Here is a 46,702-nt window from a genome sequence, read left to right as displayed (position 1 = left end):
TCTTTATCGTCGTCCCCCTCCGGGGAGGAAAGGGTGGCAGCGCGAGGGCTCCTTCCCCCTTTCCCCCCCCCCCCCCCCCCCCTCCCCCCCCCGTCCCCCCCCCCCCCCCCCCCCCCCCCCCCACGGCGGCGTTCCCCGACAGCGCACGAAGGCCGCCTCGGACATGCCACGGGGCCTGCCCACCGCCGAGCGGTGGGCAGGCCCCGTGGCGCGATCACCCGGAAGGAATCCGACGTCAGAGGCTCTCGGCCACGACCGGATTGCGCAGGACACCGATGCCCTCGATCTCCACCTCGATCTCGTCCCCGGGCCGGATCGGCCCGACGCCGGACGGCGTGCCGGTCATGATCGCGTCTCCGGGCAGCAGTGTCAGATGGCGGCTGAGGTAGCTGACGATGCCGGGAACGTCGAGCAGCAGGTCGGCGGTGCTCGCCGACTGCACGACGGCGCCGTTCAGACGGGTCGTCAGCGACAGTGCCGCGGGGTCGAGTCCGGTCGCGATGACCGGCCCGAGGGGGGCGAACGTGTCCTGCCCCTTGCCGATCAGCAGCGTTCCGAACGCGCTTTCCCTGCGCTGGACGATGCGGTCGCTGACATCATTGCCGCACGTATAGCCGAGGATGTATTCATGGGCCTCAGAGGGCTTCACATGGCGGGCTTCCTTTCCGATGACGACGACCAACTCGCCTTCGAAGTGGATGAGTTCGCCATCCGCCGGATAGACGATCGCGTCACCCGGTCCGATCGCCGCGGTGCTCGGCTTCATGAAACACACGGGAACTTCCGGCTTTTCCCGGTCGGTCTCGTCGACGTGCGAGGCGTAGTTGTAGGCGAATCCGAAGATCCGGGGTCGCTCGAGCGGCGGAAGAACGACCACGTCGCCGACTTCGTCGACGTCCCCCGCAGGGAACAGTCCGGTGAAGGGATCACCGTCGAATCGCGCGATTCTTTCGCCACCGGAATCCAGCTCTCCATAGTGACGCACGCCGCTGACGGCATATCTGACGATCCGCACGGGACACCTCCGCAACTTGGCAGCCGCGGGCGGCTGCACGGCCCATTCAGCAATGCTAACGTTAGCACAATGACGATGACCGACTCGGCGCCCCCACCCATCCGGCCACGTAGTGCGACGAGAATGCTATCGTTGGCACACGGAAAGTGACGGCGACGGGATGAGCCGGCTCGAGGGGGCCCTTACGTGATCACGACCAAGGACATCGCGGAACGCCTCGGAATCTCCGTCTCGACGGTCGGCCGGGCGCTCTCCGACGATCCCCGCATCAGCGAGGAGACCAAGTTCCGGGTCCGCCAGGCCGCGTCCGAGATGGGATACGTCGGCAACCGGGCGGCACGGATGATGCGCGGAGCGTCCAGCAACGTGGTCGCGCTGGTCATCCCGGACATCCGCAACAGTTTCTACTCGACGATCGCGCACGAGTTGTCCAAGAACATGGAGGCCGAGGGCTTCCAGCTGATGCTCTCGGAGACCGACGACGACCGGATGGTGGAGCTGCGCCACCTGCGGGAGTTGTCCGCCAACCGCGTGGCCGGCGTCATCATCGTGCCCAGCGCACGCCCGCACGGCGACTCCGTCAAGCTCCTGCGCGGCCTGCCGCACCTGCAGTTGCTGCGTCGCCACCCGCTGCTCGGTTCCCAGTGGTTCGGCGTGGACGACCACGAGGCACTGCGCCGGGCCGCGGCCCACTTGGTGGCTCAGGGGCACACCCGCCTCGCATACGTGGGCGGCCCCGAGGAACTGCCCACGGGCGCGGAGCGCCTGCGCGGCTTTCGCAGCGCCCTCGGCGAGGGCGGCCTGCCCGACGACGCCGGGCGGGCGGAGCTGGGACCGCCGTCGTCCGTGGACTACGGCCGCCAGGCGGTGCGCCGGCTGCTGAAGGGGCCGGACGTGCCCACCGCGCTCGTGCTGGGATCGGTTCAGCTCACCATCGGGGTCCTGGAGGAGCTGTCCGAGCAGGGCGTGAAGGTGCCCGGGGAGCTGTCCGTGGTCGGGTTCGGGGACGAGCCGGGGTTTTCCTGGTGGGGGCCCGGACTGACCACGATCGGGCTGCCGATCCAGGAGATGGCCACCGGCTGCGCGCTGTGGCTGATGCGCCGGCTCAAGACCAAGCCGGACAACGACGGCCCGTACACGTCGGTCTCCCCCGGATCACTGGTCCTGCGCGGCAGCACGGCACCGCCTGGCGGGACAACTCCGTCCAGGTCCGTCTGAGCCGGGGCGGCCTCACCCGCGAACGCCGAAGGCGCCCGGAGCAATGCACTCCGGGCGCCTTCGTATGTGCCGCGCGGGTCAGTACGTGCCGCTGCGGGCGCCTGCCCTTGTGCGGCACGGGTCAGTACCTGCCGCTGCGCAGTCGCCCCATGACCCGGGCGGTGCGGGCGAGTTCGTCGAGCACCTGCTCGGCAGCGGTCTCGTGTATTTTGCCGGGCCTGAAGTCGCCGCCCTCGACGAGGCCGTTGACGAACGGGATGCTCACGGTCGGACCGATCGGCAGCATCCTGAGGTTCGCCACGACCTGCTTGCCCATCTGCACCGCGCGGGTGCCCGCCGAGACGCCTCCGTAGCTGACGAACGCGGCCGGCTTGTGCTGCCACTCCACGGCGAGGTAGTCCCAGGCGTTCTTCAACGGGGCGGGGAAGCAGCCGTTGTATTCCGGGGTGACGAAGACGAACGCGTCCGACGCGTCGACGATCCGGCTCCACGCGCGGGTGTGGCTCTTCGTGTACTGCCGCAGAGCGGGCGGATGCGGCTCGTCGAAGAAGGGCAGAGCGAGTTCGTACAGGTCGACGGTGTGGGACTCGAACTGGTCGTACTCCGAGGCGCGGAGAGCGAACCAGTCCGCGACGGATCTGCCCACACGTCCGGGGCGCGTACTGGCCACAACGGTGGTGAGGGTCATGGGCGCCACGGAGGGCTGGAGGGTCATCTCAGGCTCTCTTCCCTGTCGGGCGGGTTGCGGCCCGGCGGACCCACGCCCCCCTGTGCTGTCCGTCGTCCAGAAGGGCGCGGGTCCGCCGGAGTTCTCGCCGGAGCACCGGAGCACCGAGTGTGCGAACGATAGCATCAACCCTCGAGGCACCCAAGAGGATGTCGAACCAGGTGAACTCCAGCGGATCGGGCGACGCCCCGCTCTTGACAGAGCAGCCGCCGCTTTGCACGATTGCGCTATCGTTAGCACGAAGAGCCGCAGTGAACGAGCAACCTTCGCCATGACCTTCTCGCTCGTGCCCAACGCCGCTGCGCCGACCCAGGTGCCGCCCGGCGGGGGCCGGCCGAGCCCGTTTCGTCGGCGAGGACATTGCTCCGTACGCCTTCCGTCGCCTCCGGCTGCGGGGCCGCCCCCGATGACCGGCACGGGCGGATGTCTCCGACCCGATTTATCCGGCCCGATTCTTCTGGCCCGGTTCTCCTGGCCCGGTTCTCCTGGCCCGGTTCTCCTGGCCCGATCGTCCGAACTCCGAAAGGTCGCACCGCAATGACAGACGCGCGGATCGCCAAGCTCTACGGCCGCAGGGTGTGGGACTCCCGCGGCCGGCCGACCGTCGAGGTCGAGGTCCACCTCACGGACGGTGCGGTGGGCAGGGCGATCGCGCCGGCGGGCGCATCGACGGGCCAGGGCGAGGCCCTCGACCTGCGCGACGGCGGCAGCCGCTTCGGCGGGCTCGACGTCCGGCGTGCGGTGGGCTCGGTGAACCACGAGATCGCCCCCGCCCTCGCCGGTCGTGACGCGGGTGACCAGGAGGCCGTCGACCGGCTCCTGGTGAACCTCGACGGCACCCCCGACCGAAGCCGTCTGGGCGGCAACGCGATCGTGGCCACGTCCATGGCGGTCCTCCACGCCGCCGCCGCATCGGCGGGCGTGCCCCTGTGGCAGCACCTGGCGGGCGGACGGCCGGTCCGCATCCCGCTGCCGGAGATCCAGATCTTCGGCGGCGGGGCCCACGCGGACCGCCGCGTCGACGTGCAGGACTTCATGGTGGTCTGCCCGGCGGCACGGAGCTTCTCCGAGGCCCTGGACTGGACGGCGGAGATCTACCGGGCGGCCGGAGCCCTGATGCGCAAGGCCGGCAAGGTACAGGGCGTGGCCGACGAGGGCGGGTTCTGGCCCGCCTTCGACTCCAACGAGGAGGCGCTGGAGATGCTGACCCTGGCCATCGAGAGCGCGGGCTTCGCGCCCTCCTCCCAGGTGGGCATCTCGCTGGACGTCGCGGCCTCGCAGTTCGGCAGCGGCGGGCGGTACACGCTGGCGCTGGACGACCACACCCTGGACACCGAGGCACTGGTCGACATGCTGGGCGGCTGGGTCGACCAGTATCCGATCCTCTCCGTCGAGGACCCGGTGGGCGAGGACGACCACGAGGGCATGGTGGAGTTCACCCGGCGCTACGGCCACCGCTGCCAGGTGATCGGCGACGACTACCTGGTCACGAACGCCAAGCGGGTGGAGGCGGCGGCCACCGGCCGGGCGGCGAACGCCGTCCTCGTCAAGCCGAACCAGGCCGGTACGGTCACGGAGGCCCACCAGGCCCTGTGCGCCGGAAAGGACGCCGGCTTCGGCACGATCGTCTCGGCCCGGTCCGGAGAGACCGAGGACGTCACCATCGCCCATCTGAGCGTCGGCTGGGACGCCGGCCAGCTGAAAGTGGGCTCGTTCACCCGCTCCGAGCGCATGGCCAAATGGAACGAGGTCCTGCGCATCGAGGAGGCCCTCGGCGAATCCGCGGAATTCAGCGGATGGTCTGCCTTCACATTCGCGGATTCCGCGTCTGCCATGACTGCGGCCCCTTCCGCTGACCAGCCGTAAAACAGCCTCGAAGTATTACAGTCATCGAAATCCAGAGCCGATCGGAGCCCGGAGACCATCATGCTGCCTCCCGTCAATCTGCGCCCCAGTTTCAACATCACCCGCTCCAGTCATGTGCGTCTCACCGTGGCCGACCTGGCCGAGAGCCGGAACTTCTACGTGAACGCCCTGGGCCTCGTCGTCAGCGACGAGGACGAGCGCACCTGCTACCTCCGCGGCCTGGCCGAGGCCTGCCACCACAGCCTCGTCCTGGAGCTGGACGAAGAGGGCGGCGGCAGGTCCAGGAGGATCGGCTTCCGGGTCTTCTTCGACGAGGACCTCGACCTCGCGTACGCCTGGTTCCGTGAGCGGGGCCTGCCCGCCGAGTGGGTCGACGTCCCGTACCAGGGCCGCACCCTGCACGTCAGCGACCCCATCGGCACGCCGCTCGAACTGTGCGCGACCATGGAGACGCGGCCGCGGCTGCACATCGACTTCGCGTCCTACAAGGGTGCCCACGCGCAGCGCCTGGACCACTACCAGATCTTCGCGCCCGACACCTACGAGCTGTGCGCTTTCTACAGCGAGCTCGGCTTCCGCAACTCGGAGTACCTGGAGCACGGCGACAAGCTGCTGGGGGCCTTCATGTACCGCAAGGGCACCTGCCTGGACCTGGCGATCGTCGAGAACACCGGGCCCGCCCTGCACCACTTCGCGTACACCGTCTCCGAGAGCCACGACATCTTCGCCGCCTGCGACTGGGCGGGCATTCTCGGCTACGGCGACGGCGTGGAGCGCGGCCCGGGGCGGCACGGTCCGGGCGGAATGCTCTTCGCCTACCTCCGTGACCCGGACGGTCACCGGGTGGAGGTCTTCAACAGCCACTACCAGACGATCGACACCGAGATCGAGCCCGTGCGCTGGGACGCGGCGGCGCTGAGCACCAACGCCCGCTGGGGCCTGCCGGCCCTGGAGAAGTGGTACTTCGAGGCGTCGCCCTTCGTCGGCGTGAAGCAGGTCCCGCCGTCCGAGCTGCCCCGGCCGATGTCGATGGAGCGGTACCTGCTCGAACAGTCCGCCCACTGACCTTTCGTACGATCACGTCCCCCGAGGAGACACCATGGCACGAGTCCCCTACCTGCGTCGCGAGGACGCGGACGAGGCGCACAAGCCCCTGTACGACCGGCTGGAGGCCGAACGCAAGGTACCGACGGCGAACATCTTCCTCGCCCTCACCCATGCGCCGGCCCAGCTGGACGCCTTCCTCACCTACGCCAACTCGCTGCGTGCCGCCGACCTCAGCCCCAAGCTGCGTGAGCTGGCGATCCTGACCGTGGGCCACGCGACCCGGTCCGTGTACGAGGTCGCGCACCACCAGTCGCACGGGCTGGGGGCCGGGCTCACCGGTGAACAGCTCGCGGCGGTGGCCGACTTCGAGTCGTCCGACCTGTTCGACGGGGTGGAGAAGGCGGTGATGCGCCTCGCCAAGGAGTCCACGCTCCGGGTCGAGGTCTCGAAGGAGACCTGGAACGCCGCGGCCGAGCATCTGACGGACAAGCAGATGGTCGAACTGTCGTTGTCCATCGCCTGGTACAACTCCGGCGTCCGCATCATGGGCCTGCTGGACATCGACCTCGAAGCCAACTACCCGAATCCTTTCCCGAATTCCTAAGTAATTCTTTTTTCAGGGTCTCCGCCTCCGGCCGCCTGGGACGGAGCAGTTCCAAGGAGTATTTCAATGGCGAAAATGCTCGCCGCACGACTGCACGCGCTCGGTGAGCCGATGTCGGTGGACACCATCGACGTGCCCACCCCGCGCCCGACCGACGTACTGGTGCGGGTCAAGGCGTGCGGGATCGTGCCGAACATGGCCAACGTGATCAACAACTGGCCCACCTGGTTCCCGCACCAGCCGCTGCCCAAGTTCCCCGCCATCTTCGGCCTGGACGCCTCCGGCGTGGTCGAAGCCGTCGGCGAGGCGGTGCTGAACACCAAGCCGGGTGACCGGGTCTACGTCAACCCCCTGCGCGGGTGCGGCAGTTGTCAGGTGTGCCGGGGCGGAGAACTGAGCCGCTGCCGTTACTTCACGCTGAACGGCTACTTCAGCACCTCCCGTGACGGCCAGCGGATCTTCGACCTGTATCCGTACGGCGGCTTCGCTCAGTACATGACCGCCCCGCAGTCCTCGATCGTCAACATCCCGGACAACATGACGTTCGAGCAGGCCGGAAAGCTCGGCTACATCGGCACGTCCTACGGCGCCCTCAAGAACGCCGCCGCAGGGCCCGGCCAGGTCGCGCTGATCGACGGGATCACGGGAACCCTCGGTGTCGCGTCGACCGTGCTGGCGCTGGCCTCCGGGGCCTCCCGGATCCTCGGCACCGGCCGCAACGAGGAACTCCTCAAGCGCGTCAAGGAACTGGCCCCGGACCGGGTCGAGGTCTTCCGGCTGGGTGACGGCTCCACCGGCGAGTGGGCGAAGTCCCGCACCGGCGGCGAGGGCGCGGACTACGTGATCAGCGCGCTCGGCGCCAAGGCACCGGTGGAGACGATGCTCGACTCCATGCAGGGCGTCCGAAGGGGCGGCCGGGTCGTGAACGTCGGCGGTGTGGCCGACCGGCTGCCCGTGGACGTGAAGTGGCTCATGGACGAGCAGGTCCAGCTGATCGGCTCCAACTGGTTCAGCACCGCGCAGGGGCAGGAACTCGCCGACATGGTGGGCACCGGCGCCCTGGACCTGTCCTACCTTCAGGCCAAGCCGTTTCCGCTGGCCAAGGTCAACGAGGCGATCTCGGGGCTCCAGGACCGCGACGGCGGGTTCAGCAACTACGTCGTCCTCCCCTGAACCGAGGCTCCGACGAGCATCCGGACCCCCCTTGACCGGCCATGCCTCCGACGCCCCGTACTCACCCCGCGGCGGGCCTGTTCTGCCCTGACGCCGCCGCGGGGTGCTTCACACAAGCAGTGCACACGGCCCCTGCTCACGTCAGTACGGGCCCGGCAGGATGGAGGAGCCGGTGGAACTGCGCTGGCTGGAATCGTTCGTCACCGTCGCGGAGGAACTGCACTTCGCGCGGGCGGCGGACCGTCTGCATCTTGCCCCGTCGGCGCTCAGCGCCCAGATCAGGGCCCTGGAGTCGCACTTGGGCGTGCGGCTGATCGACCGCGGACGGCGCAGCCGCCCGGCGCTCACCAGCGCCGGGCGGCTCTTTCTCGAAGAGGCCCGGCTGACCCTCGCCCAGGTCTCCCGTGCCGAGACCGTGGGCCGGCGCGCCGGCCGCGGGGAACTGGGGCACGCCCAGATCGCGTACGTCGCCTCAGCCGCGTTCTCCGGAGTGCTGACCGACGTCCTCACCCGGTGCGCGGCCCCCGGCACCGAGCTGACCGTACAGGTGCGCGAGCTGGAGACACCGGCCCAACTGGAAGCGCTGGCGTGCGGGGACATCGACGTCGGCTTCCTGCGCTGGCGGCCGCAGTACCCGCCCGAAGTCACGGCCACCTGCCTGCTCACCGAGGACATCGTCCTGGCGCTGCCGGCCGGAGCTCCGCTGGCGGCGTACGAGGCGATATCGGCGGCGCAGCTGCGCGACGAACGGTTCGTGGCCCCGCATTTCGACGAGGAGTACGGCTGCCGCGACCAGATCCTCGAGGTGGCGCAGCAGGGCGGGTTCAGCCCGCGGTGCGCTCCCCCGGTGCGGGACTTCATCGCGGCTCTGACACTGGTGGGCGGTGGTCTCGCGGTGGCTCTGGTCCCTGATTCCCTGCGCCGCGTGCACATCCCCGGGGTGGCCTACCGTCCGCTGGCGGACGTGTCCCTGACCACCCGGCTGGTGGGTGCCTACCGCAGGGGCGAGACCTCGCCCGCGGTGCGCGGCCTGATCCGCCGCCTGCGCGAGGCCGCCGCCGCCACGGTCACCACCGGCTGAAGCAGCGGCGCTCCGGTGCGGGGCGCGTGGGGCGGGCGGGAGCTCCCGGCGGCGAGGCGGCGCCGGGCCAGGGAGGTCCCCGGCACCCGCGCGGGGCCCATTCCGGTGATCCGCGGTCCACTGAGGGGGCCTCGGCCCTCTGCTCGGCAGCGCCGTCAGGTCCGCCAGGTCCGCCAGGTCCGCCCGAGGGTGCCGTGGCGCATGTTTGTGCGCGGATGACGCACTGTCGGAGCAGGTCAGAGGGGGTGTTCCCGGCCTACGCTCAACACGGCACCACAGACCGTGGCGGCGTCGGTCGACCGCCGCCGGGCGTTGGAACAGGCGGAGGAACACATGACATCGATCAAGCACGTGGGGGTCGTCGGCGCCGGGCAGATGGGCCGGGGCATCACCGAGGTCTGCGCCCGTGCCGGACTGCACGTCACGTTGTGCGACGTGACCGAGGACAGGGCTCGTGCCGGACTCGCCGGCGTGGCGGACTCCCTGCTCAAGGCGGAGAAACGCGGCACCATCGCCCCCGGAGACCGCGCACACGTCCTGGCCGGGATCTCGGTCACCGCCGACCTCTCCCGGCTGGCCGGGGCCGACCTGGTCGTCGAGGCCGCCGTCGAGAACGAACAGGCCAAGACGGCACTGTTCCGGCAGCTGGACAAGATCGTCACTGACTCGGCCGCCGTCCTGGCCAGCAACACCTCCTCGATCCCCATCGCCCGGCTCGCGGCGGCGACCGGACGACCGGAGGCGGTGATCGGCCTGCACTTCTTCAACCCGGTCCCTCTCATGCCACTGATCGAGGTCATCCCCTCGTTGCAGACCTCGAAAGCCACGGAACAGCGCGTGCGTGCCTTCGCCGGCGAGGTTCTGGGCAAGAAGACGATCGTCACGCAGGACCGCGCGGGCTTCGTCGTGAACTCCCTGCTGGTCCCCTACCTGTTGGCGGCGGTACGGCTGGTCAGCTCCGGCACCGCGACGGCGGAGGACATCGACACGGGGATGACCGCCGGCTGCGCACACCCCATGGGCCCGCTGCGCCTCGCCGACCTCATCGGCCTGGACACCGTGGCGGCGATAGGTGAGGCCCTGTACGAGGAGTACCGGGAACCGCTGTACGCCCCTCCCCCGCTGCTGCGCCGCATGGTCGAGTCGGGGCTGCTGGGCCGGAAGTCGGGGCAGGGGTTCTTCAGCTACCAGGCGGCCTGAGGGCCTGCGGCGACGCGGTGTGTCCCACGTGTGGGGGGCACCGTACGCCCGCCGTCGTCACCGACGTCGTCACGGAGCACCCACTGAACGTCGTCGACGGGTCGCAGGCGCCTGGCGGGGACTGCCGTAGGGCGGCTTGAAGGGCGGCTTGAAGGGCGTGACTGACATGTCTGGATGCGGGAAACCGCAGCCCGGTACAGGTGGCGGCGGCAACCTCGGTGTGCGGCAGCGGCACCCGGGGCTCCGGGGCCCCGGGGCCCCGGGGCACCGTCACGAAACATCACGCGGGGCGCGGGGCACCGTCACAAAAGACATCAAACGGGGCCGCGAGGGTGGTCGAGGTCGGGGGTGACGGGACGGCGGGTGTGGCGGATCGCCGGTTCGCCCACGCGGGCCTCGCGGTCCTCCTGGGTGAGTGACCATTGCCCGGTGAACTGGAGAGTCAGCGGTCCGGCCTTTCGGCGCCCGTGTCATCACTCGGCTTCATGATCCGGGGCCTGGTGGGCGACCGTGTTTCCGACTGCCGCATCCGGTCCCCCGCGAAGACGGGCTCGGACGGCCTCTCTGCCGACGGGGTGTCAAATCACCCCGGACGAGCCGTGACCGGCTTCTGGGGCCGAGCACGTGGTGCGCCCGGCCTCGCCTCCCGAACAGTGTCACGCGTGGCCCCAACGCCCGCGCATCACCGGCCGACTACTCCCTCGGCGCCCGGATGCCTGGAGCCCGAAGGGGGCCGGAGCGCACTCAGCGCTCCGGCCCCCGGCCCTGGGCTTCGCGGCGTTCGGGCCGGCTCGCCGTACCCGCCGCGACGATCAGTGACGGTCCAGGGTGAAGGTCCAGCCGAACACCCCCGTCGCACCTCCAACCGCACGACCTGCACGACCTGCACGACGTACGAGACGATCCACCACTCGCCGACCCTCCGATGACGGTTGCACCACGCGAAACGTGCCCCTCCCACGGGCCCTTCGCTTCCTCGAGCCATTTCGCTCGCGGCGGTTCAGGGCTCAGGCGGGCCGGCCGACCGGGACCGATGTGCGTCACCAGGCCCCACGCATGGGAGGCCGCGGTGTGAACGTCACAGCGGCCCCCGGCGTACCGCAGGGCGTTCCCCCTCCTGGTCCGGCCCCGGGCGGTCCGGACCCGAGAAACCGTGCCCGTCAGGCGTCGACGTCATGTGGCTGCGCGGCGGGCGGCCAATTCCTGCGTGAGCTGGGGAGCCACCGAGAACAGGTCACCCACCACGCCGTAGTCGGCGAGGCCGAGGATCGGTGCCTCCGGGTCCTTGTTGACCGCGAGGATCGTCTTGGAGGTCTGCATCCCGGCGAGGTGCTGGATGGCCCCGGAGATGCCCAGGGCGATGTACAGCTGCGGCGAGACGGTCTTGCCGGTCTGCCCGACCTGGTACTGGTGCGGGTAGTAGCCGGCGTCGACCGCGGCGCGCGAGGCGCCCACGGCACCTCCCAGAGCGTCGGCCAGCTCCTCCACCGCCTTGAAACCGTCCGCTCCTGCCACACCGCGGCCTCCGGAGACCACCACGGTCGCCTCGGTGAGTCCGGGTCGGTCGCCCGAGGGGGCGGCGCGCCGTGCGGTGATGCGTGCGGACGCCGCGGGGTCGATCGGCGGCAGGGCCAGTTCCCGTCTCCCTGCCTCCCCGGGATGCTCCTCCGGCTCGAAGGCGCCCGGCCGCACGGCGATCACCGGTATGCCGTGGGTGACTTGGGAGCGCACGGTGTAGGACCCGCCGAAGACGATCTGGGTGACCATCCCGGACGAGTCCAGGTCGACCGCGTCGACCAGCAGCCCCGCGTCCAGCCGCGCGGCGAGACGCCCGGCCGCTTCCCTGCCGTCCGTCGTGGCGGATACCAGAACGGCGGCGGCAGCGGTCTCCCGGACCGCGAGTTCCAGGGCGTCGACGGCGGGCGTGACGAGAAACTCGGCCGCGTCGGTGGATTCCGCCGCGAGGATGCTCGTGGCGCCATGGCGGGCGAGGGATTCCGTGAGGCGCGTCGCGGTGCCGGGAACTCCCACGACGACGGCGGCCGGGTCCCCCAGCCGCCGTGCGGCGGCCAGGAGTTCGTATGTCGTTTTGTTGACACGTTCCCCGTCGTGGTCGACGAGTACGAGGACTTCGGGCATGGGGGCCGTCTCCTGGTCGGGCGCTTCAGACGAGCTTCTGGGCGATCAGGTACGCGGCGAGCTGCCGGCCGGCCGAACCGTCGTCGGTGACGCGGGTTCCCGCGGTTCGCGGCGGACGCGGGACGGCCTCCACGACACGGGTGCGGGTCACGAGGAACCCGGCCTCGTCCGCGTCGGGGAACAGGTCGTCGAGGTCGACCGTTTCCACCGGCTTCTTCTTGGCGGCCATGATCCCCTTGAAGGAGGGGTAGCGCGGCTCGTTGATCTTCTCGGTGACGCTGACCAGCGCGGGCAGCGGGGCGTCCAGCGTCGACTCGCCGTCCTCGGTCTCGCGCTCGGCGCGCACCCGTCCCGCGTCCACGTCCAGGTTCACGTCGAGCTTGCGCACGTGGGTCACCTGCGGCAGGCCGAGCAGGTCCGCGACGACCGCGGGGACCGCGCTCGCCTGGCCGTCGGTGGTGGCGTCGCCGGCGAGCACCAGGCCGACGTCCTCCATGGTTCGCACGGCCGCCGCCAGGACCTTCGCGGTGGTCAGCACGTCGGCGCCGCGCAGTCTGGCGTCGCAGATGTGGATCCCCCGGTCGGCGCCCATCGCCAGGACCTTGCGGATGGCGTCGAGCGCGGAGTCGGGGCCCATGGAGACGACGGTGACGTGGGCGTCCGTCGTCTCCTTCAGCGTCAACGCCTCTTCGGCGGCACGCTCGTTGATCTCGTCCAGGACGAGTTCGACGTCCTCGCGGTCGAGGGTGTGGTCGGCCCCGGACAGGGTCCGTTCGGCACCGGAGTCCGGGACCTGCTTGACCAGTACGACGATGTTCACGGATGTCTTCTCTCAGCCGTCACGGTCGGCGTCGCGGCCGGCGTCCCGGTCAGCGGAACGCCGCCTGGCCGGTGATCGCCTGTCCCACGACCAGGGTGTGCATCTCGCTGGTTCCTTCGTACGTCAGCACGGACTCCAGGTTGTTGGCGTGGCGCAGCGGCGAGTACTCCAGGGAGATGCCGTTGGCCCCCAGGATGGTGCGGCACTCCCGTGCGATGGCGATCGCTTCCCGCACGTTGTTGAGCTTGCCGACGCTGATCTGCTCGGGCCTGATGCGGCCCTGGTCCTTGAGCCGGCCCAGGTGCACGGCGAGAAGCGCGGCGTTGCCCACGGACACGCTCATGTCGGCGAGCTTCTTCTGGGTGAGCTGGAAACCACTGATCGGCTTGTCGAACTGGATTCGGGAGTCGGCGTACTGAATGGCTGCCTGGATCGAGTCGCGGGCCGCACCGACCGCGCCGAACAGGATGCCGAAGCGGGCCTCGTTCAGACAGGACAGCGGTCCGCGCAGGCCCTGAGCGAGGGGCAGTCGCGCCGAGTCGGGCAGCCGTACGTTGTCGAAGTAGAGCTCCGAGGTGATGGAGGCGCGCAGGGACATCTTCTGCTTGATGTCCTGCGTGGTGAAGCCGGGCGCCCCGCGGGGCACGAGGAAGCCGCGGATGCCGTCCTCGGTCTGTGCCCAGACGGTGGCCACATCGGCGATACCGCCGTTGGTGATCCACATTTTGGAGCCGTTGAGGATCCAGTCGTCACCGTCGCGGACGGCCTTGGTGCGCATCCCGGAGGGGTTGCTGCCGAAGTCGGGTTCCGTCAGGCCGAAGCATCCGATGGCCTCACCGGCGGCGAGCCGGGGCAGCCACTCCTGCTTCTGCTCCTCCGAGCCCCACTTCCAGATGGAGAACATCGACAACGAGCCCTGCACGGAGACGAAGCTGCGGAAGCCGGAGTCCGCCGCCTCCAGCTCCAGGCAGGCCAGTCCGTAGCTGACGGCGTTGGTGCCGGCACAGCCGTACCCTTCGAGGTGCATGCCGAGCACGCCCAACTTGCCCAGTTCCGGGGCGAGTTCGCGGGCGAAGTGGGCGTTCTCGAACCACTCGCCGATGTGCGGGCGCACCCGGTCGGCGAGGAACTTGGCGACGGTGGCCTGGATCTCCCGCTCCTCGTCGCTGAATGTAGAGGAGAGGTCAAGCAGGTCGAGAGGGTCCTTCATCGGCTTGGCGCCGCTCATCGTGAGCTCCTGGAGGTTGTGGTGATCGGTCCGGTCGCGGTGTCCGCGCCGGAGAGGTCAACCGGCCGCTTCGTTCGGCGCGGAGACGTGGTCGGAGAGACGGTCGAGTGTCTCGGTGGTGTGCTGGCCCAGGCGCGGCGGCGGCAGGCGGTACTGCGCCGGCGTGCCGCTCAGCGCGATGGGACTCGCGACCTGGCGGAAGGGAACGCCCTGCGTCCCGTCCTGTCCCGCGGAGCGTGCGGCGGGGATGTCGACGATGCCGGGAAGGCCGAGCTTGTGGGCGAAGGCGAAGGCCTCGTCGAGTGTGTTGACCGGTCCGGCGGGCACGCCCGCGGCCAGCAGGACGGCCGACCAGTGATCCGCGCCGGCGCCCCCCAGCCGTTCGGTCAGGATGTCCCGCAGAGCGGCGCGGTGGGCGACCCGGTCGGCGTTGGTGCGGAAGCGGTCGTCGTCGGCGAGACCGGGCTCCCCGACAACCTTGGCGAGCGCCGCGAACTGCCGGTCGTTGCCCACCGCGATCGCGATCGGGCGATCGGCCGCCGGGAAGGTCTCGTAGGGGGCGATGCTCGGGTGCGCGTTGCCCATACGGCCCGGAACCACACCGGCGACGGCGAACGCCGACGCCTGGTTGACCATGGCCGACAGCAGCGAGCCGAGCAGGTTCACCTCCACACACTGCCCCTCCCCGGTGGCGTCCCGGTGCCGCAGGGCCGCGAGGATGCCGAGCGAGGCGTGCAGGCCGGTGATCACGTCGACCAGGGCCACGCCCGCCTTCATCGGCTCCCCGGCGGCGTCGCCGGTCACGCTCATCAGCCCGCCGACGGCCTGCACGAGCAGGTCGTATCCGGGGATCTCCGCGCCCTCGCCGCTGCCGAAACCGCTGATCGAGCAGTAGATCAACTCCGGGTGCCGGGCGCGGAGTTCGCGAGGGCCGAGCCCCAGTCGTTCCATCGTGCCGGGACGGAAGTTCTCCACCAGGACGTCGGACTCGGCGACCAGGGCACGAGCCTGCTCGACGCCCGCGTCGGTCGTGAGGTCCAGGACGACGGACGTCTTGTTCCGGTTGACGCCGAGGAAGTAGGTCGACGTGCCGTCGTGGTCGGCAGGAGGGTGCCAGGCCCGGGTGTCGTCCCCGATACCCGGCCGTTCCACCTTCACCACGTCGGCGCCCAGATCGGCGAGGAGCATCGTGGCGTAGGGCCCCGCGAGGACCCGGGAGAAGTCGGCGATGCGCAGACCGTCCAGCGCGCCGGGCCCCGTTCCGTCGAGAGCGCCGGCCCGTCCGTCCGATGCGTTGTGCTGGGTGCCCACGCACCCTCCTCTCTGATCGTGGTGTGTCTGCGAGGTGACTGTGTCCCGGCCGCTTCCCGTCACCACCAGCGCTCCGGAGCCGGTGCCGGCTGGGGGAGTTCGACAAGGGGCAGGCCTTGGCCGACGGGGGCGACGGACCGTGCGACGTTCACCCGCATCCCCACCGCGACCGCGATCGGTGCCGTCCCGGTGACCTGGCAGAGCAGGTTGAAGCCCTCGTCCATCGCGACGAACCAGGTGTTGTGCGGAACATGGCCGTACCGGCGCACGACGACCCCGGAGCCTTCGCTGCGCTCACGGGTGAAGGCCGTGGACCCGCAGGCACGGCAGAACGAACGGCGGTAGGCCGGGGTGCCGCACCAGAGGCAGCGCTGGAAGAGGAGTTCGCGGCTGACCGCCGGCGCGTCCGGCGCGGCGGACGCGGTCGTGGTCGCGGCGGCGCCGTCGTGGTCGTCCGCGAAGTCGGTGTGTTCACGGGTGTCTGTCTGGAGCATCACGGCCTCCTGCACTCAGTTCGGTGACCGGAAAACGGCTGGTCGGGATCCGATGTGGCTCCCTCACCCTGGCCCTGTCGGGGATCGCCGGTCAACGACGTAGTGACGCATCTTTGTGCGCGGAATGCGTTCCGTTCGCTGAGGTCAGAGCGGTTCTCCCGCACTACGCTCCTTGTGCGCCGCGGTCCGGTGGCCCGCTTCGGCCGCCGGTTCGCCGGACCCGACTGCCGGCCCCCGCTGCCGGGAATGCACGCCGTGCCCGTAGGCATCGTTTACGCAGTACGAGTGAATGAGCCGATTGTTCAGTTCGGGGCGGGTGGTGCGTCTTCTACGGTCTCTGCATGGACCGAGGGCTGCGGGAAAGGCCTTGCGGGCGGGGACCGGTGGAAAGGCGCGCCTGATGTCGGGGTTGGGGAAGTCGACGGACGTGCTCAGGGGCCGGGCGGGCCGCTGCCATCGGACAGGGCGGTGGGCCTGGGGCGCGGTGGGCGTGGCCTGCCTCGTGGGAGCGGTGCTGACGTTCGGCGGGCCGTGGGCGGCCGGGAGCGCGGTGGCGCGGATGGTGGCTTTCGGGCCGTCCACCGGTTGCTGGGCTTTGGCGGTCTCCCTGGGGCTCCGTGCGTGGGGGGCGAGTGGCCGGGTGCGGACGCGTCTGCTGCTGTTGGGGGGTTCCGCGGTGGCCGGGGGCGTGTACCGGGGGACGGTCAACGTACTGTCGGCTCACCCTCCGGGTTCGGGGCGGTACGAGCGATCACTGCTCGGTTCGGTGGTGGTCACCGGAGTGATGCTGGCGGTCGGTCTGGGGATGGCCGGTCTGGTGGTCGCGGCCGATGCCGGCAAAGGCCGACACGTGTTGCTGCGGCGCGTGCTCGACGGGGTTGTCACAGCCGGGGCCGTGTTCATGACGGGATGGGTACTGCTGCGAGGGGCCAGTGACGGCTGGCGGCTGGGGACGGGGATGGTCGGTGTCCTCTGGACCGCGGAGGTCGTGTACCTCAGCTTTCTCTTCGCCCTGCGCCGTCTCGTACGGAGCGACCAGAGAGTCACCTTGTGGGTGGGGATCGCCGGGCTGTCCCTCATGCTGATCGGCGACACCCTGCGCCTGTGGACGGCCGGCCCGCACAACCCTGAGGCGATGTCCTGTCAGCTGGTCGACACCTGCAACACCGCGGGCCTGCTGGTCGTTGCTCTCGGCCCTTGGTTGCCCGGCGGGGCGAGCGTCCTCGACACCGCCCAGCCGACGTTGCGAGGGGGGATGGAGGGTGCGGCGGCGTTCATTCCCCTGACGGTCTGCACGGTCGCGGCGCTGGGATATGTCCTGGCTCCTCCCGCCCGCGACCCGATGCCGCTGCTGGTCGGTGGGACGGCGCTGCTGAGCCTCTGGGCACGCCAGACGTTCCTGCCGAGCAAGAACACCAGACACGACGACTGAGTGCTCGTGCGGCTGTCCTCCCTGCTTCACACTCCCCCACGCGCGCAAAGCTCTCCCCAGCCCCAGCCCCAGCCCCAGCCCCAGCCCCCGGACCCCCAGCCGCGTCCAAGCCGAAGCCACCGGCGAACACCGACAGCCGGTTCCACGGCAGCCGCCCGGCTGGGCGTGCCCAGCTCATAGCTCCAGTCGATCCACGTTCGACGGTCAGGGCGAGCAGTCGCCGCGAGCAGTCGTCTCGACCCGGCGAGTCGTGTGTGCGGGTGGGCGCGGCTCCGGCCGTGCGGTCGGAGCCGCTGAGGGGTAACGGGCCCGGGCTGTGACTCACTGGGTGTAGAAGGTGGCGTCGGCCCGGTCGGTCGCCGTGCTGAGAGCCTGAACCTGCAGCAGGTACTCGTAGTGGCGGATGTAGCGGCCCGGGAAGTTGTACGACTCGTAGGAGACCCCCGCGGAGTCGGCGAGGCCGGCCCGGGCGGTGAAGGAGGCGTCACTGCGGAACGGGGCCGTCCCGTCGTTCTTCTCCACCCACAGCTCGAAGTTCTTGTGGCGCAGGAAGTAGCCGGGGAAGTTGGCCGACTCCAGGGAGACGGTGCCGCTGCCGGCGAGACCGGTGACGACCCGGAACTGCGAGTCGGCCAGCGGGGAGACGTTCGGCTCGATCTTGGCGCGGTACTCCCAGTGCCGGATGAACCGGTCGGGGAAGTTGTACGAGGAAAGCCGGATCGGGGTGAGACCGTCGGCGACCGGGATGCCGAAGTCGGGTGTGCCGTCGGCCTTCCAGTAGATCTTCTGGACGCGGGTGCGGCGGTTGGGGTCGTTGAGGGGGTCGCCGCTGATGTCCTTGTAGCTGCGGTCGTGGTAGACGAGGATGTCCGACTTGCCGTCCTCGGAGACCGTGAACTGGTTGTGGCCGGGACCGTACTGGCTGGTGGCGGCGTTGCTGGCGAAGACCGGACCGGCGGACTTGGCCCAGGAGGAGGCATTGAGCAGGTTGGCCGACGCGGAGGCGGTCAGCATGCCCATGCAGTAGTTGGCGTCGGTGGCGCTGGCCGAGAAGGTCATGAAGACCTTGCCGTTGCGCTGGATCACGGCCGGGCCCTCGTTGACCGTCTGGCCTCCGGCGGTCTCCCACGAGGCGGTCGGCCGGCTGAGCATGACCGGAGTGCCGGTGATGGTCCACGGGCTGGACATCTGCGCCAGGTAGATGTTGGTGCCGGAGCCGACGGCCGGGTCGTTCTGCGCCCAGGAGAGGTAGCGGGTGCTGTTCACGACGAACGTCGTCGCGTCCAGGGAGAAGGTGTCGAGCGGCAGTGCGATACGCCCCTTCTCCGTCCAGGCGCCCGTGATCGGGTTCGCGGCGGTGCACTCCAGGACGTAGGGCCGGATCTTCCAGATGTTGTTGGCGTCACCGGCGGCGAAGTAGATGTACCACTTGCCGTCGATGAAGTGGATCTCCGGAGCCCAGATGTGGGCGCCCATCGCACCACTGGCGTGCTTGGTCCAGATGGTCGTCTCGGTGGCTGAGGAGAGCCCCTGGATCGTGGTGGCGCGGCGCAGCACAATGCGGTCGTACGCCGGCACCGTGGCGGTGAAGTAGTAGAAGCCGTCGGTGTGCTTCCAGATGTGCGGGTCGGCCCGCTGCTCGGCGATGCTGTTCGTGTACGTCACACCGGGTGACGCGGGCACGGCGGCGTGGGCGGTACCGGCGGAGACGCCGGTGAAGGTGGCGGCGGCCGAGCCGGCCATCATGCCGAGGACCGTTCGACGGGTGAGCGCAGGTCTCACGGACTACTCCCTCTGGGACTGGAGCTGGGGGCGGGAACGCATCGACAGTTCACACTCTGTCGGTATTTCGAACACGGTTCGTAAGCTCGGCCAGAACATAGGTTCTCGTGCAGGTCCAGTCAACGCTTCTGTCACACAGGTTTCACACGGCGGCGAAGAGGGTGCCCCTTCCCCGTCCGCCAGGTGAGAAGGCCCTCGGGCGGTTCAGCCCAGCAGGGCGGCCGTGCACGTCTTACGGCGGCCACCGGCAGAGGCCTGGAGGCGGTCCCGGCATTCCCCCGTCCATCGCGCTCGACCGGCGCCCGGAGGCAGACGGTGCCCCCACCGGCCACCCGGTGGTCGTGCAAAGGCCCGACAGTGCGGGAACGGCGGCAGAGCCAGGGCTGGGGGGACGAAGGTCCGAAGGTCAGCTGCTCGCGGCTGTCGCCGGTGAGAGGGACAGCCGCAGCCGCGCCAAAGCCGCGCTCCCTCAACGCCCGAGGTGGCCACGGAGAGCGCGCGTCGCGCGATGCCGGGCACTCGACGATCCCACCCCGCGGAAGACCGCCCCCGCATCCGAAAGACCCAGAGGGCCGACCGGCAGGGGTCGCCGCGCTGGTCACGGATGCCACCGGCCAGTGGGGCCGGGCGCGATCTCGAACTGCGCCATCGAGCCTCGGCCCTGATCGGCACCTTCCTCGGCATCAAGCGCACGGGCCAGGATCTCGTGGAGGTCCTCGTCCCCGCACTTGGCGACCTCGCACGGGTGGAGCCGGCCGAGGCAGTGGTCGACGGTGACGAGCCTCCCAAGGTCCATGGCGGAGGAGAGCTGCGTCCGCGCCGGACCGCGGTAGCCAGTGCCGACGGGCACTGGCCCGCCGGGCTCCTCCAACCCGACGCGGCAGTCCCGCCGCGCTGGTCACCGCCGGGCGAACGGCCAAGGGCGACACGGTCCTGATCCACGCGGTCGCCAGTGACGTGGGCACCCAGGCCGTCCAGCCGGCACGAGAGCTCGGAGCCGGCCGGATCATCGGAAACGACGCGCACCTCGCACGGCGAGCGCGTCACCGAAAGGCTCGCCGGCCTCGGGATCGACGAGCTGATCACCACATCGGAGGTCGATTTCGCCGACCGGGTTCTCGGGCTGACAGACGGAAAGGGAGCCGACGTCATCCTGGACCACGTCGGCGGCCCGTACCTCACCCGGAACATCAAGGCAGCCACACGCGGCCGGATCGTCGGGGTCGGCCGGTTGGGCGGCGCGGAGGGCACCCCGGACCTGGAGGAACTCGCCCGTAAGCGCGTCGAGATCATCGGCACCACCTTCAACCTGCTTCTCAGCGCGCAACGCTAAGACCGTTGAGGCGATCGACAAGGCCGCGTCCAGGCCGAAGCCACCGGCGAACACCGACGGCTGGTTCCACAGCAGCCGCTCGGCGGGGCGTGCACGGCTCGTAGCTCCAGTCGATCAACGCGCGAAGGGGGCGCTGCCGGCGGCCTGGCCGGTCAGGGCGTACCACTCGTCGACGTCGGTCCACTGGCCGTACCGATGGAGCTGCCGCACAGCATGTGAGATGGCAAGAGCTATGAGTGGTCGAAGGACCGGATCGGCGCCATGAGTGATACCGAGCTGCGGGAGCAACCCGTCAAGCGTCCGGACTTACCGTTTGCGGGCCTACCGCCGTGGGCCTTGCCGTCGTGGGTGACCGCATCAGCTGTGGGCTGCCCAGCAGCGTTGCCGTCAGCGCGACCAGCCCCACCACGGCCGACACGAGCATCGCCAGCCGAGTACCGAGCAGGCCGGCCGTAACGCCGAGGATCACCATGCCGGACGGCAGCGCGAGGCCGATCGTGGTGCTCAGCAGGCCGAGCGCGGCAGTGCGTTCGTCGGGGGCGACGGCGTCCACCGACAGGGTCGCCTGCATCGTGCCGAAGTAGGCCTGACCGATTCCCGCCACGCCGAGTGCGAGCAGAGCCACCGCCACTGCCGGCGCGTAGGACAACACGCCCAGGCAGCACAGGCAGAGCGCTACCGCGAACGCGTAGGAAGCGCCCGGCCGCCGGGCCGGCCAGATGACCAGCGCCGCCGCCGTCACCAGTTGCACCGTGCCGGCGGCGGAGCCGATCACCCCGGCCATCGCCGCCCCGGCGCCCAGGCCGCTCGCGATGACCGGGACGAGGGGCATGAACGCGAAGTAGGAGAGGTTGCAGATCACCGTCACCAAGAGGACCACCCTGAGCGCCGGCGAGCGCCGCAGCAACTGCCAACCCGTCGGGCCCGGCGCGGCCGTGGACATGCTGTCCGGCCCGGCGATCGCGGGCGCGTCGGCCGGCATCCCGCGGGTCGCGTGCCACAGCAGCGCGGTGGAGCAGGCGAGCAGCACGGTGGGAACAGCGAACGCGGCGCCGAGGCCGAACACTCCGATGGTGACGCCGCCGATCAGCGGGCCGAGCATCGTCGCGCTCGCCAGGCCCGCCATCTCCGCTCTGAGTGCACGATGCGAGTGCTCAGGCCCGGCGATGCGGAACAGCAGCTCGCGCTGCGCGGTCATGTTCACCAGGCCGCCGAACCCGTACGCGAGCTCGAACAGGTACACCATCCAGGTCTGGACGGCACCGGTGCTCACGACCGCGATCATCACCGCCGAGATCGGCAGCAACGCGAGTTCGGTGAAGAGCACCAGCCGGCGCGGCTCCAGGTCGCGTCGCGTCCTGGCGGCGACGTAGGCACCCAGCAGCATGGGCGAGAACAGGGCGAACCCGGCGAGCTGATTGTCGATCGGACGCCCGCCCAGGTGAGTCACCAGGTATGTCCCGAGGAAAAGCCCGTCCCAGCGCGTCAGATGCCACATCCACGAGCTGATCAACACCTTCGGGAGGGATCCACGCCGGTCTTCACGCATAGCCATGTCCACACGGCTCACCCAAGGACACTGCAGTCACCTGGGAGAGTCCGCCCGATGCCCGGCCGATTGCGCTGGTGTTCGGGGTGCTTCGACTCGGACGGCGACGCGCGCGGGTCGGCGACCGATCGCACGGCGTCGACGGTGATGTCCGTGACCACATGGAACACACCCATCACCGAGCAGCACCACCGGCGATCCCGCTGAAGTCCCCCACGTCGATCGCTGCGCGGCGAACAGCCAATGCCTGACGGGCGCAGGTCGGCTCCACGAGCCCCTGCATGATCAGGGTCAGCTCCCCGCCCAGGCGCCCGCAGGGTGAGCGTCCGACCGCGCGACGCCCCGGTGCCCGCAGCCCGTCGGCGCCGCACGCGGCGATCAGCGACGCGACGCTGACACCGTCGACCGCCTTCAACAAGCGTGCGGGTCCCCTTCAGCCGGGGACCCGGCGCCAGAGCTCCTGGTCAGACGGTGCCCCAGGCCTGACCAGGGCTTGATCAGGCCCTCTTCAAAGCCTGCGGCCAGAAGATCGCCGGATAGTAGGAGTTGTTCTCGATTCCGCTTATGTAGCTGTGCGCGATCGTGGAGTTCGGCGTGATACACAGCGGGATCCAGACGGCGTCGTCGAGGATGATCTTGCTGCAGGTCGCGTACACCGCTTCCGTCGCCGCGGTCGTCGGCTGCTTGATCGCCTGGTCCATCAGCTTGTCGAGCGTCGGATTCGAGTACTGGAAGAAGTTCAGTGGCTTGGCACCGGTGCGCAACAGGATCCGCAGTGTGGTGTCGAGGTGCAGCGCGTCCCCGCCGAGGAAGGTGACCAGGATGTCCGGGCGCTTGTCGGGCGGCTGGTTGGGCAGGTCGAACATCTGTGACGCCGGCATCTCGCGGACGGTGACGTCGAGGCCCAGCGCAGCCAGCTGGGTCTGGACCAACTCGGCCATCTGCTGCCGCGGCGCGCCGCCGTCGGCGCCCCAGGCCAGATCGACCTTCTTCCCCTTCAGGCCCGGCACCAGCGCCTTGAGCGCGGCGGTGTCCACCTGAGCCGGGAACGGCGCCAGCGTCGAGGAGAGCGTGCGCTCCGGAAACAGTCCCTTCTGGACCGTGGTGAGGCCGCCCCACGCCGTGTCGACGATCGATGTGCGGTCCAGGGCGGTGAGCATGGCCCTGCGCAGCGCCTTGTCGGCGAATACCCCGGCCGTCGGGTTCAGCCAGATCGCCTCGCCCACGCCGCCGTAGGAATTGACGACGCTGAATTGCGAGTTCTTCTGGTACTGCAGCACGTCCCGGATCGCGAAGCCCTTGGTCACCATGTCGAACGCGCCGGCGTCGAGCTGCAGCTTCTGCGTCGCGATACTCGGCGTGATTTTTATCTGGATGGTCTTGAACGCGGGCTTCTCGCCCCAGTAGTCCGGGAATGCCTCAAGCGTGTAGTGGCTGCCCGGCACGAACTCCTTGAAGATGTACGGCCCGGTGCCCGCGTCATGCGTCTTCAGCCACCCCTGCGCGAGATCGCCGCCGACGGCGTGCTTCGTCACTGCGGCGGGACTCGTCGCCAGCGGTTGCCATGGGCACGCCATGTAGTGCAGGAACGCGTTGTTCGGCGACTTGAGCGTCACGACGAAGGTGGTGGGGTCGGGCGCCGCCGTCCTGGCCACTTCCGCGACCATGTAGGCGGGGCCCTGGGCGATCTTGGCGCGCCGCTCGAAGGTCTTCCGCCACGACTCCGCGTCCGCGGGGGTACCGTCGTGGAACTTCACGTTCGGCTGAAGCTTGAACGTGTACGTCAGCTGGTCCGGCGAGAGCGTCCATGACGTCGCCAGCCCCGGGAGGAACTCCGAGCTGCCTGCCTTGTAGCGGACAAGTCCCTCGTACGCGGATTCCATGACCTGGACGCCTTCGCCCTCATACATGATGTCCGGGTCGGGAACCTGCATATCGGCCAGGAACGGAATCCGCAGGGTGAGCTTCGAACCGCCCGCCCCGCCGCCACCGCTGCCGTCGGGGCCGCACGCGGCGATCAGCGACGCGAGGCTGACACCGCCGATGGCGAGACCGCCGGCCTTCAAGAATCCGCGGCGGTCCAATCCCGCCGGAAAGTCCGGCGATCTCCGCTGTTGGTCTGCCGTTTTGTCCACCGATGACTCCTGCTCTGCTTCCACTGTCGACTGAAAGCACGGCATGCGCTGGCGTGCCTCCACATGTGCGAGCAGTAGAACCGCGTCAGGTGACGCAGTCGCGTCGCATCAGTACCTCTCCTATTGCGCCGTCAGAACTCGAGGAGGTTCTCGCGGAACGTGCTGTGGTTGTAGCCGTCCCTGATGAGGCCGCGCTTGCGCAGGGCGGGTGCCAGACCGTCCGCGATCTCGGCGATGTTGCGCCGCGTGACGGTCGGCGACAACAGGAATCCGTCGCCGCCTATCTCCTCCATCGCTTCGCCCATCTTCGACGCCACGGTGTCGGGCGAGCCGACGAACGCGAGGCCGGCGTGGGTGTCGACGGTGGCGACGGCCTCGCGCAGCGTCTTGCCGCGGGCGCCTTCGATGAACGTACGCAGGGTGCTCGTCTCGCCGTTGCCCCAGACGTCGGGGACCTCCTTGTCGAGATCGAACGTGGAGAAATCGAATTCTCCGCCAGAGGTGTAACTCAGTCCCCACAGCTTTCGCTCGATCGCCTGGTCGCTCCAGGCGGCGGCCTTCATGTCCTCCACGCGCGCCTGCGCGACGCGATCAGTGTCACCGAGTACCGGGTCGATCAGAAAGAGGATCTTCAGCGTGCTCGGGTCGCGGCCGTACTCCTTCATGCGCCTGTGCATGTCCTGCCGGAACGCCTTCATCTGCTCGATGCCGGTGCCGTGCGCGAGCATCGACTCGGCGTACTTGGCGGCCAGGTCACGGCCCGCGGGCGAGGCCCCGGCCTGCACAATGACCGGACGGCGCTGCGGCCCGGGAATGGTGTTGAGCGGCCCGCGGGTCCTGAAGTACTTCCCCTCGAAATCGACCGGGTGCACCTTCGTGTGGTCGGCGTAGCGCGGCGATTCCTGGTCGACGAGGACGGCACCCTCCTCCCACGAGTCCCACAACGCCCCGACGGCCTCCATCCACTCCTTGGCCATCTCGTACCGCTCGCTGTGCTTCATCAGCGTGTCGTACCCGTACTGCTGCGCCGCGCGCGACGAGCTCCCGGTGACCACGTTCAACCCGACCCGCCCCTCGGTGAGGTGGTCGAGGGTGGTCATCGTCCGGGCCGCCATGAACGGGTGGTAGAAGCTCGTCGACAAGGTCACCGCGATGCCGATGTGCTTGGTCCGCTGTGCCAGCAGCGGGATCAGCGGGACGGGATCGCTCTTCGGGGCCAGCAGGCCGTACTTGAGCGTCGTCTCCATCGAGCGGCCGTAGGCGTCCTCGACCATGCTCGTGTCCTCGACCAGCAGGTAGTCGAAGCGAGCCCGCTCCAACGCCGCTGCCAGGTCGACGAACAGGTCGCCCTTCATCCAGTCGTGTCCTGTATTACCCGCCCACGGGTCCATCGCCCAGGTCTGAACGCTGAAGCCGCTGCCCATGAACCAGCCCAAATGAAACATGACCCCAACCTGACTTTCCGATGTTTCCGCGCACCGAGTCACGCAGTTGCGCCCGCATTGCGCTGCCGGCGTGTCCCGTCACCAGGCAAGTGGCCCGTACCGGAGATCGCTCCGAAGAGGACTTGTGGAGACCTCGACCTTGTGGGCGAGGTCTGACCGTTGAAGGAGGAGTGGCATCTCGTCGTGACTGGTGTGATCACGGCGTAACGGGCCGTCCGTGGAGCCTGGCTCTGGAGGACAGGGGCCTGCCGGTCGCCGCGTACCGGCACCATCACGCCGTGCTCGGCAGCACCTGCCTCCCCACCTCGGGACATCCCTCGGCGGGGCGACTGCCCTCACCGCTTCGGCCACCGGTCCGGTGCCCGCGGGGTGCCGGCCGGTGGCCGTGCCTCCGGACCGGAGCGCGGGTCAGGTGGAAAGCGCTCGGAGTGCGGACAGGTCGGCGGTGGTGGGATACCGCCAGACGAGGTAGCCGAGGGGGACCCCTGTTCGGTCGGCCAGCCACTCGTGGTCGAGCTCGCTGGGGCCCGCCTGCCGGGCGGCATCGATCAGCAGCCGGATGCGGCGAGTGGCCCGCTCGGACGCGATGACGCGATGGTCGCGCGGCCTCTTGCGGCGAGCGCCGTGCCAGCGCCCGTACCTGGTGCCTTGAGCCTTCATGCCGCGGAGTCAAGCGCGCCGCTGTTGCCCGAGGGTCACCCTCCGGTTGCGGGTCCTTTGCGCTGGCCGTTGCGCATCGGAGGGAGGGGAAGGCGCGCCGCGACCCTTTGCCGACGTCCGGAGGCGCGCTGGTGGATGCGCATCGCGGCACCATAATCGGCGCAATCCAGACGTCACCTTCGGCACGTTCGCCCGCAATGGGGATCCGTCGCACTGGTACTTGCCTCGACTGTCCCCTCCCCCCCCGTGCCGAAGGAGCAGACAAGATGGACTCGACCTTGGACAGCATTTTCCTGCGCGTGCCGCTCGGTGCGCGCATGAGGCCTCGCCAGAACTCGGACAGGTCAGTGCCCAAGCAGGTGGGGCTCATCGAGGGGCGGGTCGAGCATGGCGACCGGCGGGGCCGCGAGCTCGGCTTCCCCACCGCCAACCTCGTACTGGGCGACGAGAGCGTGAGCGACGGAGTGTGGGCCGGCCTGGTGCGACTGCCCGACGGCGCCACGTACGGCGCAGCCGTGTCGGTCGGCCGGAGGGCCACCTTCTACGGCCGTGACGGGATCCGCCTCCTCGAAGCACACCTGTTGGACTTCTCCGGCGATCTCTACGGGCAGTGGCTGCTCGTCCGGCTCGATCACCGGATCCGACCGCAGCGCCGCTTCACCGACGTCAAGTCGCTGGTGCAGCAGATGCACCAGGACATCGCCGACGCCCGACTCTGGCTGCACGCGAACGCGCGCCCGCAGGTGTCAGACGGCATCGGCGACCAGCCCTGAGTGGCGCTCTGCTGCCCGAGGGTCAACAGAGCGCAATACGTGCGTCGCATTCGAGGACGATTCAGGCAACACTCCGCTGCTTCCATGCTCAAACTGATGAACGCCTCTTCGAAGGGGGTTTCCTCGTGGCAGATGATCTGTTGCCCCGTCAGGCCGCACAATCGAGGCTGCCGGCGGTGTCGCACCACCCTGCCGGGCCGGTGCGCCCCGAGACGGTGTACCAACGGCACCGACAGACTCCGGACCGGCTGAACAACTCCATGCGCAGGGCCTACGACCTCCTGCGTTCCTCCCTGCAAAGCAGTCCCGAGAGTCTGTACCTGGTCGAGAGTGAGCTGACCGAGTCCTTGTCGGCGAGCCGCAACACCGTGCGTGCGGTCCTGCAGCTCCTGGCCAAGGACGGTCTGGTGACGCGCAGCCCGAAGCGCGGGACGCGCTCTGCCCACGTGACGACCTTGCGGATCAACCAGATCGCCCCCGTCGAGGCGTTCGGCGGCGAGAGTGCGGTCCACACCCAACTTCGTGCGCTGGATTACCAGATCCTGGGCTGTCCGGGACTGGTGCGTGAGCGACTGCAGCTCGTGGGCGACTGGACCGTGCTCATGCTGGAGTCGCTCGTCCTCCGGCACGAACTGGTGCTGGGCATCCTGGTGAGCTACGTCGCGCTGAGCCCCGATCAGTCCCGGGACGTCGTCGTCGACGAACCGGACGCGATCTTGTTCCTGGAGAAGCACTTCGACGTCAGGATCCGCGGAACCAAGTCGACGACGATCGGTGCGACCGCGGCCGACGAGCAGTCCGCGCGGTTGGTGGGTGTGGAGGTCGGAGCTCCCATGCTCTTCCTGGAAGACGTCCTGGAGGACGAGCAGGGCCAGCCCAGGGCGCTGTCGCAGTTCCGGCTGCGGAGCGACCTGATCGCCTTCCAGACCCATGCCGTCCGATCGGCCTGACCCACGCCGGTCAGCCTGCCTTGGACAGCCCACGACCCCACCCGCCCTGCCGCCGACCGTAGCGGCAGGGCGGGTGGGGTTGTGGGCTGTCGTCACTCGCTGTGGGCGGCACTCGTCACCATCGCCGCCCACAGCGCCGCGTACTGCCCCCCGAGCTTGAGGAGTTCGTCGTGGGAGCCGTCCTCGACGATCAGCCCGTTGTCCACGACCAGGATGCGCTGGGAGGCTCGTGCCGTCTGGAGCCGATGCGCGATCAGCAGCGTCGTACGCCCCCTCGCGACCAGTCCCATCGCTCGCTGCACGCGTGCCTCCGTGGCGAGGTCCAGGTTGGCCGTCGCCTCGTCGAGCAGCAGGATCGCGGGGTCGACGAGGAGTGCCCGGGCCAGGCTCAGCAGTTGGCGCTGGCCGGCAGACAGTGACCGGCCCTGCTCGCTCACCGGAGTGTGGTAGCCGAGCGGCAGCTCGGCGATGAAGGCGTGCGCCCCCACCGCGCGGGCGGCCTGCTCCACGACAAGGTCCGGCGCCTCGGGGTTCCCGTAGGCGATGTTGGAACGGATCGTCCCCGAGAACAGGAAGGGTTCCTGGGGGACGAACCCGAGCTGGTGACGGTACGCCGCCAGGTCGAGCTGCTTGATCGGGATGCCGTCGACGCTCACCGTGCCCGCGGACGTGTCGTAGAACCGGGCCACCAGCTTGACCAGGGTCGACTTGCCCGCGCCTGTGGTGCCGACCAGGGCGACGACCTGCCCGGGCGGGATCTCGAGGCTCACGTCCTCCATCGCGACCAGGCCCGTGCTCTCGTAGGCGAACGTCGCGTGGTCCAGGGAGATCCGGCCGGACAGGCGCTTCGGGGCGACGGCGTCCTCGGCGAGCGGGGTACCCGTCGGCGTCTGCAGGAGCTCTCGCAGCTGGACGACCGCGACCTTCGCCTGCAGCCATTGGTCGAAGACGAAGGACAGCTGTTGGATCGGCGTGAAGAACTGGTCGAGGTAGAGCAGGAAGGCGATCAGCAGGCCGACGGACAGGTCACCCGCCATGACCCGCGGAGCGGCGACCACGAGCGCGATGGCCTTGGCGACGGTGCTCAGCAACTGGAGCAGCGGGAAGAACCGGGCCATCAGTTCGGCCGAGCGAATCCGGGCCTCGCCGTAGGAGTCGGCCAGCACCTCGAACCGCTGTTCGTTCGCCTGCTGCTGGGAGTAGGCCTGGCTGACCGCGACGCCGGCGAGGCTCTCCTGCAGGTCGGCGTAGAGCACCGACACCCGGTCGCGGGCGATCAGGTACGTCCTCCCCGAGGCGGAGCGGAACCACAGCGTGGAGACCAGCAGGACCGGCAGCACCGCCGAGACGGCGAGGGCGAGTTGGGCGTCGAAGACGACGAGTCCGACGGCGATGCCGGCACACGCCAGCAGACTCACCATCGCGGTCAGCAGTCCCTGCTGCAACAGCTGGGCGAAGGCCTCGACGTCGGAGGTCATCCGGGTCATGATCTTGCCGGCCATGTGCTGCTCGTAGTAGTTGAGCGAGAGTCGTTGCAGGTGTGCGAACGTGCGCACCCGCAGCCCGAACAGCATGCGTTCGGCGATGAGCTGGGCGAAGTAGATCATCACCCTGCTGTTGACCCAGATGACGCCCTGGATGGCCAGGAGGGCCACACAGATCCAGGCCAGCGTCCGGTAGGAGTGCTGGAGGACACCGTGGTCGATGCCGAGCCTGATCAGCACCGGCGTCGAGATCCACGAGACGGCGTCGACGACCACCATGACCGAGGCGAGCAACAGCGGCTTGGTGAAGGGCCGGAAGACGCTGCCCATGGTGAACCGGTCGTGCGGCGCGACTGCCTCCGCGAGGTCGATGTCGGGCTCGCCGCGCAGTTCGGGAAGGCGTTCCACGGCCTTGAGCAGCGTGGGCGACACGGTGGCAAGGCCGGCGAGGGTCGAGGTGTCGCCACTCATACCGGGGCCGTGCGACCCGGACGCCGCCCGCGTGGCGGCCTCGCTGGTGTGACTGCTGATCTTCGGCGCGCCCAGCCGTGACACGTCCTCGGGCCAGGTGGTGGGGTCCAGCTCGGTGACCGGTTCCTCCGGTCCCGCCTCGAAGTCCGCGTCGGGTCCGGTCAGCAGCTCACGGAAGAGCGGGGAGTTCGCGAGCAGCTCTTCCGTGGTTCCGACGTCGACGATCCGGCCGCGGTCGAGCACGATGACCCGGTCCGCCAGACGCAGGGTCGAGTGCCGGTGGGCGATCAGCACGGTCGTCCGGCGGGCGAGGACCTCCCCCAGCGAGCGGTGGATGGCGTGTTCCGTCCGTGCGTCGATGGCGGACGTGGCGTCGTCGAGGATCAGCACCTGAGGGTTGGTCAGTGCCGCTCGGGCGAGTGCGAGTCGCTGCCGTTGCCCGCCGGACAGGGTGAAGCCGCGTTCGCCCACCGCGGTGTCGTAGCCGTCGGGGAGTCCTGAGATGAAGCCGTGCGCGCCTGCCGCGACCGCCGCGTGCTCCACCTCGTCGATGGTGGCCGTCGGTCTGCCGAACGCGATGTTGTCGCGGATCGTCGTCGAGAAGAGGAAGCCTTCCTCGAACACGATCCCGACCGCGGCGCGCAGCGAGCTCAGGGTGTACTCGCGGATGTCCCGGCCGTCGATGCGCACCACGCCCGACGTGGGGTCGTGGAACCGGGCGATGAGGTGGGCCAGGGTGGACTTGCCCGAACCCGAGGCGCCCACGATGGCGATCCGCTCTCCCGGGTTCACCCGCAGCGAGATGTCGTGCAACACGCGTTCGCCACCGGGGTAACGGAAGTCGACATGCTGGAACTCGACCAGGCCTGCGGGGTCCTCCAGCCGGACGGCGTGGGGACGCTCCTGCACGCGGGCCTGCGTCGACAGCAGCTCGACGACCCGCTGGGCGCCGGCACGCGCCTGCTGGCTCGTGGCCATCAGACCGGACAGGAAGCGCACCGGGGCGACCAGTTGAAGGACGTAGCTGGAGAAGGCGAGGAACACGCCGAGTGAGACCTGGCCCTCCATGACGAGCCAGCCTCCGAAGCCGAGGATGGCCAGCTGGGTGAGCCCGGGGATGGCGTCCATGCCGGCGCCGAACACCGCGGTGATCCTGGCGGTGCGGAGCCGGGACTGGAAAAGCTTGCGCGCCTCGCCGTTGAGCGATGCCTGTTCCTGCTCCTCCTGCCCGAAAGCCTTGACGACCCGGACTCCGGTGACCGCCTCCTCCACGACCCCGGCCACGCCACCCTGGAAGCGCTGGTCCATCCAGCTCGCGGGGAACGAGCGGCTGCGGAACCTCATGGCCACGGCGAGGAACACGGGTACGGCCACCACCATCACCGCTGCCAGCAGCGGTGAGAGGGCGACCATCACGCCCAGCGACACGACGAGCAGGGTGACGTTGCCGTAGGCCAGGCCCAGCTGCTGGAGGAACATCTGGATCAGGGTGAGGTCCGATGTCGCGCGGGACATCACGTCCCCGGCACGCATGTCGTCGCGCCGCGAGGCGTCCAGGTACTGCATGTGCCGGTGCAGCTTGATCTGGAGGTCCCGCTGGACGTGCACGGCGGCTCTGCCGCCGATCGTGCGGCGCAGGTAGTTCGCCACGAAGCTGACGAGTCCGGTGACGAGCAGGAGCACGATCCAGACGGTTCGGGAACGCTTCTCGGAGAGGATCGTGTCGTCGAGGACGACCTGCTGGATCAACGGTATGAGGCCCATCAGGCCCATCGCGGCGACGGCGAAACCGACACCGAGCCATATGCGGAAGCGCACCCGCCGGTCGAGCACGGGTGCCAGCAGTTGGAGGGTCCCGCGCGCGTACACCGGACGACGCTGGTTCTCCACCTCCGCCTCCGCCTCCGCCTCCACGTCGGGCTCGGGGGAGTCTGCTTCGCGCATGTCGAGTGGAGCGGTCATGGGCGTATGAGAGTGGTCGTGGTCATGGGCACAGGAGAAGGGGCGCGGATTTCCGCGCCCCTTCCCATGCGTTGCCGGCCGATTGCGCCCCTGGACGCCTCTAGACGGCGATCCTCGGATCGGCCGCGGCTTGGAGGACGTCGACGACGATGTTGGCCACGACGTAGAGGAGGCCGACGACCAGCGTGATTCCGGCGATGGTGTTGAAGTCTCCCTTGCCGATCGACTGGGAGATGTACAGGCCGATCCCGGGTCTGGCGAAGATCGCCTCGACCAGAATGCTGTTCCCGATCATTCCGGCGAGTTGCAGTCCCATCAGCGCGAGCACGGGGCCGAGGGCGTTGCGGAGTGCGTGCTTGACGAGGACCTCGGTCCCGCTCAGGCCCTTGGCCCTGGCAGTGCGGGCGTACTCCGCTCGGAGGGTGCCCTCCAGGCTGCTTCTCAGAACGCGGCCGACGGCCACCGCGGGTCCGATCGCGATGCACAACGCCGGGAGGATGAGATGTTTCAGGTCGTCGAAGAACAGGCTCGGCCGGCCCGCCACCAGGCTGTCGACCAGAAGGAAGCCGGTCGGGCCCGATGGTGCGTCGTACGACGATGTCTGGCCGGTGACGGGCAGGATGTCGAGCCAGCGGTAGAAGACCAGCATCGCGATCAGGCAGGCCAGGAACACGGGCACCGACGCGCCGGAGATCATCACCACCCGCAGCACCCCCGATCCTGGCCACCGCTGCGCCGTGGCCAGCCCCAGGAAGAACCCGATCACGGCGATCAGCACGAGAGACATGAACACGAGCTCCAGCGTGACCGGCAGGAACTTCACGATGTCCGACGCGACCAGCGTGCGCGTCACCGAGGAGGTCCCGAGGTCACCCTGGACCGCACTCGCCAGGTAGTGGAAGAACTGCACCGGCAACGGCTTGTCGAGTCCCAGTTGTTGGCGGGCGGCCTCGTACACCTCCGGCGGTGCCTTCTCCCCGACCAGGGCGACGACGGGGTCGACCGGCGCCACCTGCTGCAGGACGAAGACCACCAGGACCAGCGCGATCAGGACAGGAAGCGCTCCGAGGAGCCGACGACCCAAGATCAGCAGCATGATGTCACCTCCACGTTCGTCTGTACCGGTCAGCGGTCACGGATGCGGTCCCTGAGTGCGTCGCCGGCGAAGTTGCTCACGATGGCGATCAGTGCGACGGCCGCGGCGGGGAACACGGGGATCCACCACGCGCTGAAGATGTTGGTCATGCCTTGTGCGCTCATCGCTCCCAGCTCGGGCGCGGGCTGCGGCGCACCCAGACCGAGGAACGACAGGCTCGAGAGCATCAGCACCAGCGCCGACACGTCCAGGCTCGCGGTGATGATGGTGGTGGGGACGGCTCCGGGCAGCAGGTGCCTGGTGAGCCGGCGCACCGGTCCGGCCCCCGAGATCTTGGCCGCCTCCATGTGCGGAGAGGCCCGCAGCTTGCGTACTTCGGCGCGGATGATGCGCGTGTACAACGGCCACCACACGATCGAGACGCCGACGAGCGTGTGGAAGTAGGACGGACCGAGGGCCGCCACCACCGCGACCGCCAGGATCGGTCCGGGCAGGGCCAGGAACACGTCGGTGATCCGCATCAGGACGCTGTCGACGATGCCGCCGGCAGCCCCGGCGACGAGGCCGACCAGCCCGCCGAAGAAGACCCCTGAGGCGACGACCGCCAGGGCGCCCCACCAGCTGGTGGCCATGCCGACGAGAACGCGACTGAGTACGTCACGGCCCACCGTGTCGGTCCCCAGGAGATAACCGGATCCGGGCGCGGACATCGGTGCCCCGGCCGGCACCAGGGGGTCGTAGGGCGCGATGGCCTCGGCGAAGACCGCGATGAGGAACATCGCTGCCAGCGCGGTGAAGGCGACCCAGCCGGCTACCGGCGTGCCCTGGAAATACTGTCTGAGGCCTTGACCGAATCTGGTCCCGACCGGGACCAGATTCTTGGCGACGTAGGGCTCAGCAATGGCCATGGCTCCTCCGTGACTGAACGGCCCGCTCGTCCTCGACCCTGCGGTTCACGGGCTTCTGATGGGATCCGTCGGAATGCAAGTCCATCTCCCGGTGGTATCATTGAAAGTTCACTCAAGTTGCTGGTTCATTGCGCGCGTGTGGCGCGCGTTTCCCGCAGGGGTCTCGACCCGGCCAGCACAGCCGCGGACAGCAGGACGAGTCCCCCGCCGACCACGCACCCCGTGGTTCCCAGCGCCCCGAAGAGCAGATTGACGCTGCCCGAGCCGCTGAACGAGCCCACGCCGCAGGCGATCCGGTAGTTGGCCACGGCGATCGACGGGTCCGGGCTGGTGGCGACGACCAGCACCGGTGGTGCCGCCAGAGCGACTCCGTCGACGAGCCCGAACAGCACAGCCGCGGTGAGGAAGCCACTGAGCGAATGTGCGGCCAGAAGGGCGGCCAAGGCGACCACACCGAGCGCGAGCGCCCACAGGAGCGCTCGAGCGGGACGGATCTTCTCGAACAGCGTGCCCGAGGTGCCGAGGACCACGATCTCCACCATGGAGAGCACGCCCAGGGAGATTCCGATGCCCGCGGGGGTGAGACCCGCCGCGTCCCCGATCAGCGGGAAAGCGGTGTTCTCGATCCCACTGCGCAGGTAGTTGCCGATGAGCCCCAGCGCGAGCGCGACCCGGACGGCCCGGCCGACCGCGAGTCGGGGCAGACCGACCCGGGGGCGGCCGAGTTCGTACGGGGCTGGAAGGCGCGGTAGCAGCAGGACCACCAGCGCGCCCGCCGCCAGCCCCGCGCCGCAGCAGACCGCGAAGGCGAGCCGGTAGCCGTCGACCCCCGAGGACTGGGTGGCCAGGAGGCCGCCGACGGGAGCTCCGACGGAGCCGCCGAGCATCTGGAGGCTCGCGTTCGAGCCGAGAGCGCGGTGCGGGCGAGCGCGCATCCGCACCGTCACCTGCAACGCCGCGCCGGCGACCACCGCGCTGGCCAGCCCCTGGAGGACCCGGGCGGCGATCAGCTCCGGCGCGCGGTCGGCCAGCCCGTAACAGGCCTCGCTGACCGCGAAGAGCACCATCCCGACGACGGCCGTCGAGCGAGCGTCGATCCGGGTGACGACCCGCGTGCCCAGGACGTCGACCAGCATGAGTCCGGCGGCGGAGCTCACGATGAAGACGGTGACGAGGACCGGGCTGAGTCCCAGCTTGATCGCGTAGAGCAGCTCGATCGGGGCGGTCATGGCCATCACGAATCCGACCAGGACCATCGTCAGCTGATGCCCGAACGACTGCCGGAACCGGGCCAGCGGGCTGCCGTGGTAGGTGTGCGGTGCCGTCACGCCCGCACACGATCAGAACTCACGAAGCGTCTCGCGCAGAGTTGACCTGGTGTATTCGGTGCGGGTGAGGCCCTGGCGCTGGAGCGCGGGCATCAGTCCGTCGCAGATGGAGCTGATGTAGTTGCGGGACAGGTCCCAGCCAGGCTTGCTGATCAGGAAGCCGTCGCCGCCGACCTCCTCCATCGCCTCGCCCATCTTCTTGGCGACCTGCTCCGCGGTGCCCACCAGTTCAAGTCCTCGCTTGGCGCGGTGCAGCACCAACTCGCGCAGGGTCTTGCGGCCGGGGCTCCCGTCGCCCCGCATGAAGTACTCGAGGGATCCTCGTTCGCCGTTGGTGGTCAAGTCCTCGGGGAGCGGCTCGTCCAGGTCGAACTGCTTGAAGTCGATCTCGGTGTTGGAGGAGATGTTCACCAGCGACTTCTCGATGTACGACGGGTGGTTGTGAAGCCGCTCGACCTCGGCGCGGGCTTCGGCTTCGGTGGCGGCGACGGTGGGAGAGACGACGAAGAGGAGCTTGATCTCGTCGGGGTCGCGGCCGGCCGCTTCGGCGCGGGCCCGGATGTCGTCGCGGTACTCCTTCATGCCTTCGATGCCGGTGCCCACCGCGATGATCGCGTCGGCCGCGCCTGCGGCGAACGCGCGACCCCGAGGCGAGGCTCCGGCCTGGAGAAACGCGGGCCGGTGCTGGGGCGAGGGCACGGTGTTGAGCGGGCCACGGGACTTGAAGTACTTGCCCTCGAAGTCGATGGTGCGGACCTTGCGGTAATCGGCGAAGGTGTTGGTCTCACGGTCCATGACGACCGCGTCGGGCTCCCAGGAGTCCCACAGCCGGTTCACGACGTCGAAGTACTCCTCGGCGACGTTGTAGCGCTCGTCGTGCTCGGGAAGACCCTCGAGCCCGAAGTTCTGAGCGGCGCGGTCCTCGGCGGAGGAGACGATGTTCCAGCCGAACCGGCCCTCGGCGATCGAGTCGACGGTGGAACAGGCACGGGCCAAGAGGTAGGGCGGGTAGAACGACGTCGACATCGTCGCCACCACACCCATCCTGGCCGTGTTGGCGGCGATCAGAACGGCCAGCGGGATCGGGTCCTGCTTGGGCGCGAACGCCGAGTGCTTCAGCGCGCCTTCCATGGTGCCGCCGTAGGCATCCGCCACCATGACGGTGTCCTCGATCATGATCAGGTCGAAGCAGGCCCGCTCCATCGACCGGGCCATGTCGACGTAGAACCTGCCGTTGGCCCAGTCCTTCACGTCCGGGGAAGCCCACTCGCTGTCCCACTCCGGCGGGATGAAGTTCATGAACCATCCCATGTGGAACTTCTTCGGCATGATGTCTCCTACTCGGTCGCGACGCGGTTCTCTTGAAAAGTGCGGGGATGTCTGCGGTGGGCTCAGAACTCGCGGAGCGTCTCGCGCAGGGTGGACTTGGTGTACTCGGTGCGGGTGAGGCCCAGACGCTGGAGCTCGGGGACCAGGCCGTCGGTGATCGAATGGATGTACTTCCGGTTCAGATCCCAGCCGGGCTTCATGATGAGGAAGCCGTCGCCCCCGATCTCCTCCATCGCCTCGCCCATCTGCTGGGCGACCTGCTCCGCCGTCCCGACGAACTCGACGCCTGTCTTGGCCCAGTCGATCGCGAGTTGACGCAGGGTCTTGGGGCCTGGGGTGCCGTCGCCCCTCATGAAGTGCTCGAGGGATCCGCGTTCGCCGTTGGTGGTCAGACCCTCCGGAAGTGGCTTGTCCAGGTCGAACTGCTTGAAGTCGATCTCGGTGTTGGCCGAGATGCTGACCAGGGTCTTCTCGACATAGGCGTCGGACGAGGTCAGCCGTTCCACCTCGGCGCGGGCTTCGGCTTCGGTGGCGGCGATGGTGGGGGAAACGCAGAAGAGGAGTTTGATGTGGTCGGGGTCGCGGCCGGCCGCTTCGGCGCGGGCGCGGATGTCGTCGCGGTACTCCTTCATGCCCGCGGTGCCGGTCCCGACCGCGACAATGGCGTCGGCGGCGCCTGCGGCGAACGCGCGACCGCGGGGAGAGGCTCCGGCCTGGAGGAACGTGGGGCGGTGCTGGGGCGAGGGCACGGTGTTGAGCGGCCCGCGGGACTTGAAGTACTTGCCTTCGAAGTCGATGGTGCGGACCTTGCGGAAGTCGGCGAAGGTGTTGGTCTCGCGGTCCATGACGACCGCGTCAGGATCCCAGGAATCCCACAGCTGGTTCACGACGTCGAAGTACTCCTCGGCGACGTTGTAACGCTCGTCATGCTCGGGAAGACCCTCAAGCCCGAAGTTCTGCGCGGCACGATCCTCGGCCGAGGAGACGATGTTCCAGCCGAACCGGCCCTCGGCGATCGAGTCGACAGTGGAACAGGCACGGGCCAGCAGATACGGCGGGTAGAACGACGTCGACATCGTCGCCACCACGCCCAGGTGGGTGGTGTTCGCGGCTACCTTGACCGCCAGTGGCACGGGGTCGTGCTTGGGCGCGAAGATGGAGTTCTTCAACGCGCCTTCCATGGTGCCGCCGTACGCGTCGGCCACCATCACGGTGTCCTCGATCATCATGAAGTCGAAACACGCCCGCTCCATCGACCGGGCCATGTCGACGTAGAAGTCGCCGTTGGTCCAGTTCTTCACGTCCGGGGAAGCCCACTCGCTGTCCCACTCCGGCGGGATGAAGTTCATGAACCAACCAAGGTGGAATTTCTTCGTCATCGTGTCGATCCTCAGAACTCGCGGAGTGTGTCGCGCAGGGTGGACTTGGTGTACTCGGTGCGGGTGAGGCCCAGGCGCTGGAGCGCGGGTACCAGGCCGTCGCAGATGTCGGTGATGTACTGCCGGGAGAGGTCGCGACCGCCCTTGTTGATGAGGAAGCCGTCGCCGCCGATCTCCTCCATCGCCTCGCCCATCTTCTTGGCGACCTGCTCCGCGGTGCCCACCAGCTCCAGGCCCCGCTTGTTGCGGGCCATGACCATCTGACGCAGGGTCTTGGGACCGGGGGTGCCGTCGCCCCGCATGAAGTGCTCGAGGGATCCGCGTTCGCCGTTGGTGGTCAGCCCCTCGGGGAGTGGCTCGTCCAGGTCGAACTGCTTGAAGTCGATCTCGGTGTTCGACGAGATGCCCACCAGCGCCTTCTCGATGAAGGAGTCGGTCGCGATGATCCGCGCCTCCTGCTCCCGGGCTTCGGCTTCGGTGGCGGCGATGGTGGGAGAGACGACGAAGAGGAGCTTGATCTCGTCGGGGTCACGGCCGGCCGCTTCGGCACGCGCCCGGATGTCGTCGCGGTACTCCTTCATGCCCGCGGTGCCGGTACCGACCGCGATGATCGCGTCGGCCGCGCCCGCGGCGAACGCGCGACCCCGGGGAGAGGCCCCGGCCTGGAAGAACGCGGGCCGATGCTGGGGCGAGGGCACGGTGTTGAGCGGGCCACGGGACTTGAAGTACTTGCCCTCGAAGTCGATGGTGCGGACCTTGCGGTAATCGGCGAAGGTGTTGGTGCCGCGGTCCATGACGACCGCGTCAGGGTCCCAGGAGTCCCACAGCTGGTTGACGACGTCGAAGTACTCCTCGGCGACGTTGTAGCGCTCGTCGTGCTCGGGAAGACCCTCAAGCCCGAAGTTCTGCGCGGCACGATCCTCGGCCGAGGAGACGATGTTCCAGCCGAACCGGCCCTCGGCGATCGAGTCGACAGTGGAACAGGCACGGGCCAGCAGATACGGCGGGTAGAACGAGGTGGACATGGTGGCCACCACGCCCATTTTTGAGGTGTTGGCGGCGACCATGACGGCCAGCGGGATCGGGTCCTGCTTCGGCGCGAAGACGGCGTTCTTCAGCGACCCCTCCATGGTGCCGCCGTACGCGTCGGCCACCATCACGGTGTCCTCGATCATCATGAAGTCGAAACAGGCCCGCTCCATCGACCGGGCCATGTCGACGTGGAACTTGCCGTTGGCCCAGCTCCTCACGTCCGGGGAAGCCGACTCGGACTGCCAGTCCGGCGGCGTGAAGTTCATGAACCAACCCAGGTGGAACATCGTCATGTGCGTCTGCCTTTCAGAACTCGCCGAGGGTCTCGCGCAAGGTGGACCCGGTGTACTCGGTGCGGGTCAGCCCACGTCGTTGGAGTTCGGGGACGAGGCCGTCGCAGATGTCGTTGATGTATTTGCGTGTCAGGCCCCTGCGGTGGATGAGGAAGCCGTCGCCGCCGACCTGCTCCATCACGGCCTGCATCTGGTCGGCGACCTGTTCGGGAGTGCCGATGAACTCCAGGCCGAACGAGCTTGCCGCGACCGCGAGTTGACGCAGGGTCTTGGGGCCTGGAGTGCCGTCGCCGCGCTTGAAGTGTTCGAGGGATCCTCGTTCGCCGTTGGTGGTCAGACCCTCGGGGAGCGGCTCGTCCAGGTCGAACTGCTTGAAGTCGATCTCGGTGTTCGACGAGATGCCCACGAGCGCCTTCTCCACGAACAGATCCGACTGGCCGAAGCGTTGATGAGCGGCGGTCGCTTCGGCTTCGGTGGCGGCGATGGTGGGAGAGACGACGAAGAGGAGCTTGATCTCGTCGGGGTCGCGGCCGGCCGCTTCGGCACGCGCCCGGATGTCGTCGCGGTACTCCTTCATGCCCGCGGTGCCGGTACCGACCGCGATGATCGCGTCGGCCGCGCCCGCGGCGAAGGCACGGCCCCGGGGAGAGGCCCCGGCCTGGAAGAACGCGGGCCGATGCTGAGGCGAGGGCACGGTGTTGAGCGGGCCACGGGACTTGAAGTACTTGCCCTCGAAGTCGATGGTGCGGACCTTGCGGTAATCGGCGAAGGTGTTGGTCTCACGGTCCATGACGACCGCGTCAGGATCCCAGGAATCCCACAGCCGGTTGACGACGTCGAAGTACTCCTCGGCGACGTTGTAACGCTCGTCGTGCTCGGGAAGACCCTCAAGCCCGAAGTTCTGCGCGGCGCGGTCCTCGGCCGAGGAGACGATGTTCCAGCCGAACCGCCCCTCGGCGATCGAGTCGACAGTGGAACAGGCACGGGCCAGCAGATACGGCGGGTAGAACGAGGTGGACATGGTGGCCACCACGCCCATTTTTGATGTGTTGGCGGCGACCATGACGGCCAGCGGGATCGGGTCCTGCTTCGGCGCGAAGACGGCGTTCTTCAGCGACCCCTCCATGGTGCCGCCGTACGCGTCGGCCACCATCACGGTGTCCTCGATCATCATGAAGTCGAAACACGCCCGCTCCATCGACCGGGCCATGTCGACGTGGAACTTGCCGTTGGCCCAGTTCCTCACGTCCGGGGAAGCCGACTCGGACTGCCAGTCCGGCGGCGTGAAGTTCATGAACCAACCCAGGTGGAACATCGTCATCTGCCTTGTCCTGCCTCTCCTGCTGCCTCCGCGAACGAGATCGCCGGGCAGGTCGGCACCGCTCCGATGCGTGCCTTGGTCCGTGGTGAACCCATGACATCCAGCGCCGGTGTCACGACGAATGCGCCGTCATGGCACTCGCATTGCGCCGCTGCGACCGTGGTCCGCCCCTCGGCGGACGGGGTGAACCGCGCCTGGTCATCCCTGGTTCGCGGGAACGCTGAGGAGATGACACGAGGCCTCCCGGCCCCCGACGCCGTCGATGGAGTAGAGAAACGGTGCCTCGGTGGAGCATCGGTCGATCCGCTCGCGGCAGCGCGGGTGGAACGAGCAACCCGACGGCACGGAGAGCGGGCTCGCCGGCTCGCCCGGCAGTCGCACCGGAGCGGCCCCAGGGGTGGGGATCGCGGCCAGCAGGGCTTTGGTGTAAGGGTGTTTGGGGGAGCTGATGACCTCCTCGGTCGGCCCCAGTTCGACGATCTGCCCGAGGTACATCACCGCGGTGCGGTCGGAGATGAAGCGCGCGGCGGCCAGATCATGGGTGACGAACATGACGGCCATCCCGAGCTCGCGCCGCAGGTCCTGAAGCAGGTTGAGTACGGAGGCGGCCAAGGAAGCGTCCAGAGCGGAGGTGGGCTCGTCGCACAGCAGCAGCTTCGGAGGGACGATGACGGCCCTGGCGAACGCCACCCGCTGGCGCTGACCGCCCGAGAGCAGGCCCGCCTTGATGCCGGCCACATCCGGGGGAAGCCCCACCTGGCGCAGTGCCCGGTCGACCAGCTCCCGGCGGTCTGCCCTGTTGTTCTCCTTGAGCAGCCGCTCGCCCACGATCTCGCCCACGGTCAGCCAGGGCGTGAGCGAGGCACCGGCGTCCTGGAACACCATTTGAGGCCGGCCGCCGGGTCGCTCGACATCCCCGCCGTCGGGCGCCATCAGCCCCGCGACGACGCGGAGCAGCGTCGACTTCCCCGACCCGGACTCGCCCACGACGGCCATCGACTCGCCGGGAGCGATCTCGAGAATCACGTTGCGCAACGCGTGGAGTTCGTCCTTCTTGAGCAGCCCGCGTCTGACCGTGAAGTGCTTGTCGACGCCATTGATCCGCAATGCGGGAGCGGTGTCGTCGACCTCGGCCATGGACCGGAACGACGGTGCGGCGGCGAGTATCGCCTCTTGGCTCGTCGCTCCGGGAACGATGCAGGCCGCCACGCCCGAGTGCGTGGCCGCGGGGGTCGGCACCGGCAGAACCTCGGCGCAGTCATGGACCGCCGCCGAGCACCTCGGCGCGAAGGCGCAGCCCTGTGGATGTGCCCGAGGATCCGGCGGTTCACCAGGGAGCGCCGGAATCGGTCGGCCGGTCGGCAGGTCGAGATCCAGCCGGGCGTTCAGCAGGCCCACGGTGTAGGGATGTGACGGTGCTCGCAGGACCTCCTCCGTCTTTCCGATCTCGGCCACCCGACCGCCGTACATGACCGCGATCCGGTCGGCCACCTGCGAGGCCACGCCGATGTCGTGCGTGACCAGGATGAAGGAGGTGCCGAGCTTGTCGCAGAGGTCGCGGATGAGGGCGAGAACCTGTGCCTGCACCGTCACGTCGAGTGCCGTGGTCGGCTCGTCGGCGATCACCAGGTCGGGCTTGCCTGCGACCGCCATGGCGATCATCACGCGCTGCCTGAGCCCACCCGACAGTTCGTGGGGGAACGCCTTCATCCGCCGCTTGGGGTCCGGGACGCCGACGAGGTCGAGAAGCCGCAGCGCCTCCTCCTCGGACCCGGCCGCCTCCACCACCTGGCGGCCGATGCGCATCGTGGGGTTGAGCGAGGTCATGGGGTCCTGGAACACCGCCCCGAGGTGCAGCTTGCGCATGCGGCGCCGCTCCTCGTCCGACGCGGACACCATGTCGACGCCGCAGACCTCGGCCTTTCCGGTGACGACGGGCATCGGGTCCCCGGCGAGCAGCCCGAGGAGGGCCAGCGCCATCACGCTCTTGCCCGAGCCGGACTCACCGACGACGGCGAGGATCTCGCCGGGGGCGATGTCCAGGGTGACGCCGCGCAGGGAGTGGACGGGCACTCCTCGACGCCTGAAGGTGACCGTGAGGTCCTCCACCCGAGCGCGTGACGCGGTCGGTGGTTCGGCGAGTGCCGCGGCGCTGTTCCCGGGAGTGCTGGTGCTGGTCATGGTTGATGCCCTCCTCAGCCTGGTGGTGGTGACGGTGTCGGTGAGGTAGGAGTTCTGCTCCAGCCCCTCCAGGTACGTGCGCAAGATGACTTGTCGGTCGCGGGCAGAAGGAGATCAGGCGCTTCGTCGAGCCGGACCTCGCTCGTTTCCTCACGGACCTCGCCGGTCTCCTCGGGACTGAGAACAGGTCCAACTCAGCCTGTCTGAACCTGAGTTCCGGGTCGCGGGAGGCGATTTCAACGGGCAGCCGTCACCGGCTCAGACCCGTTTGATCTTGGCCGGGTTGAAGACGTAGGGGAGATACGAATCGAGCTCGATCCCCGCGAGGTCGGAGTGGGTGACGAAGTTCTGCGGGATACGGCACAACGGGACCCACAGGGCCTCGTCCGCGATGATGTCGGTGATCTTCAGGTAGACGTCGTTGGTCTTGTCCTCGGTGCCCTTGGTGATCGCCTCGTCCATGAGTGCGTCCACCTTGGGGTTGCCGTACTGGAACGCGTTCAGCGGCTTCGCGCCGGTGCGCAGGAAGATCCGCAGCGCGGTGTCCAGGTGCAGCGCGTCACCGCCCATCGTCCCCAGGAGTAGGTCCGGCCGCTTCTCGGCCGGCTGGTTGCACAGGTCGAACCACTCCGCCGAGGGCATCGCCCGGATGGTGATCTCCAGCCCGGTCGGGGCGAGCTGGGTCTGGATCAGCTCGGCCATCTGCTGGGCCGGCGCGCCGTTGGACGACACCCAGGCGAAGTCGATCTTCTTGTTCGACAGTGAGGCGATCTTCTTGGTCAGCGGAGCGAGGTCGACCTCCGGGTCGAAGGGTGCGAGCCCCTTGGGGAACATGTTCTCCGGCCAGAAGTTCTCCTGGACCGTGGTGAGCCCCTTGAAGGACGTCTCGACCGCAGTGGCGCGGTCGATGGCGGTCATCATCGCCTGCCGCAGGGACTTGTCCTTGAACATGCCCGCGCCGGGGTTCATGTAGAGCGACATCATCGACGCGCCGAGGTTCGTGGCGACCGCGAACTTCTTGTTCTTCCGGTAGCTGAGCACGTCGGCGATGGCGAACCCGTGGCTGACCAGATTGAACGCGCCCTGGTCCAGCTGGAGCTTCTGGGTGGCGATCTCGGGGGTGATCTGGATCCGGATCGTCTTGAAATAGGGCTGCGCGCCCCAGTAGCCGTCGAATCGCTCCAGGACGTAGTGGCTCCCCGGCACGAACTCCTTCATGACATAAGGACCGGTGCCCGCGTCGTGGGTCTTGAGCCACGTCTGGGCCAGGTCGCCGCCCACCGCGTTCTTGGTGACCGCCGTCGGGCTGGTCACCAGCATCTTCCACGGGCAGGCCGCGTAGTGGAGGAAGGCGTTGTTGGGCTCCTTGAGCTTGATGACGAGGGTGGTCGCGTCCTTCGCCGTGGCCTTCTCGATCCCCTCCACCATGTAGGCAGGTCCCTGTTTGACCCCGGCCCGACGCTTGAAGCTCTTCAACCACGCCTCGGCGTCGGCGGGTGTCCCGTCGTGGAACGTGACGTCCGGCTTCAGCTTGAAGGTGTAGGTCAGCTGGTCGTCGGAGACCGTCCAGGAGTCCGCCAGCTGCGGGATTATCTCGGACGTGCCGGACTTGTAGGTGACGAGGCCGTCGTAGCACGCGTGCATGACCTGCACGCCCTCGCCCTCGTACATGATGTCCGGGTCGGGGACCTGCATGTCCTGCAGGAACGGCATGCGCAGGGTGAGGTTGCCCGCGCCGTCCTCGCTGGCCTCATCGGTGCCACATGCCTCGAGCAGGCTCATCAGGCTGACGCTGCCGAGCGTGATGCCGGCTGCCTTGAGCAGGCTGCGACGGCTCAGCTGGGTGCGCGGTTCCGGTCTGTGCTGGGCTTCGGTCTTGGTGGGCACGGACGCCTCCTACGGCGGGGACTCACGAAGCAACTTGGACAGTGCGGTGAGGGATGAGGCGAGGCGTTCGGCTCGTCTCCACGCTGTTCGCCAGATCAAAGCGGCGGTGTGTGACACCGCAGCGTCGTCATCGTGGCCTTCCTATTGCGCCTGGTTCGTAACAGATGGTGTTTCGGTCACGGAGCGGCCGAAGCCATAAGGGCACTCGGAAGGCCAGAGGTGCGCGTCACAAAGGGCCAGGGGCACGCGTCACGATGCGGGCTCCGGCACGCCCTCTGTGCCGTCGCGGAGGAAGGCGTACTCAGGTCCCGGGAGCAGGGCGGAGAGCGGTCTCCGGGGCGGCCGACAGCAGGTCGCGCAGGCGCAGGACGACCGTCAGCACCGCCGCCATCCCGATCAGCGACGACAGCATCAGGGCGTTCCTGGTGCCGAGCAGTTCGGCACCCGCCCCGATCAGCACCATTCCTATCGGCATCGCGCCGATCGCGGTACTGAGCACCCCCAGGGCGACGCCACGTTCGGTGTCGTGTGCGGACTCGATCGCGAGGAGACTCTGCATGGACCCGAACGCGGCCTGTCCCATCCCGGCCACGAACAACGCGATGAACGCGAGTTGGAATATGGGCGCGGTGGAGAAGCAGAACAGCCCGAGCAGAGCGACCATCGAGCCGACCGCGAAGACCAGTCCGCGCCTCAGGAGGGGCCGGGTGCTCAGGACGATTCCGCAGAGGATCTGACCGCCGCCCGCAGCGGCGCCCAGGGCGCCGGCGAGCACGGCGTCGGCGGAGAACTCAGCGGCCACGAGAGGTACCAGCGGAACGTAGCCGAACATGAACAGGTTCATCGCCACGGTCACACCCAAAGTGGCCAGCAGGCGCCTGCTGCGCCGGGCGAGCCTGATGCTGGCGGCGGCCTGCTTGACGATCGACACGCGCGCACCGGGGTCGCCCGGGGTGGCGTAGCGAGGACTGGGAACCAGCCGCAGCAAGGCCGCCGAAACGCAGAGCAGCACGCCCATCCCGGCGAATCCCGCTCCCATGCCCACGTGGTCGATGAGCGCACCACCGGCGAGCGTGCCGAACATGGCCGACCCCGCCTGTGCGGTGGACTCGATCGTCATCGCCTGCCCGGCGAAACGCGGACCGACGGTCTCGTAGATGAGGGGGCGCTGCGCGGTCATGTTCACCAGCCCCCCGATTCCCAGCGCGAACATGAAGGGAAGGGTCATCCAGACCTCGACCCGTCCGGACTGTACGAGTCCGAACATCGCGAACTGGACCGGGATCAGCACCAACTGGACGCGACGGACGAGCTTGCGGCGGTCAAGTCGGTCGCTGATCACCCCCGCCACGAAGCCCCCGATGAGCATCGGGAGGAAGACGAGCGCGCCGACCACCTGGTTGAGGATGGGCGACCCGGACATCTGGGCCAGCAGGTAGCTCGTGGTGAACAGGCCGCCCCACCGCGTGGTGTGCCAGACGAAGGAGCTCACGCAGAGGTAGCGGTAGCCGGGGACCTGGAACAGCGCCCGCAACGAGTACGACGGCGCCGGGTCGGCCGGGTGTACCGGGGATCGTGCTTCGTCCGTGGTCATCCGACGCCCACCGCTGTCTTCTCCCGTCGCCGCAGACCGGACACCCCGAGGAGGATCAGCAGGCTCAGGCACGCGGAGCCCAGGGCGAGCGCGGAGAATCCGATCCAGCTGAGCAGGAACCCGCACAGAATTCCGGCGACTCCGCCGGAGACAGCGGTGACGAAGTCCGCCGCGCCCTGGACCTGTACCCGGTCACCGGAGGTGACGGTGTCCACCAGAAGCGTCGAGGCGCCGATGAAGACGAGCGCCCAGCCGAGGCCCACGGTGAACATCGCGACGAACATCATGGTGACGTCGTCCGCCACCGTCCCTGCGCAGCCGGCGAGAACGAGCACGAACGCGCCGTACCGCATCGTCACGAGCCGCCCGAAGCGGTCCGCGAAGCGACCGACGAGCGGGCTGAAGGCGAACATGCCCGCCATGTGGGCCGAGACCACGAAAGGGATGATCACCTC

The 46,702-nt window shown here is 68.8% G+C and carries 37 protein-coding genes (1 of these 37 cut by a window edge); 11 read left to right on the top strand and 26 right to left on the bottom strand.

Features of this window, described 5'->3' with window-relative positions:
* Positions 1-235: 235 nt before the first annotated feature.
* A complete protein-coding gene (locus tag ACZ5XS_RS35640; protein WP_468658441.1) occupies positions 236-1,015 on the bottom strand; it encodes a fumarylacetoacetate hydrolase family protein in 780 nt (259 codons plus the stop codon).
* Between the two features lie 186 nt (positions 1,016-1,201).
* Between ACZ5XS_RS35640 and ACZ5XS_RS35635 the strand changes: the two genes are divergently transcribed.
* Entirely contained in the window at positions 1,202-2,233 is a 1,032-nt protein-coding gene (locus ACZ5XS_RS35635) for a LacI family DNA-binding transcriptional regulator (RefSeq protein ID WP_468658439.1), read from the top strand.
* Between the two features lie 121 nt (positions 2,234-2,354).
* Here the strand turns inward: ACZ5XS_RS35635 and ACZ5XS_RS35630 are convergent, their stop codons facing one another.
* Positions 2,355-2,948, bottom strand: coding sequence for an NADPH-dependent FMN reductase (locus ACZ5XS_RS35630; protein ID WP_468658437.1), 594 nt, complete (start codon positions 2,946-2,948; stop codon positions 2,355-2,357).
* Between the two features lie 549 nt (positions 2,949-3,497).
* On the opposite strand from ACZ5XS_RS35630, the gene eno reads away from it, so the two are divergent.
* From eno to ACZ5XS_RS35600, 6 genes are all read left to right on the top strand, one after another.
* Positions 3,498-4,826 carry a phosphopyruvate hydratase gene (gene eno / locus ACZ5XS_RS35625; RefSeq protein ID WP_468658435.1) on the top strand — a complete coding sequence of 443 codons (1,329 nt, stop codon included), beginning with the start codon at positions 3,498-3,500 and terminating at the stop codon, positions 4,824-4,826.
* A 60-nt stretch (positions 4,827-4,886) separates the two neighbouring features.
* Entirely contained in the window at positions 4,887-5,891 is a 1,005-nt protein-coding gene (locus tag ACZ5XS_RS35620; protein ID WP_468658433.1) for a VOC family protein, read from the top strand.
* A gap of 34 nt (positions 5,892-5,925) precedes the next feature.
* Positions 5,926-6,477 (top strand): carboxymuconolactone decarboxylase family protein, encoded by a 552-nt coding sequence (locus ACZ5XS_RS35615; RefSeq protein ID WP_468658431.1) that lies wholly within the window; start codon positions 5,926-5,928, stop codon positions 6,475-6,477.
* Positions 6,478-6,543: 66 nt separating this feature from the next.
* Positions 6,544-7,650: an alcohol dehydrogenase catalytic domain-containing protein gene (locus ACZ5XS_RS35610; protein ID WP_217241019.1), complete on the top strand. Its 1,107-nt coding sequence runs from the start codon at positions 6,544-6,546 to the stop codon at positions 7,648-7,650.
* A gap of 172 nt (positions 7,651-7,822) precedes the next feature.
* The gene (locus ACZ5XS_RS35605; protein WP_468658429.1) at positions 7,823-8,731 is read left to right on the top strand and encodes a LysR substrate-binding domain-containing protein; all 909 of its coding nucleotides are present in this window, start codon (positions 7,823-7,825) and stop codon (positions 8,729-8,731) included.
* A 333-nt stretch (positions 8,732-9,064) separates the two neighbouring features.
* The gene (locus tag ACZ5XS_RS35600) at positions 9,065-9,931 is read left to right on the top strand and encodes a 3-hydroxybutyryl-CoA dehydrogenase (protein WP_468658427.1); all 867 of its coding nucleotides are present in this window, start codon (positions 9,065-9,067) and stop codon (positions 9,929-9,931) included.
* A gap of 1,173 nt (positions 9,932-11,104) precedes the next feature.
* Here ACZ5XS_RS35600 and ACZ5XS_RS35595 read toward each other — a convergent pair.
* Genes ACZ5XS_RS35595 through ACZ5XS_RS35575 form a run of 5 tightly spaced genes read right to left on the bottom strand, consistent with a single transcriptional unit; the run spans position 11,105 to position 15,923 of the window.
* Complete coding sequence (locus tag ACZ5XS_RS35595; RefSeq protein ID WP_468658425.1) at positions 11,105-12,070, bottom strand: electron transfer flavoprotein subunit alpha/FixB family protein; 966 nt, start codon at positions 12,068-12,070, stop codon at positions 11,105-11,107.
* A gap of 25 nt (positions 12,071-12,095) precedes the next feature.
* On the bottom strand, positions 12,096-12,890 hold the full coding sequence (locus ACZ5XS_RS35590; protein WP_468658423.1) for an electron transfer flavoprotein subunit beta/FixA family protein: 795 nt from the start codon (positions 12,888-12,890) through the stop codon (positions 12,096-12,098).
* A 49-nt stretch (positions 12,891-12,939) separates the two neighbouring features.
* Positions 12,940-14,118, bottom strand: coding sequence for an acyl-CoA dehydrogenase family protein (locus ACZ5XS_RS35585; protein ID WP_468658421.1), 1,179 nt, complete (start codon positions 14,116-14,118; stop codon positions 12,940-12,942).
* 57 nt (positions 14,119-14,175) lie between these two features.
* Positions 14,176-15,429, bottom strand: coding sequence for a CaiB/BaiF CoA transferase family protein (locus tag ACZ5XS_RS35580; RefSeq protein WP_468658419.1), 1,254 nt, complete (start codon positions 15,427-15,429; stop codon positions 14,176-14,178).
* Positions 15,430-15,488: 59 nt separating this feature from the next.
* Positions 15,489-15,923, bottom strand: a complete 435-nt coding sequence (locus tag ACZ5XS_RS35575) for a Zn-ribbon domain-containing OB-fold protein (protein ID WP_468658417.1) — start codon at positions 15,921-15,923, stop codon at positions 15,489-15,491.
* Between the two features lie 400 nt (positions 15,924-16,323).
* On the opposite strand from ACZ5XS_RS35575, the gene ACZ5XS_RS35570 reads away from it, so the two are divergent.
* The gene (locus ACZ5XS_RS35570) at positions 16,324-17,355 is read left to right on the top strand and encodes a hypothetical protein (protein ID WP_468658415.1); all 1,032 of its coding nucleotides are present in this window, start codon (positions 16,324-16,326) and stop codon (positions 17,353-17,355) included.
* Between the two features lie 321 nt (positions 17,356-17,676).
* On the opposite strand, the gene ACZ5XS_RS35565 is transcribed toward ACZ5XS_RS35570, so the two are convergent.
* Positions 17,677-19,101, bottom strand: coding sequence for a family 43 glycosylhydrolase (locus ACZ5XS_RS35565; RefSeq protein WP_468658449.1), 1,425 nt, complete (start codon positions 19,099-19,101; stop codon positions 17,677-17,679).
* Positions 19,102-19,735: 634 nt separating this feature from the next.
* Positions 19,736-19,987 (bottom strand): hypothetical protein, encoded by a 252-nt coding sequence (locus ACZ5XS_RS35560; protein WP_468658413.1) that lies wholly within the window; start codon positions 19,985-19,987, stop codon positions 19,736-19,738.
* Between the two features lie 102 nt (positions 19,988-20,089).
* On the opposite strand from ACZ5XS_RS35560, the gene ACZ5XS_RS35555 reads away from it, so the two are divergent.
* The gene (locus ACZ5XS_RS35555; RefSeq protein ID WP_468658411.1) at positions 20,090-20,470 is read left to right on the top strand and encodes a zinc-binding dehydrogenase; all 381 of its coding nucleotides are present in this window, start codon (positions 20,090-20,092) and stop codon (positions 20,468-20,470) included.
* Positions 20,471-20,762: 292 nt separating this feature from the next.
* On the opposite strand, the gene ACZ5XS_RS35550 is transcribed toward ACZ5XS_RS35555, so the two are convergent.
* The 5 genes from ACZ5XS_RS35550 to ACZ5XS_RS35530 form a co-directional block, all read right to left on the bottom strand.
* The gene (locus ACZ5XS_RS35550) at positions 20,763-22,025 is read right to left on the bottom strand and encodes an MFS transporter (protein WP_468658409.1); all 1,263 of its coding nucleotides are present in this window, start codon (positions 22,023-22,025) and stop codon (positions 20,763-20,765) included.
* A 169-nt stretch (positions 22,026-22,194) separates the two neighbouring features.
* Entirely contained in the window at positions 22,195-22,437 is a 243-nt protein-coding gene (locus ACZ5XS_RS35545; RefSeq protein ID WP_468658407.1) for a hypothetical protein, read from the bottom strand.
* A 79-nt stretch (positions 22,438-22,516) separates the two neighbouring features.
* The gene (locus tag ACZ5XS_RS35540; RefSeq protein WP_468658405.1) at positions 22,517-24,178 is read right to left on the bottom strand and encodes an ABC transporter substrate-binding protein; all 1,662 of its coding nucleotides are present in this window, start codon (positions 24,176-24,178) and stop codon (positions 22,517-22,519) included.
* Positions 24,179-24,285: 107 nt separating this feature from the next.
* Positions 24,286-25,599, bottom strand: a complete 1,314-nt coding sequence (locus ACZ5XS_RS35535; protein WP_468658403.1) for an NtaA/DmoA family FMN-dependent monooxygenase — start codon at positions 25,597-25,599, stop codon at positions 24,286-24,288.
* Positions 25,600-26,007: 408 nt separating this feature from the next.
* Positions 26,008-26,259 (bottom strand): hypothetical protein, encoded by a 252-nt coding sequence (locus ACZ5XS_RS35530; RefSeq protein ID WP_468658401.1) that lies wholly within the window; start codon positions 26,257-26,259, stop codon positions 26,008-26,010.
* A 266-nt stretch (positions 26,260-26,525) separates the two neighbouring features.
* Here ACZ5XS_RS35530 and ACZ5XS_RS35525 point away from each other — a divergent pair, with 266 nt between their 5' ends.
* Positions 26,526-27,032 carry a riboflavin kinase gene (locus ACZ5XS_RS35525; protein ID WP_468658399.1) on the top strand — a complete coding sequence of 169 codons (507 nt, stop codon included), beginning with the start codon at positions 26,526-26,528 and terminating at the stop codon, positions 27,030-27,032.
* Between the two features lie 176 nt (positions 27,033-27,208).
* Positions 27,209-27,982 (top strand): GntR family transcriptional regulator, encoded by a 774-nt coding sequence (locus ACZ5XS_RS35520; RefSeq protein WP_468658397.1) that lies wholly within the window; start codon positions 27,209-27,211, stop codon positions 27,980-27,982.
* A gap of 92 nt (positions 27,983-28,074) precedes the next feature.
* On the opposite strand, the gene ACZ5XS_RS35515 is transcribed toward ACZ5XS_RS35520, so the two are convergent.
* The 12 genes from ACZ5XS_RS35515 to ACZ5XS_RS35460 all read right to left on the bottom strand — a co-directional run.
* Positions 28,075-31,899, bottom strand: a complete 3,825-nt coding sequence (locus ACZ5XS_RS35515) for an ABC transporter ATP-binding protein (RefSeq protein ID WP_468658395.1) — start codon at positions 31,897-31,899, stop codon at positions 28,075-28,077.
* A 100-nt stretch (positions 31,900-31,999) separates the two neighbouring features.
* The gene (locus ACZ5XS_RS35510; protein ID WP_443228656.1) at positions 32,000-32,995 is read right to left on the bottom strand and encodes an ABC transporter permease; all 996 of its coding nucleotides are present in this window, start codon (positions 32,993-32,995) and stop codon (positions 32,000-32,002) included.
* A gap of 29 nt (positions 32,996-33,024) precedes the next feature.
* Positions 33,025-33,903 (bottom strand): ABC transporter permease, encoded by an 879-nt coding sequence (locus tag ACZ5XS_RS35505; protein ID WP_468658393.1) that lies wholly within the window; start codon positions 33,901-33,903, stop codon positions 33,025-33,027.
* A 125-nt stretch (positions 33,904-34,028) separates the two neighbouring features.
* Positions 34,029-35,231: an MFS transporter gene (locus ACZ5XS_RS35500; protein WP_468658391.1), complete on the bottom strand. Its 1,203-nt coding sequence runs from the start codon at positions 35,229-35,231 to the stop codon at positions 34,029-34,031.
* Between the two features lie 12 nt (positions 35,232-35,243).
* The gene (locus tag ACZ5XS_RS35495; RefSeq protein WP_468658389.1) at positions 35,244-36,560 is read right to left on the bottom strand and encodes an NtaA/DmoA family FMN-dependent monooxygenase; all 1,317 of its coding nucleotides are present in this window, start codon (positions 36,558-36,560) and stop codon (positions 35,244-35,246) included.
* Between the two features lie 62 nt (positions 36,561-36,622).
* Positions 36,623-37,939 (bottom strand): NtaA/DmoA family FMN-dependent monooxygenase, encoded by a 1,317-nt coding sequence (locus ACZ5XS_RS35490; RefSeq protein WP_468658387.1) that lies wholly within the window; start codon positions 37,937-37,939, stop codon positions 36,623-36,625.
* An 11-nt stretch (positions 37,940-37,950) separates the two neighbouring features.
* The gene (locus ACZ5XS_RS35485; protein WP_468658385.1) at positions 37,951-39,264 is read right to left on the bottom strand and encodes an NtaA/DmoA family FMN-dependent monooxygenase; all 1,314 of its coding nucleotides are present in this window, start codon (positions 39,262-39,264) and stop codon (positions 37,951-37,953) included.
* A 13-nt stretch (positions 39,265-39,277) separates the two neighbouring features.
* Positions 39,278-40,585, bottom strand: coding sequence for an NtaA/DmoA family FMN-dependent monooxygenase (locus tag ACZ5XS_RS35480; protein WP_468658383.1), 1,308 nt, complete (start codon positions 40,583-40,585; stop codon positions 39,278-39,280).
* Between the two features lie 198 nt (positions 40,586-40,783).
* Positions 40,784-42,766: a dipeptide ABC transporter ATP-binding protein gene (locus ACZ5XS_RS35475; protein WP_468658381.1), complete on the bottom strand. Its 1,983-nt coding sequence runs from the start codon at positions 42,764-42,766 to the stop codon at positions 40,784-40,786.
* A gap of 258 nt (positions 42,767-43,024) precedes the next feature.
* On the bottom strand, positions 43,025-44,653 hold the full coding sequence (locus tag ACZ5XS_RS35470; protein ID WP_468658379.1) for an ABC transporter substrate-binding protein: 1,629 nt from the start codon (positions 44,651-44,653) through the stop codon (positions 43,025-43,027).
* 301 nt (positions 44,654-44,954) lie between these two features.
* Positions 44,955-46,247, bottom strand: coding sequence for an MFS transporter (locus tag ACZ5XS_RS35465; protein WP_468658377.1), 1,293 nt, complete (start codon positions 46,245-46,247; stop codon positions 44,955-44,957).
* Positions 46,244-46,702, bottom strand: the 3' end of a protein-coding gene (locus ACZ5XS_RS35460; protein ID WP_468658375.1) for an MFS transporter. 744 nt of this gene lie beyond the right edge of the window; only the last 459 of its 1,203 coding nucleotides appear in the window; its start codon lies off the right edge, out of view — the gene reads right to left on this strand; it ends in the stop codon at positions 46,244-46,246. The genes ACZ5XS_RS35465 and ACZ5XS_RS35460 overlap by 4 nt, the downstream gene beginning before the upstream one ends.

Source organism: Streptomyces sp. NPDC033131 (assembly GCF_055578365.1).
The sequence above is the reverse complement of the archived record's forward strand: the minus strand, read 5'-3'. Positions and strand labels throughout refer to the sequence as shown.

What these genes read in the sequence shown, in the direction of transcription:
- ACZ5XS_RS35595 (WP_468658425.1), bottom strand. Translation starts at nt 12,070, where the DNA reads ATGCCCGAAGTCCTCGTACTCGTCGACCACGACGGGGAACGTGTCAAC.
- ACZ5XS_RS35615 (WP_468658431.1), top strand. Translation starts at nt 5,926, where the DNA reads ATGGCACGAGTCCCCTACCTGCGTCGCGAGGACGCGGACGAGGCGCAC.
- ACZ5XS_RS35620 (WP_468658433.1), top strand. Translation starts at nt 4,887, where the DNA reads ATGCTGCCTCCCGTCAATCTGCGCCCCAGTTTCAACATCACCCGCTCC.
- ACZ5XS_RS35610 (WP_217241019.1), top strand. Translation starts at nt 6,544, where the DNA reads ATGGCGAAAATGCTCGCCGCACGACTGCACGCGCTCGGTGAGCCGATG.
- ACZ5XS_RS35490 (WP_468658387.1), bottom strand. Translation starts at nt 37,939, where the DNA reads ATGACGAAGAAATTCCACCTTGGTTGGTTCATGAACTTCATCCCGCCG.
- ACZ5XS_RS35495 (WP_468658389.1), bottom strand. Translation starts at nt 36,560, where the DNA reads ATGCCGAAGAAGTTCCACATGGGATGGTTCATGAACTTCATCCCGCCG.
- ACZ5XS_RS35535 (WP_468658403.1), bottom strand. Translation starts at nt 25,599, where the DNA reads ATGTTTCATTTGGGCTGGTTCATGGGCAGCGGCTTCAGCGTTCAGACC.
- ACZ5XS_RS35530 (WP_468658401.1), bottom strand. Translation starts at nt 26,259, where the DNA reads ATGAAGGCTCAAGGCACCAGGTACGGGCGCTGGCACGGCGCTCGCCGC.
- ACZ5XS_RS35525 (WP_468658399.1), top strand. Translation starts at nt 26,526, where the DNA reads ATGGACTCGACCTTGGACAGCATTTTCCTGCGCGTGCCGCTCGGTGCG.
- ACZ5XS_RS35475 (WP_468658381.1), bottom strand. Translation starts at nt 42,766, where the DNA reads ATGACCAGCACCAGCACTCCCGGGAACAGCGCCGCGGCACTCGCCGAA.
- ACZ5XS_RS35630 (WP_468658437.1), bottom strand. Translation starts at nt 2,948, where the DNA reads ATGACCCTCCAGCCCTCCGTGGCGCCCATGACCCTCACCACCGTTGTG.
- ACZ5XS_RS35510 (WP_443228656.1), bottom strand. Translation starts at nt 32,995, where the DNA reads ATGCTGCTGATCTTGGGTCGTCGGCTCCTCGGAGCGCTTCCTGTCCTG.
- ACZ5XS_RS35515 (WP_468658395.1), bottom strand. Translation starts at nt 31,899, where the DNA reads ATGACCGCTCCACTCGACATGCGCGAAGCAGACTCCCCCGAGCCCGAC.
- ACZ5XS_RS35550 (WP_468658409.1), bottom strand. Translation starts at nt 22,025, where the DNA reads ATGGCTATGCGTGAAGACCGGCGTGGATCCCTCCCGAAGGTGTTGATC.
- ACZ5XS_RS35570 (WP_468658415.1), top strand. Translation starts at nt 16,324, where the DNA reads ATGTCGGGGTTGGGGAAGTCGACGGACGTGCTCAGGGGCCGGGCGGGC.
- ACZ5XS_RS35565 (WP_468658449.1), bottom strand. Translation starts at nt 19,101, where the DNA reads ATGATGGCCGGCTCGGCCGCCGCCACCTTCACCGGCGTCTCCGCCGGT.
- ACZ5XS_RS35480 (WP_468658383.1), bottom strand. Translation starts at nt 40,585, where the DNA reads ATGACGATGTTCCACCTGGGTTGGTTCATGAACTTCACGCCGCCGGAC.
- ACZ5XS_RS35585 (WP_468658421.1), bottom strand. Translation starts at nt 14,118, where the DNA reads ATGAGCGGCGCCAAGCCGATGAAGGACCCTCTCGACCTGCTTGACCTC.
- eno (WP_468658435.1), top strand. Translation starts at nt 3,498, where the DNA reads ATGACAGACGCGCGGATCGCCAAGCTCTACGGCCGCAGGGTGTGGGAC.
- ACZ5XS_RS35505 (WP_468658393.1), bottom strand. Translation starts at nt 33,903, where the DNA reads ATGGCCATTGCTGAGCCCTACGTCGCCAAGAATCTGGTCCCGGTCGGG.
- ACZ5XS_RS35600 (WP_468658427.1), top strand. Translation starts at nt 9,065, where the DNA reads ATGACATCGATCAAGCACGTGGGGGTCGTCGGCGCCGGGCAGATGGGC.
- ACZ5XS_RS35575 (WP_468658417.1), bottom strand. Translation starts at nt 15,923, where the DNA reads ATGCTCCAGACAGACACCCGTGAACACACCGACTTCGCGGACGACCAC.
- ACZ5XS_RS35465 (WP_468658377.1), bottom strand. Translation starts at nt 46,247, where the DNA reads ATGACCACGGACGAAGCACGATCCCCGGTACACCCGGCCGACCCGGCG.
- ACZ5XS_RS35485 (WP_468658385.1), bottom strand. Translation starts at nt 39,264, where the DNA reads ATGACGATGTTCCACCTGGGTTGGTTCATGAACTTCACGCCGCCGGAC.